Annotated in this window: 44 protein-coding genes and 2 pseudogenes; 25 read left to right on the plus strand and 21 right to left on the minus strand. The window is 41.5% G+C overall.

Going from position 1 to position 45,806, the window contains the following annotated elements:
* Positions 1–121 precede the first annotated feature (121 nt).
* The 6 genes and pseudogenes from RM049_RS39445 to surE form a co-directional block, all read right to left on the minus strand.
* A pseudogene (locus RM049_RS39445) lies at positions 122–424 on the minus strand (type II toxin-antitoxin system RelE family toxin).
* Positions 414–671, minus strand: a complete 258-nt coding sequence (locus tag RM049_RS32340) for a hypothetical protein (RefSeq protein WP_322707095.1) — start codon at positions 669–671, stop codon at positions 414–416. Before RM049_RS32340 ends, RM049_RS39445 begins: the two are co-directional and overlap by 11 nt.
* Positions 672–857: 186 nt before the next feature.
* Positions 858–1,766: a MoxR family ATPase gene (locus tag RM049_RS32345; RefSeq protein WP_322707096.1), complete on the minus strand. Its 909-nt coding sequence runs from the start codon at positions 1,764–1,766 to the stop codon at positions 858–860.
* Positions 1,767–2,001: 235 nt separating this feature from the next.
* Positions 2,002–3,078, minus strand: coding sequence for a bifunctional riboflavin kinase/FAD synthetase (locus RM049_RS32350; protein WP_322707097.1), 1,077 nt, complete (start codon positions 3,076–3,078; stop codon positions 2,002–2,004).
* 132 nt (positions 3,079–3,210) lie between these two features.
* A complete protein-coding gene (locus tag RM049_RS32355) occupies positions 3,211–4,107 on the minus strand; it encodes an MBL fold metallo-hydrolase (RefSeq protein ID WP_322675259.1) in 897 nt (298 codons plus the stop codon).
* Between the two features lie 276 nt (positions 4,108–4,383).
* A complete protein-coding gene (gene surE / locus RM049_RS32360) occupies positions 4,384–5,190 on the minus strand; it encodes a 5'/3'-nucleotidase SurE (RefSeq protein ID WP_322707122.1) in 807 nt (268 codons plus the stop codon).
* A 371-nt stretch (positions 5,191–5,561) separates the two neighbouring features.
* Between surE and pheS the strand changes: the two genes are divergently transcribed.
* From pheS to RM049_RS32395, 7 genes are all read left to right on the plus strand, one after another.
* Complete coding sequence (gene pheS / locus RM049_RS32365; RefSeq protein WP_322707098.1) at positions 5,562–6,554, plus strand: phenylalanine--tRNA ligase subunit alpha; 993 nt, start codon at positions 5,562–5,564, stop codon at positions 6,552–6,554.
* A gap of 44 nt (positions 6,555–6,598) precedes the next feature.
* Positions 6,599–6,814: a hypothetical protein gene (locus RM049_RS32370; RefSeq protein ID WP_322675258.1), complete on the plus strand. Its 216-nt coding sequence runs from the start codon at positions 6,599–6,601 to the stop codon at positions 6,812–6,814.
* Positions 6,811–7,095 carry a type II toxin-antitoxin system YafQ family toxin gene (locus RM049_RS32375; protein WP_190730806.1) on the plus strand — a complete coding sequence of 95 codons (285 nt, stop codon included), beginning with the start codon at positions 6,811–6,813 and terminating at the stop codon, positions 7,093–7,095. Before RM049_RS32370 ends, RM049_RS32375 begins: the two co-directional genes overlap by 4 nt.
* Before the next feature lie 63 nt (positions 7,096–7,158).
* Positions 7,159–7,734: a Uma2 family endonuclease gene (locus RM049_RS32380; protein ID WP_322707123.1), complete on the plus strand. Its 576-nt coding sequence runs from the start codon at positions 7,159–7,161 to the stop codon at positions 7,732–7,734.
* Between the two features lie 84 nt (positions 7,735–7,818).
* On the plus strand, positions 7,819–8,151 hold the full coding sequence (locus RM049_RS32385) for a DUF6883 domain-containing protein (protein ID WP_322707099.1): 333 nt from the start codon (positions 7,819–7,821) through the stop codon (positions 8,149–8,151).
* Entirely contained in the window at positions 8,148–8,474 is a 327-nt protein-coding gene (locus RM049_RS32390; RefSeq protein WP_322707100.1) for a DUF4926 domain-containing protein, read from the plus strand. Before RM049_RS32385 ends, RM049_RS32390 begins: the two co-directional genes overlap by 4 nt.
* Before the next feature lie 44 nt (positions 8,475–8,518).
* A complete protein-coding gene (locus RM049_RS32395; protein ID WP_322707101.1) occupies positions 8,519–9,133 on the plus strand; it encodes a hypothetical protein in 615 nt (204 codons plus the stop codon).
* A gap of 140 nt (positions 9,134–9,273) precedes the next feature.
* Here RM049_RS32395 and RM049_RS32400 read toward each other — a convergent pair whose 3' ends face one another.
* From RM049_RS32400 to RM049_RS32430, 7 genes and pseudogenes are all read right to left on the minus strand, one after another.
* The gene (locus RM049_RS32400; RefSeq protein ID WP_322707102.1) at positions 9,274–10,716 is read right to left on the minus strand and encodes an ATP-dependent DNA helicase RecQ; all 1,443 of its coding nucleotides are present in this window, start codon (positions 10,714–10,716) and stop codon (positions 9,274–9,276) included.
* Between the two features lie 139 nt (positions 10,717–10,855).
* Positions 10,856–11,605, minus strand: a complete 750-nt coding sequence (locus RM049_RS32405) for a metallophosphoesterase (RefSeq protein WP_322707124.1) — start codon at positions 11,603–11,605, stop codon at positions 10,856–10,858.
* Positions 11,606–11,671: 66 nt separating this feature from the next.
* Positions 11,672–11,873 (minus strand): annotated as a pseudogene (locus RM049_RS32410) (IS630 transposase-related protein); the annotation flags it as partial.
* Positions 11,874–11,992: 119 nt separating this feature from the next.
* Positions 11,993–13,234 (minus strand): bifunctional phosphopantothenoylcysteine decarboxylase/phosphopantothenate--cysteine ligase CoaBC, encoded by a 1,242-nt coding sequence (coaBC, locus tag RM049_RS32415; RefSeq protein ID WP_322707103.1) that lies wholly within the window; start codon positions 13,232–13,234, stop codon positions 11,993–11,995.
* A gap of 101 nt (positions 13,235–13,335) precedes the next feature.
* Positions 13,336–13,548, minus strand: coding sequence for a DUF2555 domain-containing protein (locus RM049_RS32420; RefSeq protein WP_094351471.1), 213 nt, complete (start codon positions 13,546–13,548; stop codon positions 13,336–13,338).
* A gap of 155 nt (positions 13,549–13,703) precedes the next feature.
* On the minus strand, positions 13,704–14,309 hold the full coding sequence (locus tag RM049_RS32425) for an alpha/beta hydrolase (protein ID WP_416211849.1): 606 nt from the start codon (positions 14,307–14,309) through the stop codon (positions 13,704–13,706).
* A gap of 211 nt (positions 14,310–14,520) precedes the next feature.
* Positions 14,521–15,099, minus strand: a complete 579-nt coding sequence (locus RM049_RS32430; RefSeq protein WP_322707104.1) for a Uma2 family endonuclease — start codon at positions 15,097–15,099, stop codon at positions 14,521–14,523.
* Between the two features lie 228 nt (positions 15,100–15,327).
* On the opposite strand from RM049_RS32430, the gene purH reads away from it, so the two are divergent.
* Entirely contained in the window at positions 15,328–16,848 is a 1,521-nt protein-coding gene (purH, locus tag RM049_RS32435) for a bifunctional phosphoribosylaminoimidazolecarboxamide formyltransferase/IMP cyclohydrolase (protein WP_322707106.1), read from the plus strand.
* A 366-nt stretch (positions 16,849–17,214) separates the two neighbouring features.
* Here the strand turns inward: purH and RM049_RS32440 are convergent, their stop codons facing one another.
* The 3 genes from RM049_RS32440 to RM049_RS32450 all read right to left on the minus strand — a co-directional run bounded on the left by RM049_RS32440 (position 17,215) and on the right by RM049_RS32450 (position 18,711).
* Positions 17,215–17,715, minus strand: a complete 501-nt coding sequence (locus tag RM049_RS32440; RefSeq protein WP_322707107.1) for a PIN domain-containing protein — start codon at positions 17,713–17,715, stop codon at positions 17,215–17,217.
* A gap of 5 nt (positions 17,716–17,720) precedes the next feature.
* A complete protein-coding gene (locus tag RM049_RS32445) occupies positions 17,721–18,020 on the minus strand; it encodes a hypothetical protein (RefSeq protein WP_322675481.1) in 300 nt (99 codons plus the stop codon).
* A 445-nt stretch (positions 18,021–18,465) separates the two neighbouring features.
* Positions 18,466–18,711 (minus strand): hypothetical protein, encoded by a 246-nt coding sequence (locus RM049_RS32450; RefSeq protein ID WP_322707108.1) that lies wholly within the window; start codon positions 18,709–18,711, stop codon positions 18,466–18,468.
* Between the two features lie 129 nt (positions 18,712–18,840).
* On the opposite strand from RM049_RS32450, the gene gatB reads away from it, so the two are divergent.
* The 11 genes from gatB to RM049_RS32505 all read left to right on the plus strand — a co-directional run bounded on the left by gatB (position 18,841) and on the right by RM049_RS32505 (position 31,831).
* Complete coding sequence (gene gatB / locus RM049_RS32455) at positions 18,841–20,316, plus strand: Asp-tRNA(Asn)/Glu-tRNA(Gln) amidotransferase subunit GatB (RefSeq protein WP_322707109.1); 1,476 nt, start codon at positions 18,841–18,843, stop codon at positions 20,314–20,316.
* A gap of 676 nt (positions 20,317–20,992) precedes the next feature.
* Positions 20,993–22,234, plus strand: a complete 1,242-nt coding sequence (gene argJ, locus RM049_RS32460; protein ID WP_322675482.1) for a bifunctional ornithine acetyltransferase/N-acetylglutamate synthase — start codon at positions 20,993–20,995, stop codon at positions 22,232–22,234.
* A gap of 264 nt (positions 22,235–22,498) precedes the next feature.
* Complete coding sequence (locus RM049_RS32465) at positions 22,499–23,611, plus strand: hypothetical protein (protein WP_322707110.1); 1,113 nt, start codon at positions 22,499–22,501, stop codon at positions 23,609–23,611.
* A gap of 589 nt (positions 23,612–24,200) precedes the next feature.
* A complete protein-coding gene (locus RM049_RS32470) occupies positions 24,201–25,583 on the plus strand; it encodes a CmpA/NrtA family ABC transporter substrate-binding protein (RefSeq protein ID WP_322707111.1) in 1,383 nt (460 codons plus the stop codon).
* Positions 25,584–25,665: 82 nt separating this feature from the next.
* Complete coding sequence (ntrB, locus tag RM049_RS32475; RefSeq protein ID WP_322675476.1) at positions 25,666–26,505, plus strand: nitrate ABC transporter permease; 840 nt, start codon at positions 25,666–25,668, stop codon at positions 26,503–26,505.
* A 108-nt stretch (positions 26,506–26,613) separates the two neighbouring features.
* Complete coding sequence (locus tag RM049_RS32480) at positions 26,614–28,620, plus strand: nitrate ABC transporter ATP-binding protein (RefSeq protein ID WP_322707125.1); 2,007 nt, start codon at positions 26,614–26,616, stop codon at positions 28,618–28,620.
* Positions 28,621–28,704: 84 nt separating this feature from the next.
* Positions 28,705–28,944, plus strand: a complete 240-nt coding sequence (locus tag RM049_RS32485; RefSeq protein WP_322707112.1) for a hypothetical protein — start codon at positions 28,705–28,707, stop codon at positions 28,942–28,944.
* Positions 28,945–29,104: 160 nt separating this feature from the next.
* Positions 29,105–29,962, plus strand: coding sequence for a nitrate ABC transporter ATP-binding protein (locus RM049_RS32490; protein WP_322675473.1), 858 nt, complete (start codon positions 29,105–29,107; stop codon positions 29,960–29,962).
* A 345-nt stretch (positions 29,963–30,307) separates the two neighbouring features.
* Positions 30,308–30,790 carry a YbjN domain-containing protein gene (locus tag RM049_RS32495; RefSeq protein WP_322675472.1) on the plus strand — a complete coding sequence of 161 codons (483 nt, stop codon included), beginning with the start codon at positions 30,308–30,310 and terminating at the stop codon, positions 30,788–30,790.
* 206 nt (positions 30,791–30,996) lie between these two features.
* The gene (locus tag RM049_RS32500) at positions 30,997–31,170 is read left to right on the plus strand and encodes a hypothetical protein (protein ID WP_322702546.1); all 174 of its coding nucleotides are present in this window, start codon (positions 30,997–30,999) and stop codon (positions 31,168–31,170) included.
* A gap of 310 nt (positions 31,171–31,480) precedes the next feature.
* Positions 31,481–31,831 (plus strand): hypothetical protein, encoded by a 351-nt coding sequence (locus RM049_RS32505; RefSeq protein WP_322707114.1) that lies wholly within the window; start codon positions 31,481–31,483, stop codon positions 31,829–31,831.
* Positions 31,832–31,896: 65 nt separating this feature from the next.
* Here RM049_RS32505 and RM049_RS32510 read toward each other — a convergent pair whose 3' ends face one another.
* Positions 31,897–32,907, minus strand: coding sequence for a cyanophycin synthetase (locus RM049_RS32510; protein WP_322707115.1), 1,011 nt, complete (start codon positions 32,905–32,907; stop codon positions 31,897–31,899).
* A gap of 618 nt (positions 32,908–33,525) precedes the next feature.
* On the opposite strand from RM049_RS32510, the gene RM049_RS32515 reads away from it, so the two are divergent.
* The 3 genes from RM049_RS32515 (at position 33,526) to RM049_RS32525 (ending at position 39,560) form a co-directional block, all read left to right on the plus strand.
* Positions 33,526–33,762 (plus strand): hypothetical protein, encoded by a 237-nt coding sequence (locus RM049_RS32515; RefSeq protein ID WP_322675469.1) that lies wholly within the window; start codon positions 33,526–33,528, stop codon positions 33,760–33,762.
* A 591-nt stretch (positions 33,763–34,353) separates the two neighbouring features.
* A complete protein-coding gene (locus RM049_RS32520) occupies positions 34,354–38,595 on the plus strand; it encodes a PAS domain S-box protein (RefSeq protein ID WP_322707116.1) in 4,242 nt (1,413 codons plus the stop codon).
* Positions 38,592–39,560, plus strand: coding sequence for a PleD family two-component system response regulator (locus RM049_RS32525; protein WP_322707117.1), 969 nt, complete (start codon positions 38,592–38,594; stop codon positions 39,558–39,560). Before RM049_RS32520 ends, RM049_RS32525 begins: the two co-directional genes overlap by 4 nt.
* A gap of 56 nt (positions 39,561–39,616) precedes the next feature.
* Here the strand turns inward: RM049_RS32525 and RM049_RS32530 are convergent, their stop codons facing one another.
* A complete protein-coding gene (locus RM049_RS32530; RefSeq protein ID WP_322675466.1) occupies positions 39,617–40,753 on the minus strand; it encodes a cob(I)yrinic acid a,c-diamide adenosyltransferase in 1,137 nt (378 codons plus the stop codon).
* Between the two features lie 365 nt (positions 40,754–41,118).
* On the opposite strand from RM049_RS32530, the gene fraC reads away from it, so the two are divergent.
* The 3 genes from fraC to RM049_RS32545 all read left to right on the plus strand — a co-directional run bounded on the left by fraC (position 41,119) and on the right by RM049_RS32545 (position 43,686).
* A complete protein-coding gene (gene fraC, locus RM049_RS32535) occupies positions 41,119–41,658 on the plus strand; it encodes a filament integrity protein FraC (protein WP_322707118.1) in 540 nt (179 codons plus the stop codon).
* Between the two features lie 60 nt (positions 41,659–41,718).
* Positions 41,719–42,726: a septal junction protein FraD gene (fraD, locus tag RM049_RS32540; protein ID WP_322707119.1), complete on the plus strand. Its 1,008-nt coding sequence runs from the start codon at positions 41,719–41,721 to the stop codon at positions 42,724–42,726.
* Between the two features lie 180 nt (positions 42,727–42,906).
* The gene (locus RM049_RS32545) at positions 42,907–43,686 is read left to right on the plus strand and encodes an ABC transporter permease (protein WP_322707120.1); all 780 of its coding nucleotides are present in this window, start codon (positions 42,907–42,909) and stop codon (positions 43,684–43,686) included.
* Between the two features lie 114 nt (positions 43,687–43,800).
* Here the strand turns inward: RM049_RS32545 and RM049_RS32550 are convergent, their stop codons facing one another.
* The 3 genes from RM049_RS32550 to RM049_RS32560 form a co-directional block, all read right to left on the minus strand.
* Entirely contained in the window at positions 43,801–44,196 is a 396-nt protein-coding gene (locus tag RM049_RS32550; RefSeq protein ID WP_322675462.1) for a hypothetical protein, read from the minus strand.
* A gap of 536 nt (positions 44,197–44,732) precedes the next feature.
* Positions 44,733–44,897, minus strand: coding sequence for a hypothetical protein (locus RM049_RS32555; RefSeq protein WP_322707121.1), 165 nt, complete (start codon positions 44,895–44,897; stop codon positions 44,733–44,735).
* 537 nt (positions 44,898–45,434) lie between these two features.
* Positions 45,435–45,806 (minus strand): WD40 repeat domain-containing protein (locus RM049_RS32560; RefSeq protein WP_416212675.1); only part of this gene is annotated, 372 nt, incomplete at its 5' end.

The following is a 45,806-nucleotide window of genomic DNA, read 5'->3' on the forward strand; positions in this document are numbered from 1 at the left end:
CTCATCCGTATTATCTCGTAATCTTTTTCAAAAATCAAATAGGATTCCTATAGTAGTTTTAACCTGACTCACTATAAAAATCAGCCACAATATCTCGGATTTCATTTGCACCAATATCTTCTCAGACAGATTTGGAATAAATCGTTAGTAGCAAAATACTTGTAGGTGACTCAACTTGATAAATCAATCGGTATCCAGCACTCTTACCTTTTTGGATACTACTGTTACGAACTCTCACCTTATAAACAACATACTCCTCACCAATGCCCGCAATTCTATCTCATACAATATTTCCTTGTTGTAATTGCTCAATAATTGGTTGAACATCAGAGCGAATATTGCGAAATTTTTTTGAAAGGTCACGCAAGTTTTGTTTATATTCAGGAGTTAAATCGATGAATACCGATAGCTGTTCATTCAGCATCAATTCCCTCCCACATTTGAGATAATGGCAAGCGTTGCCCTGTTTTGGCTTGCTGCAAGGCTCTCCTCAAACTAGCTTTAATCTCCTCAACGGGCGTATCATCAGGGTCAAGCTCTTCTGCTTCTGCTTGTTCTGAAACCAACACAATCACCCGAACCTGATGAGGATAAGTGTTTCCCTGAATCGGCTCATCTAAAATTAGGTTTCCTTGAGAATCAATTTTGCCAGTAACTTCGATCGCTTTCATCTGTTATCCACCTCTTTTGTAAGAGATTTTAACACGCCCAAATTCCGGCAGGTTCAAGAAACTTAAGTTCATTCAAGTATGACTATTATGAGGTATTTACTAAAATGAAAAATATTTTTTCCAGCAAGAAATGCAGTTACCGCTACCTTGGATAGCTGTTTTTTAGCTCGTTGAAGTCACTTTGCATTAAGGAATAGAAACCGATCGCAATAATCGCTCAACAACAGTTCTTGAATTGCGCCCTCCTCTAGGAATAAGTCGATGGCACAGAACATAAGGGACAAGAAATTTCACATCATCGGGAATGGCATAATCACGCCCTAATAGAAAAGCTAAGGCTTGAGCAGCCCGTTGTAATGCTAATGTGCCACGGGGACTGACACCAAGGGCGATTTCCTCATCTTGACGTGTTGCCCGTACCAATTCGAGAATGTATTGTTGCAAGGAAGTTGCTACTTTTACTTGAGAGCAGAGATAACGCAATTCCTGCACTTCTGCCAAGGTAATACAAGGCTGCAAATTAGCAACTTTGACACCATTTTGGAGATTTTGTAGCATCAGGAGTTCTTCTGCCTCAGAAGGATAGCCCAAACTCAGCGACAACATAAACCGATCCATTTGCGCTTCTGGCAGAGGAAAAGTACCTTGATACTCGATAGGGTTTTGAGTAGCAATTACAAAGAAGGGCTGAGGAACTGCACGAGAGACACCATCAACTGTTACCTGATGTTCCTCCATAACTTCCAATAAAGCTGACTGAGTGCGGGGTGTGGCGCGGTTAATTTCATCAGCTAATAACACATTGGTAAAGACTGGCCCAGGCAAAAAAGTAAATTCGCCGCTTTTTGGGTTCCAGATGTTGGTGCCGGTAATATCAGTTGGCAGTAAATCGGGAGTGCATTGTAGCCGTTGAAACTTGCCATCCAGCGAGCGAGCTAAGGATTTAGCGAGTAGGGTTTTACCAACACCAGGAACATCTTCTAAGAGAGCATGGCCACCACCTAGCAATGCTACTAGCACTAAGCGTATTGCCTCAGCTTTGCCAACGATGGTAAGAGCCAGATTTTGTGTTAAAGCGTCGATTTTTTCTCTCATGCGTTGTGGGGAGTGAGGAATGTGTAATGGGGAGTTGGGAGTTAGGAGTCAGGAGTTATAAGAATTCTTCCCTAATGCCCAATGCTCAATTTTCCTAAATACATTGTTCCCACTTAGAACTCGTAACTCTGCCAATTTTAGATTTTGAATTTTGAATTTTGGATTGAAATAAAAATCTAAAATCTAAAATCCAAAATTGAATGACTCCAAACTCCTAACTCTTAACTCCTAACTTTTAACTTTCCGCTCCAGCACTCAAAACTTCTCTAGCAACAACGCAGTCAAGTTGAATTTGTGTTTTCAGGGCTTCGAGAGAAGGAAATTTTTGTTCGGGGCGCAAAAATTTAACTAGTTGCACAACCAGTTTTTTGCCATACAAATCACCAGACCAATCGAATAAATGTACTTCCGCAGATGAATAAGTACCGTTTACAGTTGGACGATTACCGATATTCATGACACCCAAGTTCTCACTAGGAACAGTATCAGATGTTTCATTGAGAGTGAAAACACGGACAGCGTAGACTCCTTGACGGGGCAAAAACTTTTCTTTTGGTAATTGGAGGTTAGCGGTGGGAAAGCCAATTGTTCTGCCCAATTGTTGACCTTGAACGACATCACCAAGAAGGGCGTAAGGGCGTCCTAGTAACAGATTTGCGTTTTCGATGTCTCCCTGCTCAAGGTTTTGGCGGATCAATGAAGTGCTAATACGGGCATCTTGAGTCGGAGTAGTACTGACGCAACTGGTTTGGGTGGACGAATCACCTGTATAAGTTTGTAAGGGAACGATGGTAACGGGAATATTGTGCTTGGCGGCGAGTAATTGCAAATCTTGAGCAGTACCACTGCGCTTTTCGCCAAAACAAAAATCCTGCCCGATGCTAATTCGTTGGCATCGCAGTTGTTGCACGAGAATTTTTTCGACAAATTCTTCGGGGGTCAACGCAGACAATTCTTTATCAAAGGGTAGTAATACCAGTTGTTCTACCCCAAGCGATCGCAATTGTTGGACTTTTTCATCCAGTGGCGTTAACAAAGTCCTGGGTTGCCCTGTAAAAAACTCCTGTGGATGGGGGTCAAAGGTGACAACTGTTGAATAAGTATATTCTTGATTTGTCAGTTGATTTTCCTTTGAGTGCGGACTACTAGCTACTGATAAGTGACCACCAGCGTGCAAGACTGGTTGAATTACCCTTTGATGACCAAGATGAACGCCATCAAACTTGCCAAGGGCAACAGCAGTCGGCGTTAGTAGCCCAACGCTAGAAAAAGCAACCCGCACAGAACACCCATTTTTAGACAAATTTAGCACGTGGATTCTGAGATTTTAGGTTTATTTTAGCTCTCAGCAGGAAGCTACCCTATGGTAAACCGCCTTCAGGAGCGCTGAAAGCCTCTGATCACCAATCTAATCTAAAATCTCCAATTCCTCCGATCGCAATCTTTAGGTAGAAAACTTGCTAACAGGAAAAGATTCTGATAAGACAACTGAGGTCGGAACCTGAAGTACCAATCCTTCCCGTGCCATAATCGCACCAGGAAATTTTTCAGCGGCTTCTTTGCCGACACGATCCAAAAAGTCGTCATCGTGCGCCGGGTCGTGGTGGTAAATCACCAGAGTTTTGACGTTAGCGGCTTGTGCCACTTTTACAGCTTCTTGCCAAGTAGAATGTCCCCAGCCAATTTTCGGGGATTTTGGCGAGTGGTATTCCTCGTCTGTGTAGGTAGAATCGTAAACCAGAATGTCAGCATTACGAGCTAACCACAACACATTGTCATCAAGTCGATCGGGAAAATGTTCGGTATCAGTGATGTAAGTAGCTGCACCACCACGCCAGTTGACGCGGTATCCAACAGCTTCACCTGGATGGTTTAAAGGTGCTGTTTCTACGGTAAGGTCATCAATGTGGATTGGTTGCCCCGGTCGAATGTCGTAGAAATTTAAATTGGCTTGCATAATCTGCAAGGGTACGGGAAAGTTCGGGTGCAACATTTGATCGTTGAGGCGCTGTTCTATGGTAGAACCATCAGGTGCGATCGCGCCGTAAATATGAAAGTCATTCCCCTTTACAAACCCTGGCGTAAAGAAGGGAAAACCTTGCATGTGATCCCAGTGAGAGTGGGTAAAAAATATGTGAGCTTCTAACGGCATTTGGCGCAACAGAGATTGCCCCAAAACATGTAGTCCCGTGCCAGCATCGAAAACTAAGCGTTTATCGCCCGCTTGCATTGATATGCAAGGGGTATTACCGCCGTAACGAACAGTGTGTGGCCCAGGGCTGGGGATGCTGCCACGAACGCCCCAAAATTGTACGGTAAATTGATTCTCTATCCTAGACATGGGTGTTGCTTGCTGGACTGAGCGGGCGATAAATGAAAGAATTGTTACTTCTTTTGTTGAAGTTTATGCTGTCTCACTGATTTTGCTTGAGGAAGGATTTCTTGGTAAAACAGCATATCCTGTTTCTGGCTGATTGTGTAAATGTGAATGAAAGACGTCAGTTAGAACTTTTTAGGTTTTGGGGTGAATGTGTATCGCTTATTTCAAGAGTGCCCCTACGTTATAGCCTACATTTTTCGTGATGTATTTGAATAACCCCATTTTTGTCCTGATAAATCAAATGATTCCAGGAAAATTGAATTCCCAATCTGATAATTTATCTAATCCAGTTGCGTAAGTAAGATTGTATTGTAATGGAGTGATACTGATGTAGTTTTTACGTACAACTTCCACATCTGTAGGTACATTTGGAGGCAGATTTAATCCGCTTGGGAGTTCCACATCCTCAACTACCTCTCCGGTTAACCAGTAGTACGTTTTTCCACGAGGATCGACTCGTTTATTAAACACATCAATGTAATGCCGTAGGCCTTGACGGGTGAGAGCAACTCCGGCAATTTCTTCCCATTTGACCGCAGGAATATTGACGTTGAGCAACATTAAATCTGGCAGCGGTTTTTGGGCTAACTGGTCTACGAGAACTGTGGCAAACTTAGCAGCAGCTTGAAAATCTTTAGATGTGTGACTCATCAGACTCAGCGCTACACTGGGAATGCCTTCAATTAAACCTTCCATTGCCGCAGAAACAGTGCCAGAATACAGAATTTCAGTTCCCAAATTCGCACCTTGATTAATACCAGAGAGAACTAAATCCGGGGGAGTTTCTAGCAAAGCCCACAGCGCCAATTTGACGCAATCTGAAGGCGTACCATCACAAGCCCAAGCTTTGACAGTAGGATGAAAAATCTCTTCAACAATTTCGGCGCGAATCGGTTGGTGTAAAGTTAACCCGTGTCCAGTTGCCGATCGCTCCCGATCGGGACAAACTACACTCACATCATGACCAGCCTCTGCCAAATAGTTGGCTAGGGTACGAATCCCCAAGGCAGAAATGCCATCATCGTTGCTAATTAGTAATTTCATGGTCATTAGTCATTGGTCATTGGTCATTGGTCATTAGTCATCGATCATTAGTTATTAGTTATTTGTTATTAGCCATTTGTCAATGTCTGAGGTCACAATCAGCAAAAAAATATTTATACTCACTAGAGAGTGTGGCGGAATTTTGCCTACTTTTAAGACAAGTTGCTCAATCTCCAAGTCTGGTTAAGTGAGATGTTAGCTGGATTTACACGACCGCTGTACTAGCCCAATCGTCTATAACTGATAAACAGAGATTTGGTTTCAACCCTCACCTTTGGCTGATGTTAATGGTATAACTGTAAGTTTATTTATCGATCGGTTCACAGCTTTTGACTATAGACTAATGACAAATGACCAATGACTAATAACTAATGACTAGCAATTTAGAAGCTCAACTTTTAGCACTGCGGCAAGAAGGAGAAAAAGCGATCGCAGCCGCCGACACCTTAGAACGTCTGGAGGAACTCAGAGTTAACTATCTGGGTAAAAAAGGGGAACTGGGGGCGCTGTTGCGAAGTATGGGGCAGATGAGTGCAGAGGAACGACCAAAAATTGGAGCGATCGCCAATACAGTCAAAGAATCTCTGCAAACTAGTCTAGACCAGCAACGTGCTGCCTTAGAAGCCGCGCAAATTCAAGCTTTGCTAGAGGCGGAAACTCTGGATGTAACTATGCCGGGAATTTACAGCCCCCAAGGTCGGATTCATCCTCTCAATGGAATTATCGATCGGGCGCTGGATATCTTTGTCGGTATGGGCTATACCGTGGCTCAAGGGCCAGAGATGGAAACAGATTATTATAATTTCGAGGCTCTCAATACCCCGCCTGACCACCCCGCGCGTGATATGCAGGATACCTTCTACCTGCCAGATGGGAATCTTTTACGGACTCATACCTCATCAGTGCAAATTCGTTACATGGAAAGAGAAGAACCACCGATTCGGGTCGTGGCTCCAGGGCGAGTTTATCGGCGAGATAATGTAGACGCGACTCACTCAGCAGTTTTCCATCAAATAGAACTTTTAGCCATTGATGAGGGACTAACTTTTACAGACCTCAAAGGCACAATTAAGGTATTTTTACAAGCAATATTTGGCGATTTACCAATTCGCTTCCGCGCTAGTTATTTCCCGTTTACCGAACCTTCGGCTGAAGTGGATTTGCAGTGGAATGGGCGCTGGCTGGAAGTGATGGGCTGCGGTATGGTCGATCCAAATGTACTTAAGTCTGTGGGTTATGACCCAGAAGTTTATACAGGGTTTGCTGCCGGTTTTGGTGTAGAACGCTTTGCAATGGTGTTACATCAAATCGATGATATTCGTCGCTTGTATACTAGTGATTTGCGGTTTTTGCAGCAATTTTAGGCATACGTAATAGTTATGTACTGCAAACAAGGTAAGAATAAATAATGACTTCAGTTTCCAGGTTAGATCAAGTTCTAGAAAGCATCGAAGACTTATCAGTAGATGAACAAGAAACATTAATTGATCTGATAAGTCATAGGTTGGCAGAACGGCGGCGATCTGAAATTGCTGCTAATATCGCTCAAGCACAAGTAGAATACCAGTCGGGAAAAGTGTTCCGTGGTACAGTTACTCAAATAATGGATGAGTTACGCAAGTGATAACTGTAGTTTTGGCATCATCGTTTAAACGAGCATTTAAGCGATTGGTACGACGACAGCCAGAATTACAAGAGCGGATTGGAGAGCGGTTAGCACTACTAACCGCCGATCCATTTGATCCATTGTTGCAGACTCATAAACTTAAAGGCAAACTGTCTGGAGCTTGGGCGTGTTCAGTGGACTATGATTGTCGCATTGTCTTTAACTTCGTGCAAAATATAGAATCTGGGGAAGAGGAAATTTTGCTAATTGATATTGGCACTCATGACGAAGTGTACTGAGTTTTAAATGCTGTTCTAGTATTTTCCTACTGACAAATTTTGGATTTAGGATTGAATAATTCAATGACTGCGATCGCTGGCAAAGGTCTAACGCTTGAGGAATATTTGAAGTATGACGATGGCACCGATAGCCAATATGAACTTGTGGCAGGTGAGTTAGTTGCAATACCACCCGAAAGCCCAAAAAATGCCCAGATATCTCTCTTTTTGCTGATCAATTTCCTCAAGTTTGTCCCAGTTAATCGGTTAAGTAACAAAGTTGAAATTGTTGTTGCTGGTTCTCGCGCGACAACTCGCATTCCTGACTTAGTTGTGCTGACGGATGAACTAGCAACAGCCTTAGAAGGTGCAACGCGATCTACAATCACTTTGGATATACCACCTCCAGCATTAGTTGTCGAAGTTGTTTCTCCTGGCAAAGCTAATGAAGATCGGGACTATCGCTACAAACGTTCTGAGTATGCAGCGAGGGGAATTGCTGAATATTGGATTGTCGATCCACAAATAAATGTAGTTACCGTACTGATATTAGTTGACGGGTTTTATGAAGAAACCAGATTTACAAGAAACAGTGCGATCGCTTCTACTATTTTCCCAGAATTACAGCTAACTGCCGAGCAAGTACTCAAAGCTGGATAAAGCATATCTCAAATACTCAGACGGCTAGCCTCTCACAGTAAAATGTAGTCAATAATTCCTACCCAAAATTTATGCCATGAGCTGATGGCGTTTTTACCGCAGGATGCAATAATCGCAGAAGAAAAGCTAACTAAATATCTACTTGTGCCGTTGCCAAAAGACGATAAATCTAAATTTCTGGCTAGGGCTGGGTACACACTAGACAACTGGCAACAACTGGAACGGGATCTACGCGCTCAAGTTTTAACGCAACCTGCCGAGGCGATCGAAACAACTCGCTATGGTCAGAAGTATGCCATTCGTGCGTGTCTGCGAGGGATTAATGGCGTTGAACTCAATATTTTAACTATTTGGATGGTTGCCAACGATACAACCAAATTTGTTACCTTAGTGCCAGATCAAGGAGGAAACTTATGAAGGTAAAATACCCCCTATTCTCCCAAGTTGCTTTAACGCAAGACTTACCAGAATACAACCTGAAACGCGGGAATGTTGCAACAATTGTGGAACATTACCACATGCCTGAAGGGGAAGAGGACGGGTATAGTCTGGAAGGGTTTGATTTGCCCCATGTAACAATCGAAGTACCAGCATCTCAAATTATCCCTATTGCCCAGTGGCAGCAAGAAGAAATCATTTTAGCCAAGTTACGCCAGCTATCTGAAGCGAGGCTGTTGCAATTACAAGACTATCTCGATTTTCTGTTGCAAAAAGAAAAGTCTGAGCATCAGAGTGCTTAAACCTGTGAATGTTAGTGTGGTTGAAACTACCGGAAGTAAGAGGTATGGAGCTTGAGTATTACAAACAATACTTGCATTGTAAAACACTTGGCTTTCGCACCCTAGCCAGACAACACCTTCAGCAGTTTATTACTTCATTTGCTTCATTTAACGAGAAAGAATTGTGGACTCGCGAGTTTCTAGAAAATCCAGAATGCGATCGATATAGAATTCGCTATGAGCTTTATGAACAGCTTGTGTTTCCTGTTCTTCTTAGCGGTTATCAAAAGCGCGATCCTTGGTCAGTTTTGTGGCTTGCTCGTACAGCCCAAAATTTTTACAGAGTAAAGCATCTCCACAAGCAGATTGACTTTAAAACTGACTATGGGTTACTCAAGGAATGTTACTTGCTCGAACCCAGCAATAATGAAGTACATAAAGACTTACTAAATATTCAGATTCAATGGCTTCAGTATTGTATTCATGAATATCCAACTGGAATACTATATGGAGTAAATGGGGCAACAAGAGACGAATGCCAGGAGATTCTTTCAGAAGTTGAGTTTGCCAGAAAACTTGATGTTGAAAAAATTCAAGATAAATTCCTCAATGAGGTTCAGTCGAAAGTGCTTGAATACATCCTTAGACCTCGGAATTACAAATATCAAAGTGGTCAGTGACTTTTTCTAAGCATCTTTTTCTTTTTGAGACTTGATTTTATTTAATTACGTCCGAATGACCGGGCATATCTCCCAAAGGTTCAAATCTACCACCTAAGTATTTGGCGAGAAACTCTTCTGCGATCGCAAGCAAGGGCAGTTTAGCGGCAATTGTCGCAATGTCCGCAACGCAGGTTAGCAGCTTCTTTATCAAAACCAAAGGCATTTAACAAAAACTGCCAACGACACTGCTTAGTTGTTAGATATTGCTGCATTTGTTTAGCGGCGTGTAATTGCGTCGGTGGCTGATTTCCCGCTTTTTGCCCAATGCTGTAATGGAAAGGATCGAGCCAGTTTAACTGTCCATTGCTATGGAGTAAAGCTAGCGCCGTTGCACCTTCGGGAAATTGTCGAGTTACTGCATTCACTTCTCCCTGTTTTGGTAATTTTTTCACAAGTTGCTGCGCTATTTGTTGTTGCGATCGCATTTGCTCTTGAAAAAATTCCTGTCTTTGCTTATCCCCTGAATCTAACCACCCTGTAGGTTCACTCACCAATGTCAACGCTTCGGCTGGTTTCCCATCCCTTCCAGCGCGGCCAATTTCTTGCACATATTCAGATAGCAGATGTGGTGCGTGAAAATGGGCAACCCAGCGAACATCACTTTTATTTATCCCCATACCAAACGCACAGGTACAAACCACAAAAGGGATTTTGCCACTTAACCAGCTTGCTTCTACTTCACGGCGTTCAGTTGCACCCAATCCCGCATGATAGCTAGCTGTAGCAAAATCCATCTCTGCTAACCATTGGGCTAAATCTTCGCTATCTCTCCGAGTGCGAACGTAAACTAATCCCGATTGTTGCGGTCTATTTTGAATAAACTTTAATAATTGTTGTTTTCTACCTCGTGGTGTCCAAGCAATGCGAACGCTGGGATGCAAATTCGGACGGTAAGGATTCAAGCGGAAAATCTCTGGTTGCTGTAATTGTAAAACTGTTTGAATAGTTTTTTGGGCTGAGGGGTCAGCAGTAGCAGTAAAAGCGGCGATACTAATTTTTGTTCCTGGTGGTTTTGATTTGAGCAATGCCGGACGCACCGCCCCTAATCTGCGATAAGCTGGGCGAAAAGTATCACCCCACTGCACTAAACAATGAGCTTCATCTAAAATCAAACCATTAATTTGCAATTGCGGGTGGCATAATCTTTCCCACACTGGGACACTGAGCAAAGTTTCGGGCGATAAATAAAGTAATCTTAGCTGTTGACGTTCTAAAGCTTGCAGAGTTGCACGGCGTTGAGATGAAGACAATTCACTATGTAAAAGCGCTGCTTTTTGGTGGCTTTGTAGTAGTTCCTGAACTTGATTTTCCATCAATGCCACCAAGGGCGAAACTACCAAAGTTAATCCTGTTTGTAGCAGTGCGGGAAGTTGAAAACAAATCGACTTACCGCCACCTGTAGGCATAATAATCAGCGCATCTTTTTGTAACAATAAACTACTAACAATTTCTCCTTGCGGTGGACGGAAATCTTCATAACCCCAGATTTGTTTGAAAGCAGCGAGGACTTCTTGCCAAGATTTTGTTGTAAGCTGATTCATAATCAATAACTAGATGCACCCATATCCTTGAATGCTGAATATAGCTTTTGTTATTCAGCTAATGGTTCAGTAATTTCATCATTTTAACTGAACTGTATTGAGGTAGAAAGCGGGTTTATCCTGTCTTCTGAACTATTTATTAAATCTCCACTGATAATCCTGGATTAAAGTACTTATTTGGTTCATCTGGATAACCACGCGGATTACAAATAACGCGAGTCAAACCGATTTGATAATCTAATTGATTGTGAATGTGGCCATGAATCCATAATAATGCTCCAGACTCCTCAACTAAGGTATCAAGATTTGAAGCATAAGCAGCACTTAAAATATCTTCTTTATATTGAAAAGGTATAGACTTTGTACTAGGAGCATGATGACTGATAATTACATTTTTACCAGACAAGCCAGATAATGTATTTTTTAACCAATTAACTGATTTTTTACAAATTAGGGCTGTATCAATAGTTCTTAACTTTGAGTATTGAGGACTTAATCTAATTTTCTTGTAATCGTTCATGACTTGACTAGCTTCTACACCTGCCATACGTGGTTCACCAAACAGTTTAAAATCAGTCCATAAGGTACAACCTAAAAAATTTACATCCTCAATGGTAACTAAATCATTCTCTAGAACATAAACATTAGTTCCTAATGAATAATCTTTCAGTTTCTCAACAAGTCTTGGATAAGCACTTCCATAGTATTCATGATTACCTAATACATATATCACTGGTTTATTGGGAATATTTTGAATTGCCCATTTAATTCCTCTTTCTCTTAAATCAATATCTCCAGCTAAAACAACAATATCCGCATTTATATCAGGAGTATTAAAGGGTTTAAATTCAAGATGCAAATCACTTAATATGTGAATTTTTATGCTAATTCTATAATTGCATTGACAGAACGAAAGAAAATCATGATGCGTTTAAATCCCAATGCTATAGCAGCAGTCAGTAATTTTGTGACCATTACAAGAGTGGTTGATTTGGTAAGGCTTTATAATCTCCCGTGCTGACTTTTCGTTGAAGCCAAAGGTTGATTGTATTTCGACTGATTTGAAAAACTTGAGCCGCTTTACTCTTGTTCATCCCGTCTAACTCAATTGCCTGAATTACCTTCTGACGTAAGTCGTAACTGTAGGGTTTTGGCACGATCTGTTCTTGTACTGAATGTTTAGTCAGTATCCAATCGTACTTTAATCAGAGATTATACCGTTTGTCCTAACCATCTTGGCGGTTGCTATACCTCTACTTTCTGCAAAATTGAAAATCTAAAATTCGGTAATGACAAAATCAAATAATTGATGCGCCATTTCTAATTTAGAACAAGGTGCAATTTTTACCTGATTTCCTTGACTATCTAAAAATATCGCTTGATTATTATCGCTACCAAAACCACTATCAGCTCGATCGATAGGATTGGCAACAATAGCATCGAGTTTTTTATTGTGTAACTTTTCTAATGCCGGTTTGACAATATCGCCAGTTTGTGCAGCAAAACCAATTAATCTTTGATGCGGCTGTTTGAGTTGTGCTAACTGGGCAACTATATCCGGTACTGCTTCCAAAGGTAAAGCTTGGGGAAGCGATCGCTTGGGCAATTTCTCTGTACTATAATCTCGTGGCTTCACATCTGCCACGGCTGCTGACATCACAATGACATCAGCGCTGGGCAAACATTCCACCATGACGTGCTGCATTTGCTCGGCATTAACAACAGGAATCGCTTGTACTCCCAATGGTACATTCCAATTAGCTGGGCCATGTACCAGAGTGACGTTTGCGCCTCGATGAAATGCGGCTTGCGCTAAAGCTAATCCCATTTTACCTGTAGAAGGATTACCAATAAACCTCACTGGATCGAAAAACTCTCGCGTTCCCCCAGCACTAATTAAGACTCGTTTACCTACTAAATCTCGTTTGCCTTGAGTGTGTAACAGCGATTGGATGTGAGCCAAAATTTCTGGAGGTTCTGCTAATCTACCAGCACCAACGCGATCGCACGCTAACAATCCTGATGCTGTATTCATCCCATGATATCGGCTATCGATTAATAGCTGTTGCCAATTTCGCTGCACCGATCGCTGTTCCCACATATCAGTATTCATTGCGGGTGCTAACAGCACCGGACAAGTAGAAGCCAGCACAGTATTTGTGAGTAAATTATCTGCCATCCCGTAGGCTAGCTTTGCTAATGTATTAGCTGTCAAAGGGGCAATTACCATAATATCTGCCCATTCACCCAACTCAATATGCAACGGACGAGAGTGAGTTGGTTGCCAAAAATCATCATCTGTGTAGGCGGGATGACGAGATAGGGTGGATATTGTCAGAGGCGTGATAAATTTTTGCGCCGAACGAGTGAGGATGACTCGGATTTCCACCCCAGTTTTAAACAGCGTCGAAACCAATTCACAGATTTTGTAGGCGGCGATACCGCCACCTACACCAATGAGAACCCTGTTCAATTTTAGATTTTGGATTTTGGATTTTGGATTTAAAGGAGATTGCATTGGTACTTTCGGATTAAGCAAGTGAGACATTAACCCCTGATAATCTCTGATTGTAGCCAGTTGACCCCAATCTAAAATCTAAAATTTAAAATCCAAAATTGTTACGCTTCATCGTAGGGTTCCAAGTCTAAGAGGTAGATATAGGGTTCAACTAACTCTGGACGCTGAAATGCGATCGCTCGCAATAGATGCCAATCATTTAAACCCTCAAAAGCATTACTATAATTATCCAGTTCCAGACGTGTAGCTAGTTCTTCTACTTCTACTGCACTCATGGCAGCAATTTCTTTTTGGGAAATGCTTAGAGTTGTCATAATACTTGCCCCTCCCTTATGCAGCACTCGCCTTCAGCATGGGTTAAGTTGCGCTCTTTCGCAGCCACCCAATATATATTACTCATTAGAAGTCATTAAGTTCGTGAAAATTGTCAGAATTTGTACCAGAATTTATAAAAAATTCGTAATCCTGACTAAGCAATTGTATTTACAACGAAATTTCGTAGCACCTCTAACGTTTTTGGATCTATTTCATGCCCCATATCAAATTCGTGGTATTCTACCGCCACTCCAAGAGACTTGAGAGTTTCTCGTGCCTTCAAAGCAGCTTGCAGGGGCACAACTTCATCATATTTACCGTGAGTGATTAAAGTCGGCCCAATCCCACTTTTAGCTGCCGTTAGCGCGTCAGGATGTAAATACCCACTCATGACAACTAAACCTGCTAAGGGCAATTTTGAGCCGACATCTAAAGTCATTGCTCCGCCTTGAGAAAATCCACTCAAAATGGTACGTGACAAAGGTATGCCAGTGGTACTTTCTAAAGATTCCAAGAAATCTGTTAGCAGTTGCCGACTTTCTGCCAAACCTTGATACATATTTTCCCCCCGCAGCTCATACCATGCCCTCCCTATCGGGGAATAGGGATAAGGATAAGGTGCATTGGGCAATACAAACTGGTAATCGGGTAAGTTGAGCAATGGTAACAAAGATGCTACATCCTCAGCATTAGCACCCCAACCATGCAAAGTGACAATTAAGCCTGCTGCGGGTTGAGAAGTTGCTGTGGGAACGGTAATGGCTTGTAAAGACAGAGGTTTACTCCTAAAATTCTACTTTTATACATAGATCCTATCTCTTTAAGCAGACTTAGTATTTAGTGGCATTTGCTGTTTTACATTAACTATTTGTTCTCTGCTTCATCTTCAAGTAGGATCGTATTGAGAAGATTCAGTTCGCTAGATGCCATAAAGTAGCGATCGCTAAAAACTGTTGATTCCTGATGAAATTTTAGGGGTTTAATCCAGCTTGTTGAAAGATTGCGTGAGGGGTGATTTCCAATTCAGGTTGTAAATCATCAGTAATTATTTGATGAGATCGATAAGTAATCGGTAAGGAAGATGGCGCAAATACAGTTACAGTTCTAGCTTTTGTATCAACCACCCAAACACGAGAAACATCAGCTTTCAGATAATCAGTCGCAATTTCTGCAATTTCACCAAAAGTTTGACCAGGTGAAATGATTTCGATGACTAATTCAGGTGCGACAGGACAAGCTTCATCTAACAGCCAATCAGCAGGAAGACGGTTATAAGAAATATAGGTCAGATCGGCCACAGGCATCCAATCTTGTTGATTTCGTGTTAGTTTAATTGCCCATTCAATTACAACTCGACCTTTCGCTTGTGCCCATGCAGACAATAGTATAAATAAAGCACCAGTAGTCGAGCCATGAAAAAATTTTGGTGACATTTCATTATCTTTATATTTGGGTACAGCTTCACCGTTAACAAACTCGTATGTAATATCTCCTTCGGGAAGTGCGAGAAATTCTTCTAGGGTGAGGCGTTGATTAGAAGACTGAACCATAGGTGTTATGTGGAAAAAGATGCTTACTTTTAGTTTAGGCGATCGCAAATATTAGAGACTAAGCCTACTTAGTCCTTATTTCCAGCATTTTCGACAGTGCTAACTGTGGGGGATGTAAGCAGATAAATTACACGAGTCAATAATTATTCCTCATGGTCTTGAAGTGAACCAAGGCTTATGCAAAACTTGAGATCCTTCGCTTCTAGCCTACTTTTAAGGAATCGATCAATGGCGCGTCTAGCCCTGCTGAGTGTATCTAACAAAACTGGTTTAATTGACCTCGCCCGTAGCTTGGTTGAAGAATTCGACTTTGATTTAATCAGCAGTGGGGGAACAGCCCAAGCACTCAAAGATGCGGGACTCCCTGTTACCAAAGTTGCAGATTACACAGGTTCACCAGAAATTTTAGGTGGTCGAGTCAAAACGCTACATCCCCGAATTCATGGCGGAATTTTGGCGCGGCGAGATGTTCCTCAAGATATTACAGATTTAGAAAATAACCAAATTCGCCCGATTGATTTAGTGGTGGTGAATTTATATCCTTTTGAGGAAACGATCGCTAAACCAGGGGTAACATTATTAGAGGCTGTTGAACAAATTGATATCGGTGGCCCGGCTATGCTACGGGCATCATCGAAAAATTTCGCCCATTTGGCTGTATTATGCGATCCCGCACAGTATGACGAGTATTTAGAGGAATTGCGGCAAAATAACGGCGAAGCATCCCTAGAGTTTCGGCAAAAGGCGGCATTAAAAGGATTCTCGCACACTGCTAGCTACGATCGCGCGATCGCATCTTACCTAGCAGAAGCAGAGCAGTACACTCTTAGCGGCACACAATTACAATCTCTGCGTTACGGCGAGAACCCTCATCAACCCGCCAGCTGGTATCAAACTGGTACTACCCCAACAGGATGGGCAGCTGCTACAAAATTGCAAGGCAAAGAACTTAGTTACAATAATTTAGTTGATTTAGAAGCTGCACGCCAAATTATTGCGGAATTCACTGATACCCCAGCAGCAACAATTATCAAACATACAAATCCCTGTGGTACGGCATTGGGAAGTACTATTTCCGAAGCGTATCAAAAAGCTTTCAACGCCGATTCTACTTCTGCCTTTGGTGGAATTGTCGCACTCAACCGTCCGATTGATGCGGCTACAGCTAGCGAGTTAACTAAAACATTTTTAGAGTGTGTGGTTGCACCAAGTTGTGAAGCTGAAGCTCAAGAAATCCTAGCAAAGAAATCTAACGTGCGGGTTTTGACTCTAGCTGATTTGAGCAGTGGCCCTAAGGATACAGTGAAAGCGATCGCAGGTGGTTTTCTTGTCCAAGCTAGCGATGATATAATTGCTGACACCAGTCAATGGCAAATAGTTACCGAACGTCAACCCACCGACAGCGAATTAGCGGAATTGCTGTTTGCGTGGAAAGTTTGTAAACATGTTAAATCGAATGCCATTGTTGTCACAAGCGATCGCACTACACTAGGAGTAGGTGCTGGTCAAATGAACCGCGTCGGCTCAGTTAAAATTGCTCTAGAACAAGCTGGAGAAAAAGCCAAAGGTGCGACTCTCGCCAGCGATGGATTTTTCCCCTTTGATGATTCAGTCAAAACAGCCGCAGCCGCAGGAATTACAGCCATTGTCCAACCTGGGGGAAGTTTGCGCGATAAAGATTCTATCATTGCTGCCAACGAACTGGGCTTACTGATGGTATTAACTGGTGTACGTCACTTTTTACACTAAATCATTGCTTATTAGGTGTGCAGTTTACAAAGTGTCACACTAAATACTTTCTTTATAATTGAAGCAATGATATTATCTAATCGTGTGTGAGGAGCAAGTTAAAAATAAAAAGCGCCTGGGGTGGAAACACGGCAACACTCCCAAGCGCTTTTTAATTTGTCAGAAATTGGATTGCTTATGCAGTTTTGAAAATGTCACTCAATATACTTGCCATTTGATAGAAGTAGTGATATTATCTATTTGTGTGTGAGGAGCAAGTTAAGAATAAAAAATGTCTGGGGTGGAAACACGGCAACACTCCCAGGCATTTTTTAATTTCTATATAAAAATTATAGAAATTAACGCTTCCAAAATAATTTCATATTTTTACTTCCAGTTAAAGACACGAATATTGTTAAAGTTAATCACGTCGACTTCTACACTCGGAAGATAATTTGCTAGCTTGAAGTCATCAGTTAGGACAAGATACTTACCTTTAGATAAAGTTAGGATTCCACTGTCAGTAAGTCCAAATTTGATAAATTTTTCAGTATTAACAGCATCTAAAGTCTTTATATAGTATTCATCCAACATATCAGCATTTTGAACAAATAGAGCAAATATTGTAAAGCACTGAGAACGTTCAGGTTCAACAAGTTTATCGACAAAGTTAGAGACTTCAGTCAAAATATTTGGGGTTGTTACAAGTTTCCGAAATTTGCTAATGATTCCTACCAGAAGATCGTAATCTTCTGGTAGGAATTGCTGCGTTCGATTAAATCGGGTTATTCTTTCTCGATTGACCGTCCCAACAAAGTAAAGAAGTAGGATATTTGTATCAATTAAAATTCCCTTTTGGTGATAACGACGAATTAGGGAATTAATCATATCTTTCATACTTGTCTAATTTTCATTGCTTCTACTTCGCCAGTTTGAGAATTCACTTTAAAAAGTTTATATTCTCGTTCATACAACACAGGGGTAGAAGCAAGAGAAGAAGGAATTAAGTCTTCCAATCGGCTTTTAGGAGCTTTTTTAGGAATATCAAACCCTAGAGTAATCAACCAGAAGCTTTTATCCTCAGAAAGTTCAACTTCTTCAAGTCTCAAATCTCCTAATGAAGAACCCATCATGTCTTGTATGGATTTTATGTATCCATAGGCAGCATTTACTGCTGTTTTGACATCAATCATAATTTTATTTGATCCCTGACATAAATTTGCCAATTTAATACCTTATTATAGTAATTTATCCTTGGGTACTGGTAATTGGTTAGCACATAAATAGCAAGATCCACTCTACCTATAGCGTTTCTTTGCTAGTAAATGCAATATTCTTTCAGATAACTTTAATAAAAATCAATTGAGTAAATCTGAATTGTGGGAAATATTTTGCAAAAACTCTCTAACTTCTATTGGTTTGCAGAGAATAATAACTTGCTGGTTCGGTGTTACTTGACTAAGTTTTTCTAAAATTCCAGGGCGACGGTAATTGGGTATGACCAGATATATTTGAGAAATTCCCAATTCAATCTTTCAAGACAATCTGATGCCATATCAAATCGAGATTGTCCTGCATATATAAAGCGACGTTTAATTACTCGCGATAAACATAAAAGCCGGGGAAAGTCCAAAAAAATTACCGTATCTGCAACCGACAAACGAAGGTCGAGAGTACGCCATAGTTACCATCCATAATCCAAGATTCTCGTCGGGTTAGGTCTTGGATAATACTTTGCCATTCAGTTTTTGGAGTCTCAACCCAACCAGGATTCCAGTACCAAGCATCCAAGTGAATCACTTCTAAACTTAAGATGGTTCCCAGTTTGCGGGCTAGGGTAGATTTACCAGCACCTCCAGAACCAATGATTAAGATTTTCTTCACTTTAGATGTGCATCTCCCTTTTCAAGCCCAAAAGGTAAGCATTGCTCACCCAAATAACCGTCTTCAGAGCAACTCAATACGCCGCTACAATAGTACCACTACAAGGATTATGCCCAAATTATTGATATTATGACCACTGCTACGACTGTAAAAACTGAGTATGAAGCGATTATTGGTCTAGAAACCCATTGTCAACTGAGTACCAATACCAAGATTTTCTCTAATAGCTCTACGGCATTCGGCTCTGACCCCAATACTAACATTGACCCGGTTTGTATGGGTTTACCTGGGGTTTTACCTGTACTCAATCAAAAAGTATTAGAATACGCCGTCAAAGCTGGTTTGGCACTAAATTGTCAAATCGCTAAATATAGCAAATTTGACCGTAAGCAGTATTTTTATCCAGATTTACCGAAAAATTACCAAATTTCTCAATACGATCTACCGATCGCAGAACATGGTTGGTTAGAAATTGAGTTGGTAGATGCTGAGGGTAATCCAATTCGCAAACGCATTGGTATTACGCGTCTGCACATGGAGGAAGATGCGGGAAAATTGGTACACGCAGGTAGCGATCGCCTTTCTGGTTCTTCCTATTCTCTGGTAGACTACAATCGCGCAGGTATCCCATTAGTAGAAATTGTTTCCGAACCCGATCTGCGTTCTGGACTAGAAGCTGCTGAATATGCCGAAGAATTGCGTCGGATTGTCCGGTATCTCGGCGTGAGTGACGGCAACATGGAACAAGGATCTCTGCGTTGCGATGTCAACATTTCTGTGCGTCCAGTGGGACGAAAGGAGTTTGGCACCAAGGTAGAAATTAAAAACATGAACTCCTTCAGCGCCATCCAACGGGCGATTGACTACGAAATTGAACGCCAAATCGCTGCCATCGAAGCAGGCGATCGCATCATCCAAGAAACTCGACTGTGGCAAGAAGGCGCTCAATGCACAAGTAGTATGCGCGTGAAAGAAGGTTCTAGTGATTACCGCTACTTCCCCGAACCAGATTTAGCACCAATTGAGGTGTCAAATGCACAATTAGAGCAATGGCGTAGCGAACTACCAGAATTACCAGCCCAAAAACGCCATCATTATGAAAATGAGTTGGGGCTTTCCCCTTACGATGCGCGAGTGTTAACAGAAGATCGTTCAATAGCCGAATATTTTGAAACTGCGATCGCATCTGGAGCAAATCCCAAAGCTGCTGCCAACTGGATTACTCAAGATATTGCCGCCCACCTCAATAAGCAAAAACTCAGTATTAGTCAAATCGGGCTGACTCCCACCAATTTAGCAGATATTATCACTCGCATTGAAACGGGCAAAATTAGCAATGCTCAAGCTAAACAAAAGTTGCCAGATTTGCTTAGTGGTATTTCTCCTGAAAAAGCCTTTGCAGGTCAAGAGTTAATCACCGATCCTAGTGTACTGGAACCTATTGTCGATGAAGTCATAGCCGCCAATCCCAAAGAACTAGAAAAGTATCGCAACGGTAATATCAACCTCAAAGGCTTCTTTGTCGGACAAGTTCTCAAAAAGACAGACAAACGTGCCGATCCTAAGCTGACTAACGAATTGGTCGAGAAAAAACTGAACGCTTAGAGTTTCGGTCAAGCTAGCTTTGCTGGGTGAGGAAGTAGGAGGAGCAGAGGGGCAGGGGAGCAGGGGAGCAGGGGAGAAGAGTTTTCCCCTCAGCAAGAGCAGCACCCCGCCCCTCTGCCTCTTATGCCCAATCCCCCATGCCCAATTCCCAATTCCCCGACTAAGTATTTTCCCGGTCTTGCTTCACACAATCTTCATATAAAAGCTGGTGACAACCCTCATACGTAAAATGATATGCTGTGGTAAGTAGATGCACCCTGATGATCTGGAGAGCTGCCTAAGTAGCTCTCTTTTTTATTTTATTTTCGTGGTATTTACGGATAAATTTCAAAATTTTTAGAAATAGCCTCAATAAATAAGTATTAACCCTTAAAAAGTAAATGAGAGAGATTAGTAAGTAGATGTATCCTAACGATCTACAGAGCAACCCAAGTAACTCTCTTTTTTTTGTTTTAGTTTTTCGTCATAAGAAAGGTAAAAACAATTATGCCAATCGCCAACTGGTGCATTATTATTGCCATCAGCAAATAAACTCACAATAAAAAGGACTGGGGACTGGGGAAGTAGGGCAAAACTAATAACTCTTAACTCCTAACTCAGCACTGAGAACTTTTCCAAGGTACTTTTGTAAAGTGCATATTGACCTATCTAACCTGATAGTTGTAAAGGAAGAATGATGGCAGATTGGCAAAAAATCACAGGTGGTATCACAGCACCAAGGGGGTATCAGGCGGCGGGAATTACCGCAGGATTGAAACCTTCGGGGTTGCCAGATTTAGCTTTGATATTCTCAGAGGTGGAAGCGATCGCAGCTGGTGTATTTACCACCAGCCAAGTGAAAGCTGCCTGCGTAGAATATTGTCGCCAACGCTTGCAAGCCAAACAAAGCGCTCGTGCCATCCTCTGCAACGCTGGACAAGCAAACGCCGCGACAGGAACTCAAGGCAACCTTGATACCCTAGAATCTGCTCTAGCAGTAGCCCAAGCCCTGAACATCTCGTCTGAATCTGTGTTATTGGCTTCCACTGGTGTAATTGGTCAAAGAATTAAGATGGATGCTTTGCGAAGTGGAATTCCTAAAGTAGTAGCAGCACTATCAGCAACAGGTTCAGATGCTGCTGCTGGGGCGATTATTACTACAGACTTGGTAACAAAATCCATTGCTCTACAGACAACTATAAGCGACCGCCCGGTAAGAATTGGCGGCATTGCCAAAGGTTCCGGCATGATTCACCCCAATATGGCAACCATGCTGGCGTTTGTGACTTGTGATGCTGTGGTTTCGCCTCACCTTTGGCAACAGATGTTAGCAAGGGCAGCTGATAGAAGCTTTAATTCCATCACTGTGGATGGTGACACCAGCACCAACGACAGCTTAATTGCCTTGGCAAACGGTCAATCTCGCACCCCAGCAATTACAGAATGGGGCGCAGAAGCAGAGAAATTAGAGGCGATGTTAACAGCAGTTTGCCAGCATCTAGCCAAAGCGATCGCTCGTGATGGTGAAGGTGCAACCTGTCTAATAGAAGTAGAAGTAACAGGGGCCCATGATGAAATTTCAGCCCGACAAATAGCCAAAACCATCGCTGGTTCATCCTTAGTTAAATCTGCAATCTTTGGACGCGATCCAAATTGGGGACGCATCGCCGCCGCCGCCGGACGTGCAGGTGTACCCTTTGAGCAAGAAAACCTGCAAATTAAGCTAGGGAATTTCTTAATGTTAGAAAATGGACAACCTCTGCAATTTGACCGTGCAGCCGCAAGTGCTTATTTGAAAAAAGCATCAATGGGTGCTTATCTTCAAGAAGATACAGTGTCAATCTCCGTTAACGTTGGCAATGGTTATGGTGTAGGTAAAGCTTGGGGTTGTGATTTGAGTTATGACTACGTGAAAATTAACGCCGAATACACTACCTGAACTACTCCCAATTATTGCCTTGTAGAGACGCGATTCATCGCGTCTTTACCCAAGGATGTATTGCAATCATTAATTGAACGTGAGTTCGATGAACCTCTCCCACGGGGAAAGGGAGGAGCAACGAGAAATTAGGGTTTTGGCTCCCCTCTCTGTGTCCAAGAGGGGTTGGGGGAGAGGTCAAAAAAGGGCTTGTCGAACTCACGTTAATTGAATTGGTATCACAATAGTCTTACGCTTTCTCATGCTGTGGCTGGATGGGAGAAAATGCCTAAGAAGCATATAGAACTTAGAAGGAAGAGATACTTCAAGCTCAGTTCACAAATCGCTCAGTTGGATAATACACAATTGCGTTCTCTCTTTGACACTAGTGAGTCGAATGAGTCGAGTACGGGTTGGGGGATGAATCACATCATCGTCCTTGAGGAATCCAAGGTCTTTGTGAAACGTGTTCCGGTTACAAACATCGAATTTGACAATCTGTTCTCCACCAGAAACCTCTATGACCTGCCGACTTACTGTAATTACGGCTTCGGTTCTACCGGTTTTGGGGTCTTCCGGGAACTTGTTACCCATATCAAGACAACTAACTGGGTATTGTCGGGCGTAATTGCCACTTTCCCACTGATGTACCATTATCGGATTATTCCTTTCTCCGGGCGGCGTGCGGATGTCGATATGGAACATCTAAAAGATTATGTGGAGTACTGGGGCAATAGTGCCAACGCCGGGAATTATATGTTAGATAGAGCGATCGCTAACTATGAGTTGGTTCTATTTCTAGAATACATACCACATATTCTGGAAACATGGCTGCAAGACAACCCCAACAAACTTCAGAAACCCCTGGATGACTTATGCACTACGATTACCTTTTTGAGAAAGAAGGGAATTATCCACTTTGACGCACATTTTCGCAATATTCTCACCGACGGGAAGCAGACATATTTGACCGATTTTGGTTTGGTACTTGATAAGAGTTTTACGTTGACTAAAGATGAAAAGTCTTTTTTTAAGCAGAACACATTTTATGACTACGGAGAAGTCCTGCGGAATCTTGGTCATCTGATTCGATCGCCCTATGATTTGTGTTCGGAGAAAGATAAACGCCGGATTATGGAAAAATATGGCATCAAAGAAGGCTTAAAACCTTATGAACTGCGCTCTATATTACTCGACAACATTGAGCAGATACATGCTGATGGAGCCATGAAGTTAGATAAGTTTTATGTTGCCAGCATCGTCAAGTACCGCAGTATCATTGCGCTGATGCAAGACTTCTTTTCTGATATGTGGGTAAATAACAACAAAGACACTAAACTTCGTCACAAAGAACTACGGCTGCTGCTTAAAGAGACAGGGTTTATTCGTGGTGTTTGAAAACGGCAGATAGTTGCGATCGCAAGATAATAAATACACCTATTTGGGGTATTTGCTTAGGTCTTCAACTTTCCCAGCCTTACCATCTTGCTCTCACCGCAGTGCGCTCCTAAATTATAGGGATAACATAATGGTTGTGATAAATAAAAACTTATATATGACAAATAACTATTAAAATTAAGTTACAAAAGAAGTGAAGACAGGAAATCATAAGGTAAACATAATACTCATCATAAATAAGAGTTTATATATTAGAAATTCTTCCTATAGTTAACTAAAATAGATAAACTTTTCCTTATACATCCAATCTAATATTTATTTAATAATCTCGACTCCAAGTTAACAATTTCGGCTTCAAAGGCTGTAAACTGATTTCAACAAGGTGAATGACACCTCTGCATCACACTAGAAAAGCAGAGCCAATAATTTAACCGAGTTTTTATATAGCTAGCTATTTCATTAATGAGATGGCTGCGATCGCTTGGCAAAATATAGCTTGATTAATCATGAATAATGCAAGAAATACAAGGTTTTTTGCCTAAATTGTCATAGCTATAAAAAATAACATTAACGTTTTCAGGAGATATTTATGACAGAATTTTTTAATCAAATTTCTCGCCGCAAATTCATCTTCACAGCCGGAGTATCTGCGAGTGCTGTATTGCTCAAAGGCTGCTTGGGTAATCCTCCTGAAAACCTGACTGGTGGAAGCTCTCAAGCACAGCCAACTGCTCAAACGGTTGCTAATATTAGCCCCGAACAAACACCAGAAACTACTACCGTCAAGTTAGGATATATTCCCATTGTAGAAGCGGCTCCTTTAATTATTGCTAAAGAAAAAGGCTTTTTTGCCAAGTATGGCATGACTAATGTTGACCTTTCCAAACAAGCTTCTTGGGGTGCAGCAAGGGACAACGTAGAAATTGGTTCTGCTGGTGGTGGTATAGATGGCGGTCAATGGCAGATGCCAATGCCACATTTAATTACAGAAGGTTTAATTACTAAGGGTAATCAAAAAATTCCCATGTATGTATTATGTCAATTAATTACGCATGGAAATGGAATTGCGATCGCAAACAAGCACCAAGGCAAAGGTATTAGTTTACAACTCGCCAGCGCTAAGTCTTTGCTTAAGGAATTAAAATCTTCAACACCCTTCACAGCTGCATTTACCTTTCCCCATGTCAACCAAGATTTATGGATTCGCTACTGGTTAGCAGCAGGCGGCTTAGACCCGGATGCAGATGTCAAATTGCTCACAGTACCAGCAGCGCAAACTGTGGCCAACATGAAAACAGGAACAATGGATGCCTTTAGTACAGGCGACCCTTGGCCTTATCGCCTAGTTCAAGAAAAAATTGGCTATGTAGCAGCATTAACCGCAGAAATTTGGAAAAATCATCCTGAAGAATATGTTGCCATGAGAGGCGACTGGGTTGATAAAAATCCCAAGGCTACCAAAGCAATTTTAAAAGGAATTATGGAAGCCCAACAGTGGTTAGATAATTTTGACAACCGCAAAGAAGCGGCTGAAATTCTGGCTGGACGAAATTATTTCAATCTTTCGTCACCAGAAATACTGGCAGATCCATACCAAGGCAAGTATGACATGGGCGATGGTCGCAAAATTGATGATAAATCAATGGCTGCTTACTATTGGAAAGATGGAAAAGGTAATGTTTCTTATCCATATAAGAGTCACGATTTATGGTTCATCACTGAAAACGTTCGTTGGGGATTCTTGCCAAAAGATTACGTAGACAATAATGCTGCTAAGGCTAGAGAACTTATCAACAAAGTTAATCGCGAAGATATTTGGAAAGAAGCTGCCAAAGAAGCTGGAATTGCCGCTGCTGATATTCCTACAAATACATCCCGTGGTGTAGAAGAGTTTTTTGATGGCATCAAATTTGACCCTGAAAAGCCAGAAGAATATTTAAAGAGTTTGAAAATCAAAAAGGTCAGTATTTAGAGGCACGATTAACCTCTTGTAGAGACGCGATTCATCGCGTCTAAAACAAATAACAAATAAAATTTGCGGAGAATACAGCATCATGACACTCGCCCAAAAACGCCCTGCAAGCCCTAGATTGAATAATAGCTTTATCTCCAGCCTGAAAAAGCAATTTCCTGACCTGATACCACCAACGATCGCGATCGCCATCTTCCTCATTCTCTGGCAACTCTTCGCTTGGATTCCGGGAGCCACATTACCAGGGCCAATACAAGTTATCCAAGACACTTGGGTTCTAATTTTCTGGCCATTTTATGACCGAGGTGGCATTGATAAAGGTCTATTTTGGCAGATTCTCGCTAGTCTGCAACGAGTTGCCATCAGTTATACCCTAGCTGCGATCGTTGGTATTGCCTTGGGCATTTTGATTGGGGTTAATAAAACCATGTCCAAAGCTTTAGACCCCATCTTTCAACTACTGCGGACAGTACCACCTCTAGCTTGGGTTCCGATTTCTTTAGCAGCTTTACGACAAAACGAACCCGCAGCCTTATTCGTAATTTTCATCACCGCCATTTGGCCAATTTTAATTAATACTGCTGTCGGCGTAACCCAAATTCCCCAAGATTACAACAACGTCGCCAAAGTTCTCCAACTTAGCCGCAAAGAATATTTCACTAATATTTTGATTCCTGCGGCATTACCCTACATCTTTACTGGGTTGAGAATTGCGATCGGTTTAGCTTGGTTAGCGATTATCGCCGCCGAAATCGTCATGTCCGGTATTGTCGGCATCGGCTTTTTTATCTGGGATGCCTATCAAAATAACAACGTCAGCGAAGTAATTTTAGCTCTAGTTTATATCGGCGTTGTTGGGTTGCTTCTAGATAAAGCGATGGGCTGGCTGCAAAACAAGATTTTACCAGCAGAGCAAAAATAGTCATTAGTCATTGGTCATTTGTAAAAAACTAAGGACTAATGACCACATACCAAGGACAAAAGACTAATGACGAAAGACAAATGACAAATGACAAATGACAAAGGACAAATAAGTATGTTCGTAGCTGTCGATCAAATTGAAAAAGTTTTTGAATTAACTGGTGGTGGCAAATATATTGCCCTCAAAGGAATCGACCTCCAAATTAAAAAAGGAGAATTCATTTCTTTGATTGGTCACTCCGGTTGCGGTAAATCCACACTGTTAAATATGATTGCGGGTTTGGATTTGCCAACTGAAGGTATTGTCACTCTCGAAGGACAAAGAATCACCAAACCCGGCCCAGACAGAATGGTGGTGTTCCAAAATTATTCGCTATTACCTTGGCGGACGGTAAGAGAAAATATTGCCCTCGCTGTGGACTCAGTAATGAAAGGCTCACCCGCAGCCGAACGCCAAGCCATTGTCGAAAAACATATAAATATGGTGGGTTTGCGTCCCCACGCAGATAAACAACCGGGAATGTTATCTGGCGGACAAAAGCAGCGAGTTGCGATCGCCCGCGCCTTAGCGATTCGTCCTAAATTACTGCTGCTAGATGAACCCTTTGGCGCATTGGATGCACTCACACGCGGCAATTTGCAAGAACAACTCATGCAAATTTGCGAAGAAAATGAAGTTACCGCCGTGATGGTGACACATGATGTCGATGAAGCAGTGCTTTTATCTGACAGAATCGTGATGTTAACCAACGGCCCCGAATCTAAAATCGGCGACATTCTAGAAGTGGATATTCCCAGACCCCGCAAGCGGATGGAAGTAGTAGAACATCCCAGCTACTACAGCTTGCGGAGTGAGATGATTTACTTCCTCAATCAGCAGAAACGGATTAAGAAAATTCGGGCGCGGAAAACTGCCGACGTTGCCCGTCATGGATTAGAAAAAGTTAATCTAGAAATTGGCTTTTTACCTCTGACAGCTTGCGCCCCCTTAGCAGTTGCTAAAGAAAAAGGCTTCTTTGTCAAGCACGGTTTAGATGAAGTTAACCTGGTGCGCGAAAGTAGCTGGCGGGGTATAGAAGATGGCATCAGTGGCGGTTATTTAGATGCGGCTCAAATGCCTTCAGGGATGCCGATGTGGCTTTCTTTGGGAGGACATAATAACCAACCTCTACCCGTTGTCACTGCCCTTACCATGACTCGCAACGGTAACGCCATCACCTTAGCAAAACGCTTTTATGACCAAGGCGTGCAAACCTTATCAGACTTCAGAAATCATCTGATTCTCACCCACGAACAACGGCATACAATGGGCGTAGTGCATCCCGCATCGATGCACAACTTGCTGTTGCGTTACTGGCTAGCGGCTGGTGGAATTGACCCCGATAGCGATGTGGATATGAAAACCATTCCCCCAGCGCAGATGGTAGCTGATTTAAAAGCTGGAAGCATTGATGGTTACTGCGTCGGCGAACCTTGGAACTACCGCGCGGCTGTGGAAGGTGTCGGTTTTACCATCGCTACCGACTTAGAAGTTTGGCTGGGACACCCAGGTAAAGTTCTTGGTGTGCGGGAAGATTGGGCAGAAAATTATCCAAATACGCATATCGCCTTGACTAAAGCTTTGTTAGAAGCTTGTCAGTATTGTGCAAATCCCGAAAATACCGAAGAAATTCGGCAAATTTTAGCAGGGCGAGATTACGTCAGCACTGATTTAGAATACATTCAACTCGAAGATCCAGATAGTCTCACCTGTGACTTAGACCATCCGTTGCGGGATTATGCCCATCACCAGTTTTATTCTGAGTCCGCCATTAACCGCCCCAGCCGTACTGAGCAAATTTGGATTATGAGTCAATTGGCGCGTTGGGGTGATACTCCCTTCCCCAGAAATTGGGTAGAAGTTGTGGAACGGGTGTGTCGCGTGCGTGTTTTCAGTACCGCCGCACGAGAATTAGGTTTGGATATCAGCTATATTCGCCAACCGATCAAACTGTTCGATGGTACTCCCTTTAATGCCGACGATCCGATCGCTTATCTCAACAGCTTGAAAATTAAACGTGATTTTTCAGTCGCGGAAGTTGTTCTTGATGCACCCAGAAGGAGACTCGCCTCATAAAAAAATCGTGAGAGAAAGAGGGAGTGGGAGAAATAGGATATCATCCATGAACCTCTGAACTCCGTTAACGAGTATTTGAACTGGATGAATCCACCTTTTATCTCCGTTAATGAGTATTTGAACTGGATGAATCCACCTTTTATCTCCGTTAACGAGTGTTTGAACTGGATGAATCCACCTTTTATCTCCGTTAACGAGTATTTGAACTGGATGAATCCACCTTTTATCTCCGTTAACGAGTGTTTGAACTGGATGAATCCACCTTTTATCTCCGTTAATGAGTCTTTGAACTCCGTTAATGATTTAACTTTTCACGTCATGTAGAAAAACCAACAAAAGACCTAACCCCCTACCCCCTTCCCTTGTAGGGAAGGGGGAAAATTCAAAGCCTCTCCCCTTCTAGGGGAGAGGTTTGGAGAGAGGTCAGAATATTCATTTGCACATCGCCTAAATTTAGCTTTTTAATCCCCAAATACCAAATACCATGCAAAACCGCAACTCAACAGCTACAAACACACTAGAAAAACCATTCGCCACTACAAGCACCAGTCGCAGACCTTTCCTAGAAATTAAAGACGTTACCAAAGTTTATCCGACAAAGAAAGGCCCCTTCACTGTACTCGACGGCGTTAACCTCAACGTCGAACAGGGGGAGTTTATTTGCGTCATCGGCCACTCTGGCTGTGGCAAATCGACGCTGTTAAATATGGTATCCGGTTTTAACTTTCCCACCTCCGGGCAAGTGTTACTCGAAGGAGAACCCATTACCAAGCCAGGCCCAGACAGGATGGTTGTCTTCCAAAATTATGCCCTGTTACCTTGGCGGACTGCTTTTGAAAACATCTACTTAGCTGTTAACGCCGTTTATCCCAATAAACCACAAGCTGAAAAAAGAGCGATCGTCCGCGATCATTTGGCAATGGTGGGACTGGCTGATGCAATGGAAAAGAAACCAATGCAAATGTCCGGCGGGATGAGACAACGGGTTTCTATCGCCCGTGCTTTGGCAATTCGTCCAAAAGTCTTAATTTTAGATGAACCTTTTGGGGCGCTGGATGCGATTACCAAAGAAGAATTACAAGAAGAATTGCTCAAAATTTGGGGCGATAACCGTTGTACAGTGCTGATGATTACCCACGACATCGACGAGGCGCTATTTTTAGCAGACAAATTGGTAATGATGACCAATGGCCCCCATGCGAAAATTGGTGAAGTTATGGAAATTCCTTTTTCTCGTCCGCGCGATCGCAGCCGCATCATGGAAGATCCCCAATACTACCAACTGCGTAACTATGCCCTAGACTTCCTCTTTAACCGCTTTGCCCATGATGACGTAGGTTAAGCGCGATCGTCATTAGACCTGCCTTAAAAATAGGGACTGGGGACTGGGGGAAGAGATATTTTTATTGTTCCTTGTGAGTTCCACTCATGAAGTCTCTTGCAAAAATATATTTTTGCACTCTTAGGGAAAAAGAAAAAGGTTAAAGGGAAAGGATTTTGAGTTTCTTTTCCCTTTCCCCTTTGCCCCGACAAATGCCAAGAAGTCTATTCTCATTTTTGCAAAATAGTACCAGATGGTAGCGGGAAGAACCATGCAATCAGTAGGGGCAATTCATGGATTGCCCTTACAACTACCTCTACAAGTTATAAAGTATGTGTAGAGCGAGTATGTTGAGAAAAAATCTGTATGACCAGCTACCCAGAAACCCTAACTAGTAATAACGAATCCGTTAATGCTTTAATCGGCGAGACGACGAGCATTAACCATCTTGAGGTAATTGAAAATGTCATCGACTCTTTGGAACAAGATGATAGTGCGATGGTTAGCCACACTCCAGAGGGTGGTTATCTCTGGAAGTTTAAGTATGGAAGCGTGGAAGTATTTGTCCAACTCAACGGGACAACCGATGAAGACACAATAACAGTTTGGTCTGCGGTGCTAAATTTACCTGCCAAAGATGAACCTAAGTTGATGCGGTATCTTTTGGAGTTGAACTGCTCTAGTACTTTTGAAGCGCGTTTCGGTATTATTGAAAACCGAGTGGTTGTAATCTCGACACGCACCTTAGCAGAGTTATCTCCTGGCGAAGTGTCTCGGCTAATTACCATTGTGGCAACGATCGCTGATAATAACGATGAAGCCTTACAATCTGAATTTGGTGCGGCTTAAGGAATTTTAGATTTTGATTGGGCTATTGCTACATCCGATGTATAGCAATCCGGTTTGGGGAAATCTGCAAAGACTTTTTTCTGTGTACCAATTAAAAAGCGCCTGGGAGTGTTGCCGTGTTTCCACCCCAGGCGCTTTTTATTTTTAACTTGCTCCTCACACAATTAGATAGTATCACTGCTTCAATCAAAAGGCCAGTCTAGTAAGTGACACTTTTAGAACTGACTGCCAATTTAATTTGGGTTTATATTCCTTTGACTCGATCTTATCTGCATTTTGGGTGCGATCGCTCAAATTATGGCAGTTTGCTTGACAGACGCGATCGCATCCACGTTATGTATTGGCTTACTGATTTCATTACACAGCCGCTTTATTGGTAATCACCAGCCCTCAAAAGGTGAGTTAAGGAGGATTTAGCCTTTACAATTCGTAACATGACTAATTAAATAATTATTAAAAATATATGCATCCTTTAATTAATGCCTGAAACTTTTTAGTAATCTATCAAACTCTCAAATAAATATTAGCACTCAATGCTTGTAAGTGCTAATTTATAGCTGAAGTTTAACGCCTATGATATAGACCAAAACTACACTTTTTGTAGATGCTTTAGTTCCTTTCCAGATATTATTTTAGAAATAGAAAAAACTAAATATTTCCTGTCAGTAATATAAAATTGGGAGTAGTGGCATGAAATACACTTTTGATATTGTAGGAATATCTCCACTTTTGCAGTTTTTTAATCAGCAACAGCAAAATGGGCAAAAACCACCCCACCAAGGTGTGGAATACTTGGGAATGCATACGTGTACGCTAGATACGTTTTTAGAATCGGTAGAATCAGTTCCAGCAAAGTGGGATTGGAATTTGGATCAAGTGGTAGATACTGTGATTAAGTTTTGGTTGAATAACTCAGACAGCATTCGTTATTGGAAAGTGCGTTTAAATGATGCTGGTAAAGATAATTTACTAGTCACAAGGTTGGCGGATATAACCGCCTTACAAGCTGAATTTGAATCTTTATTAGATAAGAAGTGGTGAAGAAATCTTTAGAATTGAAAAAGAATTCAGGACGGGAGCAACCTCTGCTTCGCCTCCAGTCAAAATCAATTATTTACTCTTTTATTCTCGTTTTCAAGTATTTTGAGAACTTGGAGATATAAATTTTCGACTCTTTTTGTCTGAACTTCACCAAATGACGCATAGTGAGTTAAGCTAGGAGCGCCATTTACTTCAATAATTGTATAATCTTCCATTGGTGAGGTTATATCACTAGCAAGAATATCCACACCTGATAATCTCAACTCCATATCTTTTGTAATATTTACTGCTAATTTTTTAAAATCAGGATGGATATTATCAGTGAAATCTATTGCCTCACCTCCAGTTGATAAATTTGCATTATCTAAAAGATAAACTATATTATTCTTAGGTATAACATTACTAAAATTTAGCTTCTGTCTTCGCAAGTTTTTTTGGATTCTGTAATCTTCAAAATCTATAATTTCTTGTCTACCATTTTTGATAAAAGTTTCCTGCTTCTGTTGCATAAGTTGCAAAACAGTAGATTGACCATCTCCGACGATCGATAAAGGAATTCTTTGATATGCCGAAATTACTTCATCATCAAGTACTACGATTCTATAATCATTGCCACTATAGAATCGCTCAACAATAAATCCTGAGATTTTTTGCAAGATTTTTTTAGCTACTTGGTAATATTCTTGTTTATTGTAAACCTTGGTAACAAACATTCCTTGGCTAAGATTGATCGGCTTGACAATTACAGGAAATCCCAACTCCTTAGCATAATAAAATCCTGCATCTATATTTCTAGGATTAGCTATCTCTTCGCATAATTCGTCACTAAAAAACGTTTTTCCTTCAGTAACCTTATAGCCAAATTTATTCAGAAAAAAGTTTGAAACTGCTTTGTCTTTAGCAATTGCAACCGAGCCAAAAGAATTAATACTAAACCTGGTATTACGAAAAAAGGTTTTATTGCCGTTTTTAAATGTAATCAATCCCATAAAAGTGCATTCTGGGTCTATTAAAACTACTGCTTCTATTTCCTCTGCTATTTTTTGAATTATTGATGTTAAAAATGGTGTTTTCATTATCGATAACCATAATTTCGTCGAAAAGATTTTAACTATTTTGTGACAATTAGTCAAGAATTTTAAATTTCAACAATTGCACTATGCTTTGTCTCTAAAACTCTAGTCAAAAGCTGAAGGAAAATTCATTTTTGAATATTTCAATAAACTCTGAAAATTTAATTATTCTCAACTAACTATAAAAAATGTAAATGCCTGCAATGTAGCTTTACTAATCACACTATAGAAAAATTAAGAGTGTGTACGTGCTGATTAGTTCTATGTATATTATTCATTTTCTCTTCAGCTTTTAAATAGTATTTTTTCAGACATTAATGTTTGTTTTAGCACTGATGCGGACTTTACTTATGTGTATACATACAAATAATGCAAACCTAATAATTCTCAAACTTTCTGCCAGAACATTGTTGTGTCCTGGAAACAATTGCAAATTAAGGCTTTGAGAGTCATTGCCATCTGAAAATTTGAACTTGATTGGTCTAAAATATAGGCTTCAGTGTTGACAATTTATTAATAATCGAATAACAAGGTGGCAGCAGCATTAAAAAAAGCGTTGGTGCATTCCTACCTAGAAACTAATTAACGCCCTTCATTAAACTTCATACGGTTAACATAATTATGCCAGAAAATACGGATAACAAAACTTCCCAATCAGACAATCAAACTCTTGCGTATAAAGAACGCCTCAATTCTTGGGCGATCGCTCGTCAACTTCCTAATACGCAACGGGAGATTGTTGCTCGCTTCCGCAGCCGTTCTGATGCCGATGGCTATATGCGGCACCTTCCTCAAGAAATACCAGATGCTTCCTACATGGTTGTTTTTGATTGTCAACGCCAAGAAGCTGCAATTTAAAGTACAAGCGAATGGCATTAACCCTTGTTTTTAGTCCAATATGCTTGGCTTAAGGGTTATTGGTCTTTCAAGACGCGATAAATCGCGTCTCTACAATCTGGTTTTGAATTTTCATTACCCTTTTGTTGCGATCGCAGGCGTAGTCTACTGAAAATTTGCGCGAACCACTATATTTAATTTGCTCTCCAGCAAGAGGCTTAGATCCCCGACTTACTTCAAGAAGTTGGGGATCTTTTGGTTTCTAGTACCTTCTACCATCTCAATTAACATCAGGCTGTACTACTGAAAATTAGCAGTTCTCATACGAATTTTCGGTGAAGCTGCACATTGTTTTGGCCCCTGCCAACCTTACCAAGGAGATGTGCCGCAGGTGGTGGGATTTTTTACTATGCGTATTCATAAATAAAATAATTGGTATCAAAACAAGTGTAATTATAATTAGAAATGATTAAACTTTTCGTAAAATACATAAATATATTGATATATTAACTAAAAATAAATTCCGTAAATTCCCCCTTGTTATTGGTATTTTAGATTACTTAAAAGTAAAAGTTAGTGCAATAAGCCCTGAAAATTCTAGAGAGTTAATAAGTGGAAAAACAGCACCTATATAACTGGTTCAAAGCTGTGAGATTTTTTCGTCAACAAGAATTACTTGCCCTGTTGCTGGGGATTTTCTTCTCAATCTCTGTATTCCTACTCTGGCAGAGACTTTTAATCCAAAATCCGGGATTATCAACACAAGTAGAATTGATTGCAGGGTTATTAGTTATTGTCACGCTAACATTATCAATTTATTTTGCCTTGGCAATGAAAGTAAGAAATCAACAAATAACAGCAATCAATCAGGAGTTAACTCACAGGATTTTTGAACAGAAACAGGTAGAAATTGCCCTGATCGCCAGTGAAAATCGTTTGCGACAGTTGGTGGAAACTGTCAAAGTCATCCCTTGGGAATTGGACTTGAAAACTTGGCGATTTATTTATGTTGGGCCACAAGCGGTAGACTTGCTAAATTATCCGATCGCAGAGTGGTACGAGGAAAATTTTTGGGTTAATCATCTGCATCCAGATGACAAGAAAAATTCTGTTCGTTTTTGTCAAGAAGCAACTGCTAGGTGCGAAAATCACGAATTGGAATATCGAATGTTAGCTGCTGATGGGCGAGTTGTTTGGCTGCGAGACATTGTTAGTGTCGTTGAGGAAGCCGGAACTGCGATCGGGCTGAGGGGATTTATGTTTGACATTACTGATTTAAAGCTGGTTGAAGAAACCTTGAGGCTGAGGGAGAGGGCACTTGCCGCTACCAGTAATGGAATTATGATTGCCGATGCCAAAATCGCCTACAATCCCATTATTTACGTTAACCCTGCCTTTGAGCAAATAACAGGCTACAGTGTTACTGATGTAATTGGGCAAAACTGTCGATTTTTGCAACGCACAGATACCCAGCAACCAGCACTTAATGAATTGCGCTCATCTATTCAAGCTGGAAGAAGTTGCAAAGTTGTTCTCCGCAACTATCGCAAAGATGGTACTTTGTTTTGGAATGAATTGAGTATTTCTCCGATTCATGATGACAATGGTGAGTTAAGCCACTTCATTGGCATTCAGAGAGATATTAGCGATGTCTACAAAGAGCTTTGCTTACGCAAGCAAGCCGAAGCCAATCTACGTCGGCAAGCTCTCACCTTTGAAAATATGCATGATGGCGTAATTATCACAGATTTAACCGGAAGTATTATTGACTGGAATCCTGCTGCCGAAGGTATGTTTGGCTATACCAAAGCCGAGATTTTAACTCAACATCCCAGTATTTTGCATCAGCCGGAAGTAGCCGCAACATTAAGCGCCAACATTTTGTCAACAGTGAATCAGCAAGGACGCTGGTCAGGAGAAATACACTTTATTCGCAAAGATGGTAGTGAGGGAATTTGCGAAACAACCGTAGTTGCTCTACAGAATCAACAGGGGGAAACTGTTGCGACTGTCGGCATTAATCATGACATTACCGAACACAAACGAGCTAAAGAGGCACTGCAACAGCAATTGCATCGCACCCTACTACTCGAACAAATTACTCAAGAAATTCGTCAAAGTCTTGACACCAGCAAAATCTTTAGGACGGCTGCTACTCAAATTGGACAAGCATTTGCAGCCGATCGCTGCCTGATTCACTCTTACATTAGTAACCCCACACCCCAAATCCCTCTAGTTGCAGAATATAATACACTCCCTGGTTACTGCTCTGTATTGAAATTGGAAGTTCCCATGACTAACAATCCTCATGCCGAGCAGATGATCGCCCAAGAAAGTGCGATCGCTTCTCCAAATGTCTACGTTGAGCCTTTACTGCAAATAGTTCAGCCTATCTGCCGAGAAATTGGGCTGAAGTCTATGCTGTCAATCCGCACTTCCTATCAAGGAGAACCCAATGGTGCGATCGGTTTACATCAGTGCAGCTATTTTCGTCAATGGACACAAGGTGAAATCGAATTACTAGAAGCTGTGGCGGCTCAACTGGGTATTGCTCTAGCACATGCTCACTTACTGGAACAAGAAACACGCCAACGTGAAGAACTTACCTTGAAAAACTTTGCCTTGGAGCAGGCAAAACGTCAAGCAGAAGCCGCAAATCGGGCAAAAAGTGAGTTTTTGGCGATGATGAGCCATGAAATTCGGACTCCGATGAATGCTGTTATTGCCATGACAGGCCTACTGCTGGATACTGACCTTACACCTCAACAGCAAGACTTTCTAGAAATAGTTCACAGTAGCGGAGATACTTTACTCACCATCATTAACGATATTCTAGATTTCTCCAAAATTGAATCGGGCAAACTGGAATTAGAAGAACAGCCTTTTAGTTTAAGAGCTTGTGTGGAGGAGGCTATTTCCTTTTTAGCTCCGAAAGCTGCCCAAAAGGATATCGAACTAGTTTATCTAATCCAGCCCCAAGTTCCCATTCAGATCGTCGGTGATTTGACTCGTCTGCGCCAAGTTTTGATGAATCTTCTCAATAATGCGATCAAGTTTACCGAAACCGGAGAAGTATTACTCTCTGTTGAACTGGGGATTGGGGACTGGCGAGCAGGGGAGCAGGGGAGTAGGGGAGCAGGGGAGCAGAAAAGAAGAAGTAGCAGTAAGTCTTTCCCTTCTGCCCCTATGCTCCTCTGCCCCTCTGCCTCTTATGCCCAATCCCCGATACCTGTTGAAAAAGAGCAACTTCTCTACGAAATTCAATTTGCAATCAAAGATACAGGTATTGGTATCGCACCAGAGAAAATAGAGCGATTATTTCAACCTTTCACTCAGGCTGATGTCTCCATGACTCGACGATACGGTGGCACAGGGCTAGGATTGGCGATTAGTAAGCGGCTCAGTAAGATGATGGGCGGCACTCTTTGGGTAGAAAGCCAAGGGTTTGTTGGTGGTAATTCTAGCCCTAGATGGGATAAGAGAAAATTATTATCATTTCCTGACTCTTCACCAGGTTCAACATTTTACTTCACCATTATTACCAAAGTGGCTGCTCAATCAGAACAAGCTGAATTAAGCACTTCAACCCTGCTTGCATCCAAGCGACTATTGATTGTGGATGATAATTTAACCAATCGCCAAATTCTTAGCTTGCAAGCTGAGTCTTGGAAGATGGAAACTTATGCTGCCAAATCTGGAAAAGAAGCTTTAGTTAAACTTGCTCAGGGAACACAGTTTGATATAGCTATTTTAGATATGCAGATGCCGGAAATGGATGGCATAACTCTAGCTCGTCAAATCCGCAAGCAATCTGGTTGTCAAAATCTGCCTTTGGTAATTATGACCTCTTTAGCGAAAGTAGAAACTTTTTCTGATTTTAATGATGTCCAGTTTGCTGCTGCTTTGAGTAAACCCATCAAACACTCTCAACTCTACGATGTTATGACTGGTGTTTTGGGAAATCAGCCGAGGATCGGCAGTATTTCTCATTTTCCCTTGGTAGATCGGCATTTGGGTGATCGACTGCCACTGCGAATTCTTCTGGCAGAGGACACAATTGTTAATCAAAAAGTTGCTCTATTGATGCTACAGAAAATAGGTTATGGCGCAGAGGTCGTCAGCAATGGGCTAGAAGCGATCGCAGCTCTGCAAAAACAGCGATTTGACGTAGTGTTGATGGATGTTCATATGCCCAAAATGGATGGGTTAGAAGCAACTCGAAAAATCTGTCAAGAATGGGAGGTGGGTTTTCGTCCTTATATCATCGCCATAACTGCCAATGCCATGCGGGGCGATCGCCAACTTTGTCTTGCTGCTGGTATGGATGACTACATTAGCAAACCCATTCAACTACAAGAGTTAGCTCAGGCACTCAGCAAATGTTCACCCCAAAGAAATTTTGAATTCACTTCCATCGAACAACAAGGGGAAGTAATGCGTCCAGAATTGCAACCTTCGTCAAATATCTTACAGTCATGGCAAAACCAGACATTAAAAAGTACCAAAATTGATGCCAAAATCCTCGAATCCTTGCAGCTTATGCTTAGAGGAGATCGTGTGGCATTTGCTGAACTAATTGAGTGTTATCTTACAGAGACAGCCAGACTAGTGCAACATATCAGCACAGCGATCGCAACTCAGGATATCCAGACTATATGGCAGACAGCACACAAACTCAAGTCCAGCAGTGCTTCTATTGGAGCGATCGCTTTGGCACACCTTTGCAAGGTGTTAGAAGTACAAGCACGCAGCAGTAACTTAGAAAACAATTTAGAATTACTTTCACTACTGTATCAGGAATATGAACAAGTTAAAACTGCCTTAGAAAAAGAACTCGCGAAGGAAGTACCATGAAAGCCACTGCTCAAGAAAGCCAATCTTTAGTTTTAATTGTTGATGATGAACCTTTTATTCGCATGATACTGCGGCATTTCTTAGAGCGGGAAGGCTATCAAATAGTGGAAGCTCAAAATGGCATAGAGGCAATAAATCTTTTTAACCAACTGCACCCTGATATAGTACTCCTTGATGCCATAATGCCGGATATGGATGGATTCGAGTGTTGCACTCAGTTGGAACTTCTGGATTGTAACAAGCATACTCCAGTTTTAATGATTACAGGACTGGAAGATCAAGAGTCAGTTGACCGTGCATTTGCAGTGGGAGCAATGGATTTTGTTACCAAACCGATTCACTGGCCAGTTTTGCGACAACGGGTAAAACGCTTGATTCAGCAATCTCAGTTACAGCAAAAACTAGAAACCATGAATCTGGAATTGCAGCGATTAGTTACTATCGATGGATTAACTCAAGTAGCCAATCGCCGACGGTTTGAAGAGTATTTTTCCCAAGAGTGGCAGCGTCTAAAACGCGAGCAACGTCCGCTTTCTCTGATTCTTTGCGATGTTGATTTTTTCAAATTATATAATGATACCTATGGTCATCGGGTAGGCGATCGCTGTCTTCAGAAAATTGCTCAAGCCATCAAAGATATTATTAAACGTCCCGGAGATTTAGTTGCCCGTTATGGTGGGGAAGAATTTGCTGTGATTTTACCGAACACAGACACTAAGGGGGCGATTCATGTTGCCGACCAAATTTGTCATGCTGTCCGAGCGCTAGCAATTCCCCATCAAAATTCCCAAGTTAATTCTCATGTAACTATTAGTGTTGGGTTTACGACAGAAATTCCTCAGCCAGATTCTGACTTAGAAGAAATGATTGCCGCAGCGGATCGGGCGTTGTATGAAGCAAAGGCAGCAGGACGCGATCGCTTTGTGCAAAATATTTTACTACCCGAAAGTACAAATTCCCGCTAATCTGTCAACATTCAGTTATCTGCCCAATGCCCCATGCCCAATGCCCCATGCCCCATTTAAAAATCTACCCCTCGTTTAAGTTCTACGCCTTGATTAGCATAGTGTTTGTGGCAATAAACCTCTGAGTGGACGCTAGCCAAGTCGAAATATGCGGGTGGATTTTGGCAACGGCCAGTGATAATAATTTCGGTATCGCGGGGTTTGCGGAGTAAAGCTTGGACAATGGGTTCTACGGGGAGTAATTCTAAGTCAACGGTGGGATTGAGTTCATCGAGAATAATAGTTTTATACAATCCAGAGGCGATCGCAACTTTTGCAATTTCCCAACCTCGTTCGGCTTCTACATAATCTAATTCTTGTCGGGAATTTCGCCAGACGATCGCATCTCCACCGCAACGCTGATGATCCACCACTTCTGGATATGACTGCTGCAAAGCGGCGATCGCGGCGTCTTCTGTATAGCCGCTACCACCTTTAAGCCACTGCATAATCAATACACGGGTAGACCCTGGATGATTAATTCCTCTACCAATTGCCTGCAAAGCTTTGCCCAAAGCACTAGTAGACTTACCTTTACCAGCACCAGTATAAATTTCAATCCCTTCCAGGAAGAGAGCTTTGGCTGTTGGGTGGTGATGAGGTTTCATTTCTGAGTGCAAATCTGCAATATCGAGCAATTTTTGCGGTGCGGCGCGTCCAGTGGCGATGATTTCCAACTCTTGGGGTTTAGATTTTAATGTCTTTACAACTTCATCCACTGGTAGCAAACCCAAATCCAGAACTGGGTTAATTTCATCTAAGACGACAACTGAATATAAACCACTAGCGATCGCACCTTTGGCAACATCCCAACCCCGCATTGCTTCATCTCGGTCAAAAGTGGTAATTTCCTCATGTCCAAAAAATTCCGCTCTCCCAGTGCGAACCTGGTCAATTAAATGGGGAAACCCGCGTTGTAAAGCTGCGATCGCGCCATCTTCGTCATAATCACGTTCTGGCCCTTTTAAAAACCGCAGCAGTAAAACACGATTAGAATTGCTAGGCGTATTTATTCCCAAGCCAATGGAGCGCAAAACTACTCCCAAAGCCGCTTGAGATTTACCTTTACCCAGACCATCGTAAACGTGAATTTGACCAATAAGCCGTTCTTGACGCACTTGCGCCGTCCGAATCCCAATACCGTTCCTTGTCATCTCTGGAAAAGCTATAACTATGGCAGTCTTTAATCTTACCTAACCTCTTGTACTCTCAGGTAGAGAAACTGCCCCTCTAACGCCTTTGTACAAGGGTTAGTTCGCTCTATTAACAATATCAATAGACCGGAAAGCAAAAGTAACTTTTGCTTTCCGGTTGGGGAAAGGTTAAAGGGGAAGGAATAATTCCATACCTTTACCCCTTACCCCTTACCCCTTACCCTTTTCCCCACTTCTGGAAGAAGTCTAATAGAGGAATACTGGCACACTCGCATAGTAAAGGACAAGAACAATGGGATAATTTCCCCCATCACCCTTACTATCCCAGTTATACTCACTACAGTTAACCCTTACCCGTAACCTTTATGCCTGATAATTGGATGCTTCCCAGGATTTTTCCCATTGGTGGATTTCTGTTTGACTTTTTATTTGTACTGATTGCCATCCCCATCGAAGCTTATGTTTTGCATTCTCGACTAAAATTTGACAAAAAAACTAGTACTTTTTATGCAATTTCTATCAATCTGTTTTCTAGCGTAATTGGTTGGTTCATATTTTTTGTATCAGAACCAATGTTACCAATACAGGTGAAATCAGAATTAATTAACTATATGTTTTTTAATAATTTCAAATCGGCGAACACACAGCCTTTAATTATTTTAACTGCTTGTATAATTTTTTTTACTACGTTTTTGATGAAATTTTTCATTTTAAGGGTCTTGTTATTCTCATTAAATGAATCATTTGCTCCCAATGAAGAGGAACCTAAAACATCCCAACGCTTGCAACGGCGTCGTTTTACCACCCTGAATTTCCAAAATACTAATTTAGTTACAACTATACTAATAGCAAACTCTCTAAGCTATACTGCAATAACTATTATTTTATTATTTCGTTCAAAATAGCAAGAAATTACTTGTTTAATTCAGAGAAAAAACATTGATTAATCAGGTGTAAGGAGGAATATGAATACGCTACTAAAAGATGCCTTTGGGGCTTTTAAATTTGTTGAAGGGCTTTATGCGGGAATTAGAAAAATATTAATTCCACCCAAAGCTTATTCTTGGCAGACATTTATTTATTTGAGTATTTTTTCTTGGATACTTTCATATTGTGCCACAGGTTATATCAAAGATGTAATTGCCTTTTTCGGTTGGTTATTTTTAATTGCCGGCACAGCTTGGTATACAACTGAAGATCCTTTGAGGGTTCCTGGTACTTTTATGCCAGTCGGGGCAGTAATCACTGGATTCTTAGTGAGTGTTTTTGCATTTGGAGATCAACGAGATATAATTACACCCAGAACAATCGTTTTTTGGCCGACAATTTCAGCACTAATTACGGCAATACCAGAGTTTATCGAAGGAAATGACACCGATGCAAAAGCTCGCATTCCTAAACCACAAGATCGCCAAAGAATCATAATTTTAGTTGCTAGTAGTATGTTGCTAAGTTGCTGGATTCAGTTTCACTTTGTGACGGATAATTGGTTACGACAATATCCCAGTTTGCAGGCAGATACTTTTAAACATAGTACCTTTGTTCCTAGAACAGAAGAATTAGTAAAAATTCCCAAGAACGGCGTTATCATTCTCCAGAGACTTCAACCAATAGTAGTAGAGCAAATAGCCCAAAGACCTTGGTCAGAAGTAGAAAAATGGTTGCTAGATGCAAAACAGCGGGTAGGAAATCTGGGCAGGGAAATCATTAAAAAGAACCTGAGTAAATATGAAGAGAAGGAACTATGGCGCGTTGAACCGCGTGTAGCTAATACTAAGTCTGGATATATATTAGATTTATTAAGTATTTGGATAGGCCCGAGTTCTAACCCACGGGGCTATTACTTAAAAAAATCTTGTCGCATTGAACCAGTTGCAGCAACCAATAATTCTGAGAATAAGATTACAGTTGCAGAAATCGAATGCGATCGCGCCAGTAAATTAATTTCTGGTTCACCGCCTCCGCAGCAGTGACGAGTGGGGCAGAGGGGCAGAGGAGCAGGAGAGGCAGGGGAGGCAGAGGAGCAGGGGAAGCAGAGGAGCAGGGGAGGCAGGGGAGGCAGAGGAGCAGGGGAAGCAGAGGGGAGAATAATAATTTTTGACCAATGACAAATGACCAATGACCAATGACAAATGACCAATGACAAATGACAAATGACTATTAACAGAATTTTTGTATTGGCAAAGAATGTGTTTCAGGAAGTGGTACGCGATCGCATCTTATATATTATTGGTTTTTATGCGCTAGTACTTGCCACTGCCTTCCGCGTCCTTCCTGAATTTGCAGCTACGGCTGAAGATAAAATGTTTTTAGACTTTGGGATGGCAGCGATGAATGCCATCGGGTTAATTATTACGATATTTATTGGTACGGGACTAATTAATAAAGAAATTGAAAAACGCACTATTTTAGTATTAATTGCTAAACCCGTTAGTCGCAGCGAAATTATCGTCGGCAAATACTTGGGTTTATCCGCAGTTCTAGCTGTACTTATTGCCACGATGACAGTAATTTATCTGGTATTTCTGCAAATTGGTAATATTCCTCATCCTACGGCAAGCATTCTAATTGCTGGAATTTTCTTATTTTTGCAGTTGTCATTAATTACTGCCGTGGCTATTACCTTTGGTGTTTTTACTGCTTCTCTGCTAGCGACTGTTTTAACCTTTGCGGTATATTTAATCGGAAATATTACTCAAGATTTAGTACAACTTGGTCGTCTGAGCCGTAACCCTGGTATGGAACGTCTAACTCAAGCTTTGTTTCTTTTCTTACCAGATTTATCTCGATTAGATTTGAAAAATGATGCCGTTTATGGTCTGCAAGCACTACCTGACACTACTGCACTGATTATGAATGCTGGTTATGGCTTACTTTATAGTGCCATGTTGTTAGCGATCGCTATTTTGATCTTTTCACAACGCGAATTTTAGACATTGGGCATTGGGCATTGGGCACAAGAGGCAGAGGGGCAGAGGGGAAAGACTTAGTGCAACTTCTCCCCTGCTCCCCTGCTCCTGCCTATCCAAACTGTATTGTTTACACATCTACAAGGGTTGAGTGCCTTGGCTAGATGCTTTTTGTGCAATAGTTTTCAAGCGAGTTGCTCTGCTTTTACGGATACGTTCACTTTTGCGAACTCCACCAGCCATCTCATATTCGCGGCTATCTTTGCCATATTTAAAGCCGATTCCCATGAGCATTTTTTCGGAGAAACCACCCAAGGTTTGTTCTAACTCTTCAATTTCTACTTTGGAAGAGTCAATCGTGCTGAGAGCAGTATTATGAGCTTCTAACTTGCTGCGTAATTGCTCAATTAGTTCTGTCAGTATTTTTAAATTACAAGTCTCTCCAAGATCCAGATTGGCATCAATTGCTTTGAGTCCAGCAAATCTTAACTCAGCATTTTCTAGAACGCGGGATGTACGTTTTCTCAAAGACATAAATTTAGTTACTTGTAATATTTATACAGTTACTATGTCTTACTGAAAATACATTCTGGTTCAGCAAAATCCACAAAAATAATTATACTTTTTATGAGATAACTACTGGTAAATTCTCTTAATTTTTAGCGGTTCCCAATTGTATGGAATACAGACCTAACCCTCTAACCCTCTTCCATTCCAGGGAAGGGGAGTAACATTCAAAGCCTCTCTCTTTTTAGGAGCTACGGTGTACACACAAGTCTGAAATAGCTGATTAACCAGGGCTTTACCCCACCCTAACCCTCCCCTTAGAAAGGGGAGGGAACTAGATTTCTTTTTCCCCCCTTTCCAAGGGGGGATTAAGGGGGGTAATTACTTGTGTATACACAGTAGCCTTCGAAAGGGGAGGGAACTAGATTTCATTTTTCCCCCCTTTCCAAGGGGGGATTAAGGGGGGTAATTACTTGTGTGTACACAGTAGCCTTTTAGGAGAGAGGTCAAAACTGTACTGCATCCAAGCTGCATCTAAACCAGAACCGCTATATCTAAAGCGTTTATCTAATCTTAATTACAGCTTGAGCATTCATAACTACAGAAGAAGCTGTATTAACTACAGCTTGAGCATTCATAACTACAGAAGAAGTTGTGTTAACTACAGCTTGAGCATTTATAACCACAGAAGAAGTTGTATTAACTACAGCTTGAGCATTACTTATCATATAATAAGTATCTATAATTAATGCTTAACTTGTATTAACTACAGCTTTAACTTTACTTATCATATAATGAGCGTCTGTAACTACACCTTCACCATTAATAAGTACTGTTTAAGTTGTATTAACTACAGCTTAAACATTACTTATAACGGTTCCCGCATAGATAATATCAAGTTTGGATAATATGTCTTGCCCACCTTAGATTCAGGGCGGGCAAGATGCCATTGGCATCAAGTTAAGCTTAAACGCTTATTCCACATACGTTTTACCCCCCTTAATCCCCCCTTGGAAAGGGGGGAAAAAGAAATCTATCTAGTTCCCTCCCCTTTACAAGGGGAGGGTTAGGGTGGGGTAACGCGGATCGTGATGGTCAGCGAGTGAACTCAATATCACGTATTGACAAGGGTTTCACCTTAACTTGACACCAATGGCAAGATGCCCACCCCACAATATTGGATAATTTCTTTCTTAGAAATCCCTTATTTGATATGGTTTTTTAATACGAATAGGACTTACGTAGGTTGCTTCTGCGTAGCGGTATTACGAATTACCAACACCATCACACAGATGCTTGTCACTCTCATTCTCAGGGGGATTGGTTTTATAATACTCGCGCATAAAACTGCACCCTTTCTGGAATAAATAATCAAAATCCAGCCTCCACAGTTTCACCGTGTTGTCAGCACTGGCAGAAGCTAGCATCTTGCCATCGGGACTGAAGCTGATGCCCCAAACCGAGTTTGTATGCCCAGTAAGGGTTTTGATTTCTTTGCCTGTGCTGGTATCCCACAGTTTCACCGTGTTGTCAGCGCTGGCAGAAGCTAGCATCTTGCCATCGGGACTGAAGCTGATGCCATAAACCGAGTTTGTATGCCCAGTAAGGGTTTTGATTTCTTTGCCTGTGCTGGTATC

Source organism: Nostoc sp. DedQUE04 (genome assembly GCF_034530995.1).
In the GTDB taxonomy this organism is placed as follows: domain Bacteria; phylum Cyanobacteriota; class Cyanobacteriia; order Cyanobacteriales; family Nostocaceae; genus Nostoc.

What these genes read in the sequence shown, in the direction of transcription:
- coaBC (WP_322707103.1), bottom strand. Translation starts at nt 13,234, where the DNA reads ATGCAATCTCCTTTAAATCCAAAATCCAAAATCCAAAATCTAAAATTG.
- RM049_RS32440 (WP_322707107.1), bottom strand. Translation starts at nt 17,715, where the DNA reads ATGATTAATTCCCTAATTCGTCGTTATCACCAAAAGGGAATTTTAATT.
- RM049_RS32390 (WP_322707100.1), top strand. Translation starts at nt 8,148, where the DNA reads ATGAAGGTAAAATACCCCCTATTCTCCCAAGTTGCTTTAACGCAAGAC.
- ntrB (WP_322675476.1), top strand. Translation starts at nt 25,666, where the DNA reads ATGACACTCGCCCAAAAACGCCCTGCAAGCCCTAGATTGAATAATAGC.
- RM049_RS32490 (WP_322675473.1), top strand. Translation starts at nt 29,105, where the DNA reads ATGCAAAACCGCAACTCAACAGCTACAAACACACTAGAAAAACCATTC.
- RM049_RS32345 (WP_322707096.1), bottom strand. Translation starts at nt 1,766, where the DNA reads ATGAGAGAAAAAATCGACGCTTTAACACAAAATCTGGCTCTTACCATC.
- RM049_RS32530 (WP_322675466.1), bottom strand. Translation starts at nt 40,753, where the DNA reads ATGACAAGGAACGGTATTGGGATTCGGACGGCGCAAGTGCGTCAAGAA.
- RM049_RS32380 (WP_322707123.1), top strand. Translation starts at nt 7,159, where the DNA reads ATGACTGCGATCGCTGGCAAAGGTCTAACGCTTGAGGAATATTTGAAG.
- RM049_RS32505 (WP_322707114.1), top strand. Translation starts at nt 31,481, where the DNA reads ATGAAATACACTTTTGATATTGTAGGAATATCTCCACTTTTGCAGTTT.
- fraD (WP_322707119.1), top strand. Translation starts at nt 41,719, where the DNA reads ATGAATACGCTACTAAAAGATGCCTTTGGGGCTTTTAAATTTGTTGAA.
- RM049_RS32370 (WP_322675258.1), top strand. Translation starts at nt 6,599, where the DNA reads ATGACTTCAGTTTCCAGGTTAGATCAAGTTCTAGAAAGCATCGAAGAC.
- RM049_RS32495 (WP_322675472.1), top strand. Translation starts at nt 30,308, where the DNA reads ATGACCAGCTACCCAGAAACCCTAACTAGTAATAACGAATCCGTTAAT.
- argJ (WP_322675482.1), top strand. Translation starts at nt 20,993, where the DNA reads ATGGCAGATTGGCAAAAAATCACAGGTGGTATCACAGCACCAAGGGGG.
- RM049_RS32385 (WP_322707099.1), top strand. Translation starts at nt 7,819, where the DNA reads ATGGCGTTTTTACCGCAGGATGCAATAATCGCAGAAGAAAAGCTAACT.
- RM049_RS32465 (WP_322707110.1), top strand. Translation starts at nt 22,499, where the DNA reads ATGCCTAAGAAGCATATAGAACTTAGAAGGAAGAGATACTTCAAGCTC.
- RM049_RS32510 (WP_322707115.1), bottom strand. Translation starts at nt 32,907, where the DNA reads ATGAAAACACCATTTTTAACATCAATAATTCAAAAAATAGCAGAGGAA.
- RM049_RS32395 (WP_322707101.1), top strand. Translation starts at nt 8,519, where the DNA reads ATGGAGCTTGAGTATTACAAACAATACTTGCATTGTAAAACACTTGGC.
- RM049_RS32470 (WP_322707111.1), top strand. Translation starts at nt 24,201, where the DNA reads ATGACAGAATTTTTTAATCAAATTTCTCGCCGCAAATTCATCTTCACA.
- RM049_RS32355 (WP_322675259.1), bottom strand. Translation starts at nt 4,107, where the DNA reads ATGTCTAGGATAGAGAATCAATTTACCGTACAATTTTGGGGCGTTCGT.
- RM049_RS32525 (WP_322707117.1), top strand. Translation starts at nt 38,592, where the DNA reads ATGAAAGCCACTGCTCAAGAAAGCCAATCTTTAGTTTTAATTGTTGAT.
- RM049_RS32485 (WP_322707112.1), top strand. Translation starts at nt 28,705, where the DNA reads ATGAATCCACCTTTTATCTCCGTTAATGAGTATTTGAACTGGATGAAT.
- pheS (WP_322707098.1), top strand. Translation starts at nt 5,562, where the DNA reads ATGACTAGCAATTTAGAAGCTCAACTTTTAGCACTGCGGCAAGAAGGA.
- RM049_RS32555 (WP_322707121.1), bottom strand. Translation starts at nt 44,897, where the DNA reads ATGATAAGTAATGCTCAAGCTGTAGTTAATACAACTTCTTCTGTGGTT.
- RM049_RS32445 (WP_322675481.1), bottom strand. Translation starts at nt 18,020, where the DNA reads ATGATTGATGTCAAAACAGCAGTAAATGCTGCCTATGGATACATAAAA.
- RM049_RS32550 (WP_322675462.1), bottom strand. Translation starts at nt 44,196, where the DNA reads ATGTCTTTGAGAAAACGTACATCCCGCGTTCTAGAAAATGCTGAGTTA.
- RM049_RS32340 (WP_322707095.1), bottom strand. Translation starts at nt 671, where the DNA reads ATGAAAGCGATCGAAGTTACTGGCAAAATTGATTCTCAAGGAAACCTA.
- gatB (WP_322707109.1), top strand. Translation starts at nt 18,841, where the DNA reads ATGACCACTGCTACGACTGTAAAAACTGAGTATGAAGCGATTATTGGT.
- surE (WP_322707122.1), bottom strand. Translation starts at nt 5,190, where the DNA reads ATGAAATTACTAATTAGCAACGATGATGGCATTTCTGCCTTGGGGATT.
- RM049_RS32420 (WP_094351471.1), bottom strand. Translation starts at nt 13,548, where the DNA reads ATGACAACTCTAAGCATTTCCCAAAAAGAAATTGCTGCCATGAGTGCA.
- RM049_RS32545 (WP_322707120.1), top strand. Translation starts at nt 42,907, where the DNA reads ATGACTATTAACAGAATTTTTGTATTGGCAAAGAATGTGTTTCAGGAA.
- RM049_RS32430 (WP_322707104.1), bottom strand. Translation starts at nt 15,099, where the DNA reads ATGGTTCAGTCTTCTAATCAACGCCTCACCCTAGAAGAATTTCTCGCA.
- RM049_RS32515 (WP_322675469.1), top strand. Translation starts at nt 33,526, where the DNA reads ATGCCAGAAAATACGGATAACAAAACTTCCCAATCAGACAATCAAACT.
- fraC (WP_322707118.1), top strand. Translation starts at nt 41,119, where the DNA reads ATGCCTGATAATTGGATGCTTCCCAGGATTTTTCCCATTGGTGGATTT.
- RM049_RS32400 (WP_322707102.1), bottom strand. Translation starts at nt 10,716, where the DNA reads ATGAATCAGCTTACAACAAAATCTTGGCAAGAAGTCCTCGCTGCTTTC.
- purH (WP_322707106.1), top strand. Translation starts at nt 15,328, where the DNA reads ATGGCGCGTCTAGCCCTGCTGAGTGTATCTAACAAAACTGGTTTAATT.